The organism is Pseudarthrobacter sp. R1, from assembly GCF_024494415.1.
GTDB lineage: Bacteria > Actinomycetota > Actinomycetes > Actinomycetales > Micrococcaceae > Arthrobacter.
On the sequence record NZ_JAMKFI010000010.1, the window covers coordinates 1 to 57,671 of the forward strand.

The window sequence follows — 57,671 nt, forward strand, 5'->3', positions numbered from 1 at the left end:
TAGCGGATCAAATCGAGATGACGCGCCCTTGATCATGAAGGAATGTAAGATCGGTTCTGACCTGCGGAAACGCCGAATTCTTCCGGAGGCGGGAGTTCTCGCATCCACTTCCACTCCCGTGCTTTAAACGCCGATAATCTACATTATGTCAAGTAGTACCCCTCGAATCGCATCTGGTGCGAATTCGACGGACTTTGATACGGCTGCCCTCAAGAACCAGAACATTTCACTCCAGCACCGCACCGCCGCCGTTCTGCTGCTCCTCTACGCCCAGCCACTGACACGCATTGCCAGGATGCGATGCGAGCAAATATGCCGCACCAGCGACGGCGAAACCGTCATCGTGTTCGAGGACCAGCCAGTGCCGGTTCCCCACCCCTTCGACGAAATCCTTCAACAACACCTTGCCGGCAGGCCGAACATGAACACCGCCGCCAACCGCGCCTCGGCGTGGCTCTTTCCCGGATACCGCCCCGGCCAGCACCCTCATCCCGGCCATCTCATGAAGAAGTTGCGCGAAAGCGGCATCCACCTCCTGGGAGCCAGGAACGCCACGCTCCGCGATCTCGTCCTGACGATGCCCCCACCGGTTGCCGCCCACGCCCTTGGCCACAGCACCCAAATCACCGAACAACACGCTAAACAAGCTGGCAACACCTGGGCCACCTACGCCTCTTACCGGCGATAGCCCAGCGATACCGCGAGTCCGGACAGTGGCTCCGCCCAAACACCGGGACTGGCAGGATAGTGCTGTGACGACACGCAATTCAGATCCAGATTCCGGTGCGATGCTGCTGCGGGTAAAAGTCTCGATCGTAGGCAGCGAGCCGGCCATCTGGCGACTCCTCGAGATCGACCCTTCCCTGACCATGGACAGAGTCCACGAGGTCCTGCAAACAGCCGTGGGCTGGCGAGATTCACACCTGCATTCCTTCACAGACACCGATCCCTATGTTCGTCTGCGCGCTGTCAACGGGCACGTGCGCGAACCACGTCGCTGGGCCTCCCAGGAACTGCTGGAAGACTCTGAGGACGACCTGCCCGAGACGGACTGGACCCTGGGCCAGATCCTCACCCCCGAATCCGGTGCCCTGTTCTATGAATACGACTTCGGAGACGGCTGGATCCACCGCCTCGAGCTCACCGGAATCCTCCCCAGGCCGGCCAACACCACACCGGCCCGGCTCCTGGACGGCGCACGGCGGGCGCCGCTGGAAGATTCCGGCGGCATCGGTGGTTACCACGACCTGCTCGACACCCTCGCAGACCCCGCCCACGAAAAGCACAAAGACCTTCAGGCGTGGGTCGCCTGGACAGCCGGGCCATGGCAGCAATTCGACCCGGAACAACTGGACATCAATGCCGTGAACAACGAGCTCGCTCTGCTCTTCCCTGCTCCCTCTGCCAACGAACACGGCCCCGGCAGCGAATCACTGACCCAGGAACTCACGAACCGGATGCCTCCCGGGCTACGACACGAATTCCGTTCATACCTGCACGCCGCCGGCCTCGACGGCCCCTCAACGGTCGAAGCAGACATCGCCGAGGTGATGACCGCCCCCTACCTCTGGCTCACCCGCCGCGTCGGGCTTGATGGTCTATCCCTCACCCCTGCCGGCTGGCTGCCGCCGACCGTGGTCCGCGAGGCAATGACCGAGCTCGGCTGGGCCAAGGACTGGATCGGCAAAGCCAACCGCGAGGACCAGACCCTGCCCGTCCTCCAACTGCGCGAAAGCGCTCAACGACTCGGCCTGATCCGCAAAATCAAAGGCAAACTCGTTCTCACATCCGCCGCCAAACGGCAGCTTGATGATCCCAAAGGCCTTTGGCTTTACCTCGCCCCTGTCATTGCCCACCGGCACCGCCATGACTCCGAGCGCGACGCGACGCTGTTACTCCTGCTCGAAGTCGCGGCAGGGAGGCGAACCGGATGGGCCGACTACCTTGAAGCCGTCTCCTTCGGCCTCGGAGCACTCGGCTGGAGCACCCGCACCGGAGCCGAACTGGAACCGAACACCGTCCAAGCACTCCTCGTGGACGCCCAAGAAGTCCTGCTGAACCTCGGCATCTTCGACGACCGCTTCGGGCTCACAGCCAACACCGTCAAAGCTCCAGGGCAAGCCTTCGCCCGCGCGGCACTTCACTCATAACCAGCAAATCACCGACCCCGCGGCGACCCACGTCCGCCGAGGCTTAGTCTTGCAATTGAAGCAGCGGTATTCGCCGGTTCCGAATACGCCGGCTCACCAGCAACGCTGCGTGCAGCCGGAGACGATGGACGGATATTGGCTGTCGTCCTTTGGTTCTCCCGGTGCAGGCTCCTCGAACACAACTTATGTCATCGGCCATAGTTGGGTAGGGCGGGAGGCACCCTTTAATAAACTGAGCATAGCAACCGCTCCGGGCGACAAGCTGACAGTTTGGACAGCGGCGGGGAACCTGGACTTTCAAGTGGATTCGGTGGCCACCTACACGAAGTCAACTCTGCGGGACAGCGCCGTCTGGGCTGTTGTACCCAACAGGCTGGTACTGATCAGTTGCCACACGGGAGTTCCCCAGGGCAAGAACTTGGTGATCACCGCGTCCCCTTCGCTGACCGGCCCGTAGCGGCGCCCTCGCCACCCGTTTCTTTTGCCGGTTATCTACCAGCACCAACCCCACCGGCTCTTGTTGCCCGCCTAAGCCGAAACGCGAAGTAGACTACGGCGGCCCCGCTTAGAACTCCCAACATCCATGTGCCCTCAATGCCGAACAGCGGACCACTGGTACATACGCTTGTAGCGCCCGAGCCCTCTGCGGCATCAAAGCACTCACCACGTCTGAACCCGAGGTAAAGGACGTTGAAGACGACTAAGCCGAGGATCGCCATAGACCACGGCCACCGCGGTGAGCGGTTCTCTGAATTTGCGTCCATGAGTTCACCCTACGGAGAGGGCAGCGGAAAAGCGCTCCCTCACTCCTCACGATATGCGGCGCATTTTCCGGACGGAATCGGTGAACAGCCAAAGGAAACGTCCACGGAGAAAATCAGAATAGACATGGTGCGCCAATATCCGTGCCGCACCGTAGGTGGCGGGTAGAGTGCACGCAATGACATCTCTGTGCCCCAACTTCAGCTGTCCTGCCGTGACAGGTACGTTGCCCGAATGCATGCCTACCTGACATGACGGCCAACGACCTTTACTACACCTCCCCCGCGCTGAACTGGCTGGACGGGCTTCCCTTGGGCAACGGCCGTCTCGGCGCCATGGTGCTCGCGGCCCAAGACCAGGTCAGGCTGCAGGTCAATGACAGCACGGCATGGTCCGGGAGTCCGGCCAGCGAGCACCGCTGTGGAGCCGTCAGCCCGGAGGTTGCGGCGGCGGCCCTTGCCAGGGCGCGGGCGGCGATAGCCGAGGACAGGCCGGTGGATGCGGAACGTGACCTCGAGGCACTGCAGGGCCGGTACTCCCAGGCATACCTGCCCTTTGCCGACGTGTTTATAGAGACCCCGAAGGCCGGCCGGCTGGTAGAACGTGGCCTGTCCCTGCGCTCGGCTACGCACAGCAGCCTTCAGGAGGCGGCCGGCACCAGCATTCGGCAGGAAACCTTCATCAGCGCTCCGGACCAGGTACTGGTGCACCGGCTCCGCTCTGGGTCCCCCACCGAGGTCATCCTGTGCCTTCAGACTCCCCTACGCCAGACGCACTGCGCGTCCGGATCCAGCGAACTCTCCCTGCAGCTTCATCTTCCCGCGGATGCAGCTCCCGGCCACGAACCGGACGAGCCGCCCCTGACCTGGGAACTGCCGGGGATCACACCCGTGGCCGGCGCGGCTGTTCTGGCCCTGACCCACGATGGACAACCAGGTGCTACCAGCAGCGATGGCGGGAATGCGGTAGTGGTTCTTACCGGCGTCACCGAACTGGTCTTCGTGCTGGCCACCAGCACAACCTTCACCGCACCCGGCCACCCACCGCACGGCAGTGTCGGCGATTGCGCCGCAGAGGCCTCCACCCGGGCCCGCGCAGCCCTGGACCGTGGCTTTGACGTGCTGTGGAAGGACCACGCGGAAGCCCACAGGTTCCTCTTTGACCGGGTGAACCTGGTTCTCGAGCCGGGCCCCGATGCGCAAACGATCCCTGCAAACCTGCCCACAGACCAGCGGATCCTGACCGCCGCCCAACAGCCAGGGGGCGCTCCGGCTGCCGATCCCGGCCTGGTGTCGCTGCTCTTTGATTATGGGAGGTACCTGCTTATATCGTCCTCCCGGCCCGGGACCCTGCCGGCAACGCTGCAGGGAATTTGGAATGATGAACTGCAGCCGCCATGGTCCTCCAACTACACATTGAACATCAACACTGAGATGAACTACTGGGGGGCGGAAGCAGCCAACCTTGCCGAGTGCCACGAGCCGCTGCTGGACCTGGTGGAGGCACTGGCAGAACGGGGCCGCACCACGGCACGAAACCTGTACGGGACCCGCGGCTGGGCAGCCCACCACAACAGTGACGCCTGGGCGTTTACGTCCCCCACGTCCGGACATGCCAGCTGGTCCCAGTGGACAATGGCCGGCGTGTGGCTCGTTTGCCACCTGGATGAGCGGCGACGCTTCGGCTCAGCCGCTCCAGACGAACTGCGGCGCTTCTGGGCGATGGCAGTCGGAGCCGCAGAGTTCGCTTGCGACTGGCTGCTCGACGACGGCGGCACCACTTTGCAGACGCGGCCCTCCACCTCCCCCGAAAACTGCTACCTGAGTGGACAAGGCAGGGCCGCCGTTACCACCTCCACCGGAATGGACCGGGCGCTGCTGAGCTGGCTCTTCGACACCGTGATTGCCCTCGCTGACGAAGTAGGCGAAGCGGACCACCCCATTGTTCGTGAGTCTGCTGCTGCACGGGAGCGGATCGCTCCGCCGGCCATCAGCAGCGGCGCTGTCCTCGAATGGGGCCCATCCCACCCCGAAACAGAACCGGACCACCGGCACGTTTCGCACCTGGTTTTTGCCTATCCCGGCAGCACTCCCCTGTCCGGCGACCTGGGCATGGCGATTGGCACAACGCTGGACCGCAGGGGCGACGACTCCACCGGCTGGTCACTGATCTGGAAACTGTGCCTCCGCGCCCGACTCCGGGAACCGGAGCGGGTAGCTCACCTGCTGCGCCTTCTCTTCAGGCCCGTCGCCACCACGGCCGTGGACCACTCCGGTGGCCTCTACCCGAATCTGTTCGCTGCACACCCGCCTTTCCAGGTGGACGGAAACCTGGGGTTCATCGCAGCGGTCACCGAGATGCTCCTGCAGAGCCATGCCGGAGAAATCCGCGTGTTGCCCGCGCTCCCGGCGGAACTCGCCACGGGCAGCGTCATCGGGCTGGTTGCCCGGCCAGGCATCACCGTTGACATTCGCTGGGAGCACGGCGCCGCCGTCGAACTTTCATTGACGCCGCGGAATGCCGCGGCTTCCCGCGCGCACACGGTGTGCATCGGCGAATGGACCCGTTCCGTGGAGTTGCGCTCCGGCTATTGCACGCGGCTGGTCGCTGCCGGCGCGGAGTTTCACATTTCGTATATTGACGCACCCGCCGGAGCTTTCGTGGCATAGCGCGCGCCCGCTGCAGCCACTGGGGCCTGCAAGTCAGCGCCGCGGCCTGATTCCTGCGCCGACGACTGCGCCTATACCGAGGCCCAGGGCGAGGCCGATAAACGGGCTGTCAAAGACAGCAAGGCCCAAGGTAATTCCGACGGCGGCTCCCACGAGGCAGCAGATCCAGAGCGGTTTATTCATCGGACCTGCTGCCGGCCGGGTTTTTCCGGGAGTACTGCGGTGACTGGAACGGGCATCCACACGGGTGCGGCCACCCGGGAGTCAGCCGTCGTAGGCTTTCTGCAGTTCAGCAATGTCCAGCTTCCGCATTCCGAGCATGGACTGCATCGCCCGCTGCGAACCCTGCGGGTCCGGCCCGGCAATCAACGAGCCCAGTACAGAGGGAACGATCTGCCAGGATACTCCGAAGCGGTCCTTGAGCCAGCCGCACTTGCTTTCGCTGCCGCCGTCCGTCAGGGCCGTCCAGTAGCGGTCCACGGCCTCCTGGTCCTCGCAGTCGACCACAAAGGAAACCGCCTCGGTGAAGCTGGAAGCCCGTGCACCATTCAACGCAGTGAACCCGCGGCCTTCCAGCTCAAACTCGACGGCGATCGCCTGGCCTGCAGGAGCGGGCGCACCCTCGCCGAAGCGCGAGATGTTGAGTATCTTCGAGTCGTCGAACACGGACGTGTAGAACTCTGCGGCCTCTTCCGCCTGGTTTTCGAACCAAAGACAGGTCCCGATGGTGCGTGGCATAGTTGCTCCCTTCCGGCTTGAGCCTAGTGCTGAAGCCCCGGGGCGACAACGGTCTATAGGCGCAAGTAAGCTCACGCGTCCAGCGGTCCCGGGGCGGATGGTCCTGCCGCCAACTGGCTGACGAGTCCCAGCGTGTTGCCCTCGCTGTCCCGGATAAAAGCCAACCACTCGTCCGTGCCTGCCGGACCAAGAAGCCCGTCAATGTGGCTGTAAATCACGTGCGGGGCCGCCACTACGTCCACTCCCCTGCCCGTGAGCTCCTCCACGGACTTCCTTACATCCGGAACGTCCAGGTACAAAAGAGCCCGCGGGGCACCGGCTTCCAGCAGCAGCCGCACGCCGTCGAGGTCGAAGAACACCAGGCCGGGCGGATCGAACACCGCCGTGGGCTGAACCGCCAGCAGATCGGAGTAAAACGCCGCCGCGCGCCGGAGGTCACCGGCGTACTGGGCAACCTGGATCAACCGCATGGTTCCCGCCTTCCTTGTGCCTGGTTTGTCCATCCTGCTCAATGACGGGTTGCCCGGCAAGGGGGCAAACGAGCGTAAGGTAGGGCGGCGCAACTGGAGCCACTGCCAATTGCTAGGCTCGAAACCATGACGCCTTCGATCCACCGGACCCGCCCTTCGTCTCCCGCGCGGCTGGCAGCAGCTGCAGCCATTGCCGATGCCGTCCTGATCCTGGCGTTCGCCGCCGTCGGTCGTGACGCCCACCAACGCGGCGACGTTGTTGTCGGAGTGCTGCTGACTGCCTGGCCGTTTTTGGCTGGAGCTGCCCTTGGCTGGCTGGCGGCAAGAGCATGGCGCAACCCCTTGTCGGTACGTTGGACGGGCCTGGCGGTCTGGATTGGGGCCCTGGGCGGCGGCATGGTGCTCCGACTGCTGACGGGCCAGACCGTTGTGCTGCCGTTCATCATCGTGGCGTTGCTGAGCCTGGGTCTGTTGCTGGTGGGGTGGCGGCTGGCATGGGCAGGGGTCCGGCGGCTCCGGAGCGCCTGAAAGAAGGCGGGGCGGCTGGCTGGAGGTCCGCCGGCAGCCCGCCCTGATGTAATAGGCTGGCAGCACTGAAACGCTTGCCGGGCTATGCTACGGCGCAACAGATCCGGAAGGATTTATCGTGATCACCGCATTCGTTCTGATCAAGACCGACGCTGCCCGCATTCCCGAGACGGCCGAAGAGATCTCAGCGATCGAGGGCATCAGCGAGGTGTATTCCGTTACCGGCGAATGGGACCTGATCGCGGTGGCACGGGTTTCCCGGCACGAGGACCTGGCCGACGTTATTGCGGACCGCCTGTCCAAGGTTCCTGCCGTCGTCCATACAACAACGCACATCGCGTTCCGCGCCTACTCCCAGCATGACCTGGACGCTGCTTTCGCCCTCGGCTTCGAGCAGTAGCCGGTCAGGGCGATCACTGACGGCTCAGCGAGACCCACTTCTCCAGGACGGCTGCGGCAGCGCCTGAGCCAATGGATTCGGCTGCGCGGCTGAATGCCTTCTGCATCCGGTCGAGGAACGGGCCGTCCGCGCTGCTGTGGAACGCAACCAGGCCGGCTGCCGCATTAAGGAGAACGGCGTCCCGGGCCGGACCTTCCTTGCCTGCAAGGACATCGCGGACCACAGCGGCATTGGCTTGCGCGTCTCCCCCGCGGAGCTGCTCAACAGTTGCCGGTTTGATGCCCAGGTCCGTGGGCGAGAACATCATTTCCGTCACGCTGCCGTTGCGGATCTCCCAGACGGTTGAGGGACCCGTGGTGGTCAGTTCGTCGAGCCCGTCATTTCCGCGGAACACCAGGCCACGGCTTCCGCGCTGGGCCAGGACGCCTGCAACCAGCGGCGCCATTCTTGCGTTCGCGACGCCCACTGCTGATGCCTGGACTTTGGCCGGGTTGGTCAGCGGGCCAAGGAAGTTGAAGGCCGTGGGGATGGCCAGTTCGCGCCGGGGCACGGCTGTGTGGCGGAATGAGGGGTGGAAGACCTGGGCGAAGCAGAAGGTGATGCCGGCATCCTCAGCATTGCGTGCCACCTGTTCGATGGACAGGTCAAGGCGGACGCCCAGTGCCTCCAGCACGTCCGCTGAGCCGGACGACGACGACGCCGCCCGGTTGCCGTGCTTAACCACCTTCGCGCCGGCGCCGGCAGCCACCAGCGCGGCCATGGTGGAAATGTTTACCGTGTTCAATTGGTCACCGCCCGTCCCGACGATGTCCAGCTTTTCACCTGTGATGGAGACCGGCCTGGCGTGGGCCAGCATGGCATCCACCAGGCCGGAGAGCTCCTCGACCGTTTCGCCCTTGGCGCTGAGGGCCACCAGGAATCCGGCGATCTGGGCGGGCGTCGCTTCCCCGGACATGATGGTGTCCATAGCCCAGGCGGTGCTGTCCGCCGTGAGGTCCTTGCCGCTGATCAATGCCGAGATCAGCCGCGGCCAGGTGTGGCCTGGCGCCGCTACAGATGCCTGTGAAGTCACCTGCTGATGCTATCGGGGGATGGCCGGGAGTGACCAATATGAACGGGCGGGGGAACTTTTCGCGGCGATTTCGCGTCTTTGTAGAAAAAGTCCTCCGAAAAGGCGGTTTGCGTTGGGCAGCACGGACTTTTACAGACATAATGTCTATGTGACATCTGCGACCCATGCCCCCAGTACCCCGGCGCACCCCACGCTGAACCGCCCCAATATGGTTTCCGTTGGAACCGTTGTGTGGCTATCCAGCGAGTTGATGTTCTTCGCCGGCCTCTTCGCCATGTACTTCACTCTGCGCTCCACGAGTGCGGAAATGTGGGCGGATGAGACGGCCAAGCTCAACTTCCCCTTTGCGCTCGTCAACACGATCGTCCTCGTGGCAAGTTCATTCACTTGCCAGATGGGCGTCTTCGCCGCTGAGCGGCTGCAGCCGCGCCGAACGGGAGGGGTCTTCCAGTTGGCCCGCTGGGGGATGAACGAGTGGTTCACCCTGACCTTCCTCATGGGGGCGTTCTTCGTCGCCGGCCAGGCCACGGAATATGCGATGCTGGTTTCCGAGCACGTCTCGCTCTCCTCAAACGCCTATGGTTCGGCCTTCTACATGACCACCGGCTTCCACGGTCTCCACGTGATCGGCGGCCTGGTGGCCTTCCTCCTGATCTTGGGCCGTTCCTTTGCCGCGAAGAAGTTCGGGCACTTCGAAGCAACGTCCGCGATCGTCACCTCGTACTACTGGCACTTCGTCGACGTTGTTTGGATTGGCCTCTTCCTGGTCATCTACGTACTCAAGTAGCCAGCTTTGATTCTTTTTCTACAAGAGGCAGAATTTCAGGTACCGGCTCCCGGAGCCGGCGCAGGATCGAATAAAGGAACCACCACGTGAAGGCACTCTCGCAAAAGCGGCGTCACCCACTGGCAGCAATCGCGTTGCTGCTGATGGGGCTCCTCATCACCGGCGGGCTGTACGCCGTGGCCACCACCGTCAACGAGGCCAAGGCTTCCACCAACGCCTTCAGTGCCGATGACGTCGAGGAAGGCGGCAAGCTCTTCGCCGCCAACTGCGCCACCTGCCACGGCATCGGTGCCAGCGGTTCCCAGGCCGGTCCTTCCCTCGTCGGTGTAGGCGCCGCATCGGTTGACTTCCAGGTTGGAACCGGCCGCATGCCCATGCAGATGAATGGCCCCCAGGCGCTGGAAAAGCCTCTGCAGTTCAATGATGAACAGACCCGTCAGCTTGCTGCCTACGTTGCGTCCCTGGGTGCCGGCCCGGCACTTCCTGAAGAAGGCTTGCTGGATGAAAAGGGTGACGCGGCAGCTGGCGGCGAGCTCTTCCGCACCAACTGCGCTATGTGCCACAACGCTGCTGCCGCCGGTGGCGCCCTGACCCGCGGCAAGTTTGCGCCCGCGCTGAAGGATACGTCCGGGAAGCACATCTACGAGGCCATGGTCACCGGTCCGCAAAACATGCCGGTCTTCAGCGACTCCAACATCACGCCTGAAGGCAAGCGCGACATCATCACCTTTCTGAAGCAGATCGAAACCAGCGGCTCCCCCGGCGGCGCTGAGCTGGGATCCCTGGGTCCCGTGGCAGAAGGCCTGTTCGTCTGGGTCGCAGGTCTTGGCGTCATCATCGCCTTCACCATCTGGCTGACCTCGCGGACGTCCTAGGACCTCCGCTCAGCCCGGCACAACTTCTGCTGATCCGTCAGCAGCTTGATATTAGAAACTAACCCGGCACCCGCCGGGACGAGAGAAGGATGAGGCGAATTATGGGCAACCATAGTGACGGCAGTCCGAACCACTCGGGCACCGTAGCTACGGCTGGTCAGAATGAGGTGGAGAAGTTCCAGGACCCTGGAATTCCTCCGCACCGTTTGCGCCTGGCTGACACGGACCCGAAGGCCGCAAAGCGGGCAGAACGGCAGGTCGCCTTACTATTTGGCATCTCTGTTGTTGGAACCCTGATCTTCCTGGTGGCGTACTTTGCCATCGACCTGGGTGCCGGCGAATCAACTATCGGCAACATCCGGCTCCAGAATATGCTCCTGGGTCTTGGCACGGCTTTCGCGATGCTCGGCATCGGTACCGGTATCGTGCACTGGGCCAAGGCCCTGATGCCGGACCACGAAGTCTCGGAAGAGCGCCACGCCATCCGCTACGAAGAGGACCGCCAGGCTGCTGTCCGCATCGTTGACGACATCGTGGAAGAGACGGGCATCAAGCGCCGTCCGCTGATCCGGAACACCCTGCTGGGTGCAGTTGCACTTGCCCCGCTGCCTGCGGTTGCCATCTTTGGTGACCTCGGACCGCGCCCGGACAACAAACTCGCCCACACCATGTGGGCACCCACGGACGGCAAGCTCAAGCGCCTCGCCCGTGACCCTGACGGAACGCCCATCAAGGCGTCCGACGTCACCATCGGTTCAGCCTTCCACGTCATCCCGGAGGGCCTGAACGAACTTCACGAGGGCAAGCTCAACGAGAAGGCCAAAGCCGTTGTGCTGCTCATGCGCCTGGATCCCGAATCGCTGAACCCCTCTGCGGGCCGCGAGGACTGGGGTTACAACGGCATCGTTGCCTACTCCAAGATCTGCACCCACGTCGGTTGCCCCGTTGCTCTCTACGAGCAGCAGACGCACCACCTGCTGTGCCCGTGCCACCAGTCCACCTTCGACCTCACGCAGGAGTGCAAGGTGATCTTCGGCCCCGCCAGCCGGCCGCTCCCCCAGCTGCCCATCGCAGTTGATGACGAGGGCTACCTGGTCGCCACCAGCGACTTCAAAGAACCTGTAGGACCAAGTTACTGGGAGCGTGATATGCATGAGCGCAGCATCAACAGCTGAGCCCGCTTTCGTCGCCAAAACCAAGACAGGCCGGTTCACCGACTTCGTCGACGCACGTGTTGGCGGTTCCGGAATCCTCCGCGAATTCGGCCGCAAGGTCTTCCCGGACCACTGGTCCTTTATGTTCGGTGAAGTGGCCCTGTATTCCTTCGTCATCCTGCTGCTCTCCGGCACCTTCCTGACCTTCTTCTTTGATCCATCGATGGCAGAGACCGAATACACAGGGTCCTACGTGCCCCTCAAGGGCGTCGAGATGTCGGTAGCGTACAGCTCATCCCTGAATATCTCCTTCGATATTCGCGGTGGCCTCTTTATGCGCCAGGTCCACCACTGGGCAGCACTGCTGTTCGTGGCATCCATCGCCGTGCACATGCTGCGGGTCTTCTTCACCGGAGCCTTCCGCAGGCCCCGCGAAATGAACTGGGTTGTCGGCAGTGTCCTCCTCATCCTGGCCATGGCTGCAGGTTTCACCGGCTACTCCCTCCCCGACGATCTGCTCTCAGGCAACGGCCTGCGCATCATCGACGGCGTGATCAAGTCCATCCCGATCGTTGGCACGTACATCTCGTTCTTCCTCTTCGGCGGAGAATTCCCGGGCACTGCCATCATTGGCCGCCTGTACATGCTGCACATCCTGCTGGTGCCGGCACTGATCCTGCTGATGATCGTCCTGCACCTCTTTATGGTCGTCGTTCACAAGCACACCCAGTACCCCGGTCCGGGCCGCAACGACAACAACGTTGTGGGTTACCCGCTGGGTCCCGTCTACGCCGCGAAGGCCGGTGGATTCTTCTTCATCGTCTTCGGTGTCCTGGCCCTCATGGCCGGTTTCTTCACCATCAACCCGATCTGGAACTATGGTCCGTACGACCCCTCCCCCGTGTCGGCCGGTACCCAGCCCGACTGGTACATCGGCTTTGTTGACGGCGCGCTGCGCCTGATGCCCGGTACGTTGGGAGACTGGCAGGTCGAGCAGAATTGGTTCGGCTTCGTGTTCAGCTTCAACGTCCTGCTCCCGGCCCTGGTGCCCGCCGGCATTCTGTTCACGGTGATGTTTATGTACCCGTGGATTGAGCGGTGGATCACCAAGGACGACCGTGAGCACCACGTGCTGGACCGTCCGCGCAACGCCCCGACCCGTACCGCCATCGGCATGGCCGGTTTCGTCTGGTATTGCGTAATGTGGGCAGCTGCAGGTTCCGACCTCATTGCCACCCACTTCGGTGTCTCCTTGAACGATGTCACGTACTGGTTGCGTACCCTGTTCATCATTGGCCCGATCATTGCGTTCATCGTCACCAAGCGGGTGGCCCTGGCCCTTCAGCGCAAGGACCGCGAGATCGCCCTCCACGGACGCGAGACCGGGCGTATCGTCCGCCTCCCGCACGGTGAATTCATCGAGGTTCACGCACCGCTGGACGAGTACAAGCGCTACAAGCTCGTTGGCTTTGAGTCGCCCGAGGTTCTGCCGGCAGTACCGAATGAGCACGGTGTGGTGACCCGCAAGGAGAAGCGGCGCGCATTCCTCTCCAAGTGGTTCTTCGAGGATCGTGTTGCTCCGGCAACCCCTGCTGAGCTGGAAGCGGCCCACGGCCACGGCCACGCGGCAGTTGAAGCACCTGAGGAAGCGAAGAGCCTGAGCCACTAGGCAAGCACTCTGGTTCCCAAGATGAAAGGCCCGGTCCATGTGGACCGGGCCTTTCATGTTTCTCCCTCCCCCGCGTTGTCAGGGGCCGCTACGGCACAAAAGCAATGCAGGGGACGGGGCAGAAGCTCGCCGCCTTAGTGGTTACGTGAGCGGCGCGCTCCAGGGCGCTGCAGCGGGACCCACAGCTTATAGCGGTCCGCGCGGTAATAGGAGACGGAATAGTCCACCATGGTGCGGGAAACAAAAGCGTGGCGCTGGATTTTGAGCAACGGTGAGCCGACTTCGACGTTGAGCAACCGGGCACTGGACGGCGACGCTGCGGTCGCCTCGATCATGTCCTCTCCCCACTCCATCACGAGGCCGAACTGTTCGCTCAGTACGTTGTACAGCGAGGTGGGGGGCTCTCCGTCCAAGAGGCCGGGAACCCGGTGGGCTGGAATGAAATTCTCATCCACGCTCATGGGCTCCCCGTCCGCCAACAAGAGGCGCCGGAAGCGGACCAGCGGCGTTCCCTCATCCAACTGAAGCTCACGGGCCAGGAATGCGCTGGCCCCGATCTGTTCGAAGCTCAGTACCTTGGCTGCGGGAACCATCCCGCGGCGCTGCATCTCCTCGCTGTACGAGGTCAGCTTCACCTGCAGGTCCAGCTTTGGCCTCCGAACGAACGTGCCGAGCCCCACCACGCGCTCGATCACTTCCTCACCCACCAGCGCGTCAATCGCCTGCCGCACGGTCATCCTGGCAAGCCCAAAGCGCTCCGCCAGGTCGCGTTCGGAGGGTAGCGCGGAGCCCGGCCGGCACTGGTCGCCGATGTACGCACGGAGGATCTCGCGCAGCTGGACATAGATTGCAGTTCCGCTGTTGCGGTCGATTTCGCCGGCGATCGCCCCTGCGCTAGCAGCCATGGCGGGTCTCCCCTGGGTTCACGTTCACCTAGCAATTCTAGGACAGGTCTAGACCACCCGCCGCCGCAAGCTGCGCGCATTTAGCCCGACGGGTACACGGGCCGCTATATTGGACAGGAAATTTTCCAGCACCGACGGATGGGGCCGTCATCAACAAGGAGTTCGCGTTGCCAACACAGAAGGCCGTAGTCACAGCCCCGATCGGACTGCACGCGCGTCCGGCGGCTGTATTCGTCCGGGCGGTGACTGAAACGGGGCTTCCCGTGACGATCACCAAGGCCGGCACCAGCAGCGTGGATGCGCGGTCGCTATTGCAAGTAATGAGCGCAGATTTTCCCTACGGGTGCGAAGTGGAACTGGGCATCGAGGATTCGGCCTTAAACGGTGCCCTGGGCCGCGAGAAGGCCGAAGACGCCCTCCGGACCCTGGGTGCGCTCTTGGAGTCGCAGGGCCCGGAATAAGGCCCAGGCAAAGGGTGCTCCGGCGAGTGGCCCGGCCAAGCCAGCCCCCGGCAGTAGAAGTACAAACAACGACGGCGGGCCCCACCAAAAGGTGGGGCCCGCCGTCGTTGTTCTTGTTGCCTAGTGGGCGTGGTCGCCGCGGCTGTACTCGTAAACCCAGCCGACGAGTGCCACAACAGCCAAGCCGGCTGCGATGTAGACAATCCAGAAGCCTACTGCCAAGCCCAGGAAACCCGTCGCGCAGGCCAGGCCGAGGACCAGCGGCCACCAGCTCCAGGGGCTGAAGTGCCCCTGCTCGCCGGCGCCCTCGTGAATCTCGGCGTCGTTACGGTCTTCAGGACGAAGGCCAACGCGCTTGCCGGTGAAACCAAGGTATCCGCCGATCATGCCAGCGAGGCCGCCAACCAGGAGGATTCCGAGGATACCTACCCACTCACCCCAGTCGGTGAGGAAACCGTAAATCACCGAAACCGGTACGAAGAAGAAGACTCCGGAACCAAAGATCCATGACTCAATTTTCACTGTGCAGTGTCCTTCTGATCGGCGTTACCGAGCGCCCGGGCTGCGGGAGCCGGTGACTCGACGGTGTGGATCTGTCGAAGCTCGGGGTGGTGCAGGTCGAGGGCCGGCCGCTCGGAGCGGATGCGGGGAAGGGAGGTGAAGTTGTGCCGCGGCGGCGGGCAGGACGTGGCCCACTCCAGCGAGGCACCGAAGCCCCAGGGGTCATCCACCTCTACCTTTTCGGCACTGCGCCAGGTGATGTACACGTTCCAGAAGAACGGGATCAGGGATGCGCCAAGAACGAAGGACCAGACGGTGGAGAACTGGTTCATCCAGGTGAAGTTATCCTCCACCAGGTAGTCTGCGTAGCGGCGGGGCATACCTGACACCCCCAGCCAGTGCTGGATGAGGAACGTCCCGTGGAAGCCCAGGAACAGCATCCAGAAGTGGATCTTGCCGAGGCGCTCGTTGAGCATCTTGCCGGTCCATTTGGGCCACCAGAAGTAGAACCCTGCGAACATCGCGAACACCACGGTACCGAACACCACGTAGTGGAAGTGCGCCACCACGAAGTACGTATCCGAAACGCTGAAGTCAAGCGGCGGGGACGCCAGGATGATGCCGGTGAGGCCGCCGAAGAGGAACGTGATCAGAAAGCCGATGCTCCATAGCATAGGCGTCTCGAACGTCAGCGAGCCGCGCCACATGGTCCCGATCCAGTTGAAGAACTTCACGCCTGTAGGAACCGCGATAAGCATGGTCATAAAGGCGAAGAACGGCAGCAGCACCGCACCGGTGACGTACATGTGGTGCGCCCACACCGTCACGGACAGGGCAGCAATGGCAATCGTTGCGTAAACCAGGCCCTTGTAGCCGAAGATCGGCTTGCGGCTGAAGACCGGGAAGATCTCCGAGACGATGCCGAAGAACGGCAGCGCGATGATGTACACCTCCGGATGGCCGAAGAACCAGAACAGGTGCTGCCAGAGGATGGCGCCGCCATTGGCCGGGTCAAAGATGTGCGCGCCGAACTTTCGGTCCGCACCCAGCGCGAACAGTGCAGCCGCCAGCGGCGGGAACGCCATGAGTACCAGGATCGCGGTGACCAGGGTGTTCCAGGTGAAGATCGGCATCCGCCACATGGTCATGCCCGGGGCGCGCATGCAGATGATGGTGGTGATGAAGTTGACCGCACCGAGGATGGTGCCGAAGCCGGACAGCGCCAGGCCGAATACCCACAGGTCCCCGCCGATGCCGGGGCTGAAGGTGGTGTTGGACAGCGGAGCGTAGGCGAACCAGCCGAAGGACGCAGCGCCCTGCGGGGTGATGAAGCCGGACACCGCGATGGTGGAGCCGAAGAGGAAGAACCAGAAGGCCAGCGCGTTCAACCGCGGGAAGGCAACGTCAGGTGCGCCGATCTGCAGCGGCATGATCACGTTCGCGAAACCTGCGAACAGCGGCGTGGCGAACATCAGCAGCATCACTGTGCCGTGCATCGTGAACAGCTGGTTGTACTGCTCCTTGGTCTGCAGGATCTGCATACCGGGCTCGAATAGTTCGGCGCGGATGAGCAGAGCCATCACGCCAGCGAGGCAGAAAAACACAAATGAGGTGATCAGGTACATATACCCGATGGTCTTGTGGTCGGTAGAGGTGATCCAGTTGACGACGATACGCCCCTTGGATTTTGGAACCACGGGAGCTGTGAGGGCTCTGGTAGGTGCGGATTGAGTGTACGTAGCCACGTCGCTCCCCTTTACTTATTTTCGTTCAGGTTCGGGTTACGGTCGTACTCCGCGCCAAGGGAACCAGTGTTGCCTGCTGACCGGAGATCGTCCATCTGAGCTTGGAATTCCGCTTCAGAGACTACCTTGACGCGGAGCAGCATCTCGGAGTGGTACTCGCCGCAGAGCTCGGCGCACTTGCCGTCATAGGTGCCCTCTTTAGTGGGGGTAAACCGGATGTAGTTGGTCTTACCCGGGATCATGTCGCGCTTCTGCAGGAAGGCGGGTACCCAGAAGGAGTGGATGACGTCGCGGGCGTTCAACTCGAGGTCTACAGACTTGTTGACGGGCAAGTACAGGGTGGGGAGTTGTTCCTTGTCGATCGTGTTACCGGTCAAGCGGGTCTGCTCGCCCGTCTCGTAGACATCTTCCTTGATGACGTCGCCGGCCTTGTAGTTGAAGTCCCATGCCCACTGCTTGCCGCGGACGTCGACAACGACGTCGGCGGGCTGTGACCGGTCATCAATGGCCTGCTGGTCGCGGTCCGTGAAGTAGAAGAACACCATGACCATAAAGAGCGGAATAGTCAGGTAAAACACTTCCAGCGGAAGGTTGAAGCTGGTCTGGCGCGGGAAGCCCACAGTGCCCTTGCGGCGCCGGTAGGCCACGAGGCACCAGACGATCAAGCCCCAGGTAATGATGCCCACAGCCAAGGCGGCGATCCATGAGTTGACCCAGAGGTCCATGATGCGGTCGCTGTTGCTGGTGGTGCCACGTTCTGTGGGCAGCCACCCTTTCTCTACCTCTGGCGAACATCCGGTCAAAACCAACGCGCCGGCAATTGCCAAGCTTGTGATCGTGGTGATCGTTTTGCGTCGGCTGCCGGTTCGGTTCTGCGAACTCACAGACGGCCCTTCCTACTTGTTGCTGCTGTTGTCCGGGCAGCCATCGGCGCCGCGGGCACACTAAAAGTTTTACTACTCGGTGTAGAGCTTACCGCTCCGCCGGGAGTTTCGCCCACATGTCGGCGCCGCGCCTCCTTCCGTTATTAATGGGAGGTGGCGCGGCGCCGGCATCGGGCGAAATAACCGGCTTAGTGGAAAGAGTCTCCACAGGCGCAGGAGCCGCCGGCGTTCGGGTTGTCGATGGTGAATCCCTGCTTCGCGATGGTGTCCTCAAAGTCGATGCTGGCACCACTGAGGTACGGGACGCTCATCTTGTCCACAACAACTTCGACGCCGTCGTAGTCCCGGACAGCGTCGCCGTCCAGGAGCCGTTCGTCGAAGTAGAGCTGGTAGATCAGTCCTGAGCAGCCGCCAGGCTGCACAGCAACCCGGAGCCGCAGATCTGTGCGGCCTTCCTGCTCGAGAAGACTGCGGACCTTGCCTGCTGCGACGTCGGTCAGGTTGACCTCGTGGACAGGCAGTTCTTCACTGGCCGCGCTGGTGGTCTGGGTGCTGTTCTCATTGGTTGCGGTGCTCATTGGCCTACCTTCTTAGGACGGTCTGGCGGCTCCGCGCTAACGGTGCCTGCCCCTACGGATTCGGTATGGGCTATAGCTACATGCTACGCGGGGCGCACGTGTAGCTCTAACTCCTGACGTAACCATGGAAGCCTCTTCCTTGTTCCCGCGGAGCGACCTTCAGCGTACGCGCCAGGGGTGAGGCCGGGGTGGCGCCGGGACGACAGGCCGCCCGCTTCTACAGTCCACCGTTCAGGCGTGACAGCAGCAGCGCTTCCGCCAGGATGGCTTTCCGGAAATCCCCCAGGTGCAGTGACTCGTTGGCGCTGTGTGCGCGGGAGTCCGGGTCCTCCACACCAGTCACCAGAATCTGGACGTCCGGATACAGCTCAGTGAGGTCGGCGATAAACGGAATGGAACCGCCGATGCCCGTCTCCACGGCCTGAACGCCCCACGCCTCTCCCAACGCCCACATCATCAGCCCTGCCGCGGCAGAAGAGGTGTCGGTCTTGAACGGATTGCCGCTCTCCCCCGGCGTGAAGGTGACTTTGGCGCCGAAGGGAGCGTGGGCCTCCACGTGCTTGCGAACGGCCTCCATCGCTTCTTCCGGAACCTGGCCCGGTGCAAGCCGCAGGCTGAACTTGGCCCGTGCCCGGGGCAGCAGCGTGTTCGAGGCCACGTCCACGGCAGGTGCGTCAAAGCCGATAATGGACAGCGCCGGCTTGGTCCAGAGCCGCGAGGCGATGCTGCCCGAGCCGGCGAGGCGGACGCCGTCGAGCACTGAGGCATCCGACCGGTAGTCAGCCTCCGGGAACTCCACCGTCGCATTGTCGAAGGCCACGAGGCCCTGGATGGCGACGTTTCCGTCGTCGTCATGAAGGGTGGCGATCAGGCGCGACAGCAGGGTGGGGGCATCCAGCACCGGTCCCCCGAACATCCCGGAATGCACCGCGTGCTCCAAGACCTGGACTTCGATGGTTCCGTCCACCAGGCCGCGGAGGCTTGTTGTCAGGGCCGGAACGCCCACCTTCCAGTTGCTGGAATCGGCGACGACGATGACATCAGCACGGAGCAGCGCCCGGTGTGCCTCCAGGAAAGGCCTGAATGTAGGGGAACCTGCTTCCTCCTCGCCCTCGAAAAAGAACGTCACGCCGAGGCCCAGCCCGTCACCCAGGACCTCGGCGACAGCCGTGAAGGCTGCGATGTGGGCCATGATGCCGGCTTTGTCGTCCGCTGCGCCGCGGCCGTAAAGGCGGCCATCCTTCTCAACAGCCGTGAATGGTTCGGTACCCCACAGTTCCTCGTCGCCCGCGGGCTGGACGTCGTGGTGGGCGTACAGCAGGATGGTCGGCTTGCCGTCGGCGGCCGGGCGGCGGGCGACGACGGCGGGGCCGCCCGGCGTGCCGTCGGGCTTGTCGCAGCCAAGGACCTGCACCTCCATCAGGCCAGCCGCACGCAGCAGTTCCGCCACGGCTTCCGCGCTGCGCTCCAGAGGCGACCGGTCGAAGCTGGGCCAAGCGATGCCCGGAATCGCGACCAGTTCCTTAAGGCGGGCCAGGGTGCCCTCAAAGGAGCGGTCAATGGCGGCCCGGAGGTCTTCCGTGCCGGGGTTTGGGTCGAGGCCGGGAGGTGTGGGGCCGGCAATGTTTTCGGGGGTGGCCGTCGGAGATGAAGTCATGGAAAAACATTACCCTCGTCACATTCAGCGCCGTGGCCGCCGCACGGCCGGGCCGGAAAGCAATGCCGCCGCAAGGTATTCTGTTCAGGTGTTCGGACGTAAAAAGGAAGCGCCCTCGGCGCAGGAAATAATAGACCAGCAGGCAGCGGAAGCTGCGGCCCGCCAGAACGGCATAGCCGGCAAGGGAGCTCCCACTCCAACCCGCAAGGCCCAGGAGGCTGCACGGAAGCGCCCGTTGGTGCCGGAGGACCGCAAAGCCTCCAAAGCTGCCGAGCGCCAGGCCGTCCAGGACCAGCGGCTCAAAATGCGCCAGGCGCTGGACACCGGCGACGAGAAGTTCCTGCCGTTGCGCGACAAGGGTCCCCAGAAGCGGTTCACCCGTGACTACGTGGACGCACGGTTCAGCCTCGGTGAATACCTGATGTTCGGCGCCCTCGTCTTCGTCCTGGTTTCCCTGGTGGTGCCGGCGTCCAGTGACCTGATGATTTACGTCCTGGGCGGTTTCTGGGTGATGTTCCTGGCGGTCTTCGTTGACGTGTTTATCCTGTCCCGCAAGCTCCGCAAGAGGTTGACCGAGAAGTTCGGCGAGGTGGAGCGGGGCACCGTTTGGTACGGCTCCATGCGTTCGCTCCAGTTCCGGAAGCTGCGGCTGCCCAAGCCCCAGGTCAAACGCGGCCAGTACCCGGCATAACCTGGTTCCCTGCGTCCTCCCATTTCATAGACAACGAAGCCCCGGCGGAATTTCCGCCGGGGCTTCGTTGTCACCAAAGGTACTGGCTCGCGGTCAGGTGCGGCGGCTGCCGCTTCAGCGCAACGACGCGCTAGGACCGCCGCTTCTTCGCCAGCTGCCGGTTGATGCGCGAAGCCCAGAACGGCCCTTCGTAGAGGAAAGCCGTATAGCCCTGGACCAGGGTGGCCCCCGCGTCCAGCCGGTCCTGGACGTCCTGCGCCGTTTCTACACCGCCAACGGCTACGAGGGTCAGGGCGTCACCGGTGATCTGTTTGAGCCGGCGCAGCACTTCCAGGGAACGCTGTTTGAGCGGAGCGCCGGAGAGCCCGCCCGCACCGCACTTTTCCACCAGGTCTGCAGGGGACGCCAGGCCTGTCCTTGCGATAGTGGTGTTGGTGGCAATGATGCCGTCCAGGTTCAGGTCCAGGGCAAGGCGTGCGACGTCGTCGATGTCCTCGTCGCTCAGGTCCGGGGCGATTTTCACCAGCAGGGGAACGTGGCGGCCCGCTGCACGGTCGGCTTCCTCGCCGACGGCGGTCAGCAGCGGCCGGAGGCTTTCCACGTCCTGCAGGAGCCGAAGGCCGGGGGTGTTGGGCGAACTGACGTTGACCACAAGATAGTCAGCGGCGGGCGCAAGGCTGCGGGCGCTGGCCAGGTAGTCATCCACAGCATCAGCCAGTTCAACAGCCTTCGTCTTGCCGATGTTGACTCCGATGACGGAGCGCACCGCAGGGTGCCTGCGCTGTAGTGCGGCACGGGCGGCCCTAAGCCGCGGGGCGACGGCGGTGGCGCCGTCGTTATTGAACCCCATCCTGTTGATTACGGCACGGTCCTCTACCAGGCGGAAGAGGCGAGGCTTTTCGTTGCCCGGCTGGGCCTGGCCGGTAATGGTGCCCACCTCAACGTGGCCGAACCCAAGCTGGCTCAGTGCCTCGATGCCATGGCCTTCCTTGTCGAAGCCGGCGGCAAGGCCGAAGGGCGAGGGAAAGGTGAGGCCGAAGGCCGTAGTCTGCAGCGACGGTGCCGGGGCCGTCAGTTTCTCCAGGACCTTCCCCGCGCCGGACCGATGTGCCAGCCGGATGGCCCTGAACCCAATTTTGTGGGCGCGCTCGGCGTCCATCCATGAAAAGGCCAGCCTGAAGAATGTGGGATAAACGCGCATGCCTCCAGTCTTCCGCCTTGGCGGGCCCACACCAAAATGAGCACAAACCAAAATGACGCAGGCCGGCCAAAGGGCGGAATAGCATAAAGCCATGGAATGGCAGCGGGACATCCTGGGCGAGGAATTCGACTCCCATGCCTTCACAGCCGCCGGACCGGACGGTGTGGAGCGGACCGCCACCCTGGTGCGGTTCCGCCCTGCCGTAGCTGGCGTCCTCGCCTGGCCCGAGAACCGCAGGGCAGTCCTTTTCCTGCACGGCTGGAGCGACTATTTCTTCAATGTGGACCTTGCCCGCTTCTGGTCTTCGGCCGGCTACGACTTCTACGCACTGGACATGCATAACCACGGCCGGAGCCTGCGTCCGGAGACTCCGGGCGGTTACGTCTCGGACCTCACCGACTATGACGCCGAGATTGAGATGGCGTGCCGCCTGATCAGCCAGGAGGGGGTTAACCGGCCGCTGACCCTGATGGGGCATTCAACGGGAGGGCTGGTGGCGGCGCTGTGGGCCAGCAGGCATCCCGCAGCGGTCTCGCAGCTCATCCTCAACAGCCCATGGCTGGAGATGCACGGAAGTGCGCTGGTGCGGCGCGCGGCGTCAAGCATGGTGGGACCTGTTGCCCGCTTCCGGCCGGAGGCTGTGCTCAGGCTCCCGGAGCGCGGCTTCTACTGGCGGACCATCAGCAGTTCTGCCGATGGGGAGTGGTCCCTGGATGACCGCTACCGGCCGCCCATGGCTTTCCCGGTGCGAGCCGGTTGGCTCAGTGCGGTACTTGCCGGCCACACCAAGGTTGCGCGCGGGCTCAACATCGAGGTTCCCATCCTGGTGCTGTTGTCCCGGGGAAGCGCGAACGGACTCTTCTGGTCCGAGGAGATGCGCCGGACGGACGCCGTGCTGGACGTCAACGTTATTGCTGCCCGTGCCCTCACCCTCGGCCGCACCGTGACGGTGGAAAGGATTGAGGGCGCACTGCACGACGTATTCCTCTCCCCCGCCGCTGTGCGTGCGGACGCCTACGCTCGGCTGTCGCGCTGGCTCCGTGCGTACGGTGACCCGGCAGACGTCGAAGAGGGCCAGGAACAGCCCTGACCGGCCGTTCCTGACCGGGCTACTCTGCCGGGTCCGCTCCGTTGACAGGGCGGGCTGCGTCCACCGCACCACCGTAACGGCGGTCCCGCCGGGCGTACTCTTCCACGGCAGCCCACAGCGTCCGGCGGTCGACGTCGGGCCACAGGGTGTCCATAAATACGAACTCTGCGTAAGCGGACTGCCACAGCAGGAAGTTGGACAGCCGCTGCTCCCCGGAGCTGCGCAGGAACAGGTCAACGTCCGGGAGGTCCGGCTCGTCCAGGTACTTCTGGATAGTGCGCTCGGTGATGGCACCGGGTTTGAGCCTGCCGGCAGCGACTTCCGCGGCAATGGCGGACACGGCGTCCGTGATCTCCGCCCGGCCGCCGTAATTAACACACATGGTCAACGTGCAGGTGCTGTTCCCTGCAGTGAACTCCTCGGCTTCTTCAAGTTCCCGGATGACGGACCCCCAGAGCCGGGGCCGCCGGCCGGACCACCGCACCCGCACGCCCCATTCGTCGAGCTGGTTCCGTTGCCTCCGAAGCACGTCCTTGTTAAATCCCATCAGGAAGCGCACTTCCTCCGGGGAGCGGCGCCAGTTCTCCGTGGAAAAGGCGTAGACACTGACGTACTCGATGCCCAGCTCAATGGCCCCTGCCATAACATCCAGCAGGGCGGGTTCGCCGGCCTTATGGCCTTCTATCCTGGGCAGTCCCCGCTGGTTCGCCCACCGGCCGTTGCCGTCCATCACGATGGCAACATGCCGGGGAATGAATTCTGCCGGAATGGACGGCGCCACCGCGCCGGAGGGATGCGGGTACGGGGCAACCACGGGGTGGCTCCGCTGAGGGGACGCGTTGTTCTTTTTTCCCAGGGCCACTGTCAGCTGCGCTCCACATGTTTGAGGGACTTCAGTACTCGTTCAAGATGCCATTGCAGGTAGGCGGCCACGAGGCCGGCGGCTTCCTTGCGGTGCACGGGCAGGGAGCCGTCCGCAGTGGCCCAGTCCCCCGTCAGCAGCGCCGCGAGCAGCACTACCGTTTCCGGCGCCGGCGCAGGCGACCCCGGCGGCCGGCAGCCATTGCAGACCATACCGCCCACGGGTGCGGAGAAAGCGCTGTGCGGGCCCGGAAGCCCGCAACGGGCGCAGTCCGTGAAGCTGGGCGCCCAGCCGCCGGTGGCCAGTGCCCGGAGCAGGTAGGAATCCAGGATCAGCCCGGCGGCATGCTCGTTCCGGCTCAGTGAGGCAAGGGCGCCGACCAGCAGGTTGTACTGGGCGGTTCCGGATTCGCCGTCGACGTCGGTGAGCTTTTCCGCGGTTTCCGTCATGGCGGCAGCTACGGTGTAGCGGCCGTAGTCTGCGGCGATGCTTCCGCCGTAGGCCCCCTTGGCCACGGCCTGGGTCACGATGTCCAGCGACTTTCCGGACACGAGCTGCAGGTCCGCCACCATAAACGGCTCGAGGCGCGCACCGAACCGGCTGCTGGTCCGCCGGACTCCTTTGGCCACAGCCCGCACCTGTCCGTGGTGCTTCGTCAGCAACGTGATGATGCGGTCCGCCTCGCCCAGTTTGTGGGTACGGAGCACGACGGCGTCGTCCCGGTACGCGCGGGAGGCGAAAGAGTGTTGGGCCACGCCTTTATCTTCCCATCCTTTGCGGGCGCTGCCTCCCCCGGGCACTGTCTCCCCCGGGCACCATGGGGGCGCCGTTGTGCGGCCAGGGTTTCCCCGGCGGCACAACGCCCCGTGCGTCAGGCCTGGGCGTCCCGGACGGCGCGGTTCACGGCAGAAATAACAGCCTTCAGGGAGGACATGCTGGTGTTGGCGTCGATGCCGACGCCCCACAGCACGCGCTCCCCCACTGCACACTCCACGTAGGCGGCCGCCATGGCGTTGCCACCCTCAGAGAGGGCATGCTCGCTGTAGTCCAGCACGCGGACGTCCACGCCGTCTTCCCGGAGGATGCTCAGCAGGGCGGCGATGGGGCCGTTGCCGGTGCCTGTCCGCTGAACCTGCACCCCGTCCACGGTGAGCGAGGCGTGAAGTGTCATGCCGCCGTCGTCATCCGTCTCTGTCTTGACAGCGCCGAGGGAGTAGCGGCCCCACTGCCCGTCAGTCTTGCCGGAGGGCAGGTACTCGTCCTGGAACACCTGCCACAGCTGGGCACCGCTGACTTCGCCGCCCACTGTGTCCGTGCGCTTCTGGATGACGCCGGAGAACTCGATCTGGGCACGGCGCGGCAGGTCCAGGCTGTGCTCGTTCTTCAGCAGGTAGGCGACGCCGCCCTTGCCGGACTGGGAGTTGACCCGGATCACCGCTTCGTAGCTGCGGCCCAGGTCTTTCGGGTCCACGGGCAGGTAGGGTACTTGCCAGGTGAAATCGGCAACGTCCTTGCCGGCGGCAGCCGCGTCCCGCTCGAGTGCCTCGAAGCCCTTTTTGATGGCGTCCTGGTGGGATCCGGAGAACGCCGTGAAGACGAGGTCGCCGCCGTAGGGTGAACGCTCGGGGACGGGCAGCTGGTTGCAGTACTCCACCGTCCGGCGGACGTCGTCGATGTTGGAGAAGTCGATCATGGGGTCGATGCCCTGCACGAAGAGGTTCAGGCCGAGGGTGACCAGGTCCACGTTGCCGGTCCGCTCGCCGTTGCCGAAGAGGCAGCCTTCGATCCGGTCAGCCCCGGCCATGTAGCCCAGTTCGGCGGCCGCGACGCCCGTTCCGCGGTCGTTGTGGGGGTGCAGCGAGAGAATGATGCCTTCCCGCGGGTGCAGGTGGCGGCTCATCCATTCAATCGAATCGGCGTAAACGTTGGGAGTGGCCATCTCCACGGTGGCTGGCAGGTTGATGATGACCTGGCGGTCTGCGGAAGCCTCGAAAACATCGGCGACGGCGTTGCAGACCCGCACCGCGTATTCCAGTTCGGTGCCAGTGAAGGATTCCGGGGAGTACTCGTAGGTCACGTGTGTGTCCACGAGGGTCTCTTCGTACTTCTTGCACAGCCTGGCGCCCTGGAGGGCGATGTCCAGGATCCCGTCCTCGTCCTGGTTGAAGACCACGCGGCGCTGCAGCACCGAGGTGGAGTTGTACAGGTGGACGATTGCCTGCTTGGCACCTACCAAGGACTCGTAGGTCCGCTCGATCAGGTGCTCCCGGGCCTGTGTCAGGACCTGGATGGTGACGTCATCCGGGATGTGGTTGCCCTCGATGAGCTGACGGACAAAGTCGAAGTCGGTCTGGGACGCAGACGGGAAGCCTACCTCGATCTCCTTGTAGCCCATACGGACCAGCAGGTCGAACATCTTCATTTTGCGGGCCGGGCTCATGGGGTCGATCAGGGCCTGGTTTCCGTCGCGCAGGTCAACTGCGCACCAGCGTGGAGCCTTGGTGATGATTTTGTCCGGCCACGTGCGGTCAGGCAGTTCGACTTTGATCTGGTCCTGGAACGGCGTGTACCGGTGGGCGGGCATTCCGGAGGGCTTCTGTGCGTTTCGCATTACTATCGGGGCCTTTTCTGTGATTCTTCTTTGAAAGGGTGGCCGGGCAACACAAACTCCGCAGCGAGGGTGGGCCTTGCGCTAGATCGCGTCTGAGGCCTCGCCGCGGCAGCTAAGAAGAAGAAGCTCTGCACGCACCTTTTGAGAGTAACACGGGTGCGTAAGATGAAAGGGCACTACCGTCCGTTACGTCCACTATGCAGACGCGGACCGGTATACGCCGGCGCCGGTCAGCAAAAAGGAGCTTCAGTGCCCATTTCGGGGATCGACCTGTCCACCTTTGATAACACCGTCCGGCCGCAGGATGACCTCTACCAGCACGTTAACGGTGCGTGGCTGAAGGCTACCGAAATCCCCGATGACCGGCCCCTGGAGGGCACGTTCACCGCCCTGCGGGACGGGTCCGAGATTGCTGTCCGCGACATCATCGAGGAAGCAGCGGCCAAGGGCGGGGCCGCCAGCGGCATCGAGCAGAAGGTCGGGGACCTCTACAACAGCTTCATGGACGAAGCTGCTGTGGAAGCCAAGGGCATTGAACCGATCCGCCAGCGGCTCTCCGAGGTGTTCGCCACCACCTCCGTTGCAGACCTGGTCTCCCTGGCGGGCCGGTTGTTCCGCGCCGATGTGGGTGGGCTGTTCTACATCTACCCGGCTCCGGACGCAGGCAATCCCGACCGGGTCCTCCTGTACGTTGGCCAGGGCGGTCTCGGACTGCCCGACGAATCGTATTACCGGGAAGAGAAGTTCGCCCCCATGGTCTCCGCCTACGGCGCGCATGTGAAGACCATGCTTGACCTGGCCGGCGTTCCGGATGCGGACGGCGCATCCGGGCGGGTGGTTGAACTCGAGACCAAGCTGGCGTCCCATCATTGGGACAACGTCACCCTTCGGGATCCGCAAAAGACCTACAACCTGAAGTCGGCGGACGAGGCATCCGCCATCTTCCCGCTGCTCACCACCTGGTTCGATGCCGCGGGCATCGGCGAGGAGAAGCGGCAGGAAATTGTGGTGAGCACCCCTCCGTTCTTCGACGGCGCCGCAGGCCTTCTCGAGAGCGAACCGCTGGCCCACTGGCAGGAATGGCTGGCCATGCGGGTTATCAGCGCCGCAGCCCCCTACCTGTCCTCGGCTTTTGTTGACGCCAACTTCGCCTTCTATGGAACCACCATCAGCGGCACCCCCCGGAACAAGGACCGCTGGAAGCGCGGCGTGGGCGTTGTGGAAGGCGGCCTCGGCGAAGCCGTGGGGCAGATCTATGTGGCGCGGCACTTTCCGGAAACGCATAAGGCCCGTATGCAGACGCTTGTCGCCAACCTGATCGAGGCCTACCGCCAAAGCATCGCCGCTGTGGGCTGGATGGGTGAGGACACCAAGGCCGAGGCGCTGCGGAAGCTGGAAGGGTTCCGGGCGAAGATCGGCTATCCGGAAGAGTGGATCGACTACTCAGCCGTGGAGATTGATCCGGCTGATCTGCTGGGCAACGTGGAACGGGCACACAACGCCGACGTCGACCGGCACCTTGATGAGGTGGGCAAGCCGGTGGACCGCAACAAATGGCTGATGACCCCGCAGACAGTCAACGCCTACTACCACCCGATGATGAACGAGATCGTTTTCCCGGCGGCGATCCTGCAGCCGCCGTTCTTCACCGCCGACGCTGACGACGCCGTGAACTACGGCGGGATCGGCGCGGTGATCGGGCACGAAATCGGCCACGGCTTCGACGACCAGGGGTCACAGTTCGACGACGGCGGTGCACTGCGGAACTGGTGGACCGACGAAGACCGCCAGGCCTTCGAAAAGCTCACGGCCAAACTGGTGGCGCAATACGATGCACTTTCCCCGTACGCAGCACCGGGACATAACGTCAACGGGCGCCTCACCCTCGGGGAAAACATCGGCGACCTCGCCGGGCTGGCCATTGCCTACAAGGCCTACCTGATCAGCCTCGATGGAAAGGAGCCGGAGGTCCTGGACGGCCTCACCGGGCACCAGCGCTTCTTCGCATCATGGGCAGCAGGATGGCGGCAGGTAATCCGGAGCGAAGAAGCCATCCGCAGGCTGGCAACGGACCCGCATTCGCCCAACGAGTTCCGGACCAACGCCATTGCGAAGAACCTCGACGCCTTCCACGACGCCTTTGAAGTCACTGACCAGGACGGCATGTGGATGTCCCCGGAAGAACGCGTCAGCATCTGGTAGCCAGAAAAACGGGGCTCGCCGAGCGGGCCCCGTTTTTCTGTTCCGGGCGGCTTGCGGCCGCGCTGCCCGTACCCTGCTAACCCTCGACGATCAGCATGGGGTTGGCCTGCTGGCAGAGGGTGTCCCCGGCAGTCTGGTTGACGATGTTCTCCGGCAGCGCAGCCGGCGCGCCGTATGTGGCACCGGACGTGAAATCGGTGCCCAGGTAGACCTGGACGCCGGACACTGCCGGGGCAGGCAGCATTTGCGCCGCGGGGATTCCGAGCAGCGCCGCAACGTCAGCAGCCACGTCCGCATAGCCGGTGCCATAGTAGACAACTGACTGTTCCACGGCAGTTGCCTCGAATTGTCCGGTCTGGGTGAATCCGCCGCCGATCAGGGCCTGGACTATTTCCTGTGCGCGCCCTGGCACGCCGGTGCCGTTGGCTACGGTGACGGGCTGAAGCGCCTTGTCATAGGCCGGCACCGGAGGAGCCGTTTCGCTTGGAGCCGCCGTTGGTGGAGCAGTGGTTTCCGTGGGTGTGGGCGGCGCTGTGGGGTCGGTCAGGTCGATATCCTCCCGCAGCGCGGAGAACAGCTGGGACCCGGCGGGCTCGGCGATCTGCAGCCTGTTTGGATCCAGAAGGGCGGGCGTGGTGGGAACGGCCACGAACGCAACTTTGCTGATGTCGATGTCCTTGAGCCGGTTGCCGATGGTCAACAGGGTGGGAACCGAAGCCAGGCCCTCGTCGACGGTCAGGTTCTGGGTGACGACGTCGGCGATCTTCAGCATTTTGCCGGGGTCGGACAGGGTGCCTTCATCCTTGATCTTCCGGGTGAGCGAGGACAGGAACCCCTGCTGGGCCTTGATGCGGCCGAGGTCGCCGCCGTCGGCAAACGCGTGGCGGGTCCGCAGGAAGGCGAGGGCCATTTCACCTTGAACCGCGGAGGTGCCCTTCGGGAGGCGGAGCCGGGAATCGGGGTCAAAGACGGCGTCACTGATGCACACGTCCACGCCGCCCACGGCGTTGGACAGTTCCTTCACCGCGTTGAAGTCCGCCATCATGAAGTGGTCCACGTCCAAGCCGGTGATCCGGTTGACCGTGTCAACGGCGCAGCCGATCCCCGCCTCGGCCATGGCTTCATTGATCATCACACCGCTGCGGGCAGGATAGGTCTGGTTGGTTTCCTCGTCCTTACACTCAGGAATGTCAACCAGCAGGTCGCGGGGAAAGCTGATGACGCTGACGCGTTTGTTGTCCGCGGAAATGTCCATCAGCATCATGACGTCGGATTTGCCGTAGCCGCGTGAATCGTCCGCCGTGCCATATTCGGCGTTCTTGCCGTCCCTCGTGTCTGAGCCGAGGATCAGGATCTGCATCCGCCCGGTGGCATCGCTCACCGATTCGTTGTTTCCGCCCCCGGCGTTCAGTGGCGCCTTGGAAAGGTTGCCTTGCAGGCGGAGAAACCAGAACCCTGCGAACGCGAGGGCCCCGACGAGGGCCACCGACAGCACGCCCGTGGTGATCTTGAGCCACAGCGGCATCCCGCGCACGGGGCCGAAGTGGCGGGCGGCTCCAACGGTGCCATCATCCGCGTGCCGGGACACTGGTCCCCCTGCTGACACGTCAGCTCCGTTTTCGCGCTTGTCGCGGCCTCGCCCCACGTGGTGAACCTTCCTCTAGATTCTGAATCCGGCCCATTTTAGTGGTCCAGGCTGGGAAATTCCCGGACGGCCACCGGCCGCACGTATTAAAGCGGTCAGAAGCCCAGCTTGACCAGCTGTTTCGGATCCCGCTGCCAGTCTTTGGCGACCTTCACGTGCAGGTCGAGGTAGACGCGCGTCCCCAGGAGGGCCTCGATTCCCTTCCGTGCGTTGGTGCCCACTTCGCGCAGCCGGCTGCCGCCCTTGCCGATGATGATCGCCTTTTGGGACGGGCGTTCGACGTAGAGGTTCACGCGCACGTCCAGCAGCGGATTGTCCTCCGGACGGTCCTCCCGGGGCACGATCTCTTCGACAACCACCGCCAGGGAGTGCGGCAGTTCATCGCGTACGCCTTCCAGCGCCGCTTCGCGGATCAGCTCCGCGACCATCACGGCTTCCGGCTCGTCGGTCAGCTCCCCGTCCGGGTACAGCGGGGGCGACGGCGGCATGTGGCTGATCAGGACGTCGGCTACGGTTTCCACCTGGAAGCCGTCGCTGGCGGATACCGGAACAATATCCTTCCAGCCTTCCTCCCCCAGCACTTCCCGCCCGAGCGCGGCGACGGCAAGGAGCTGCTCCGTTAGGGCCTGCCGGTCCACCAGGTCCGCTTTGGTGACAATGGCGATGACAGGCTGGCGGCCAACAGCTGCGAGCTGGGCCGCGATGTACTTGTCGCCGGGTCCGATCTTTTCGTTGGCGGGCAGGCAGAACCCGATGGCGTCCACCTCCGCAAGGGTGTCGGCCACGAGGTCGTTCAGGCGCTTTCCCAAGAGGGTGCGGGGCCGGTGCAGGCCCGGTGTATCCACGAGGATCAGCTGTGCGTCCTCGCGGTGGACGATGCCCCGGATGGTGTGGCGGGTGGTCTGCGGCTTGGCGGAGGTAATGGCCACCTTCTTGCCCACCAGGGCGTTTGTCAGTGTGGACTTACCCGCGTTGGGGCGGCCCACCAGGACTGAAAATCCTGCGCGGAAGCCCCCGAAGTCTTCGTCGCCTGCGGCCTTATTTTTCTTGCTCACGTGGAACTCCCTGCTGGGTTGCTTCCGCCTCCTGGAGGAGGTCTTCAAGGTCAGTGTCTACTTTTGGAACCTGCGCCGCAATGATGTGGCTGACCCGGTTCCGGCGGCCTTCCAGCCTTTCGGCGCGCAGCGACACACCGTCAACTTCGACGCTGCTGCCGACGATGGGTACACGGCCCAGCGCTTTGGCGAGCAGGCCTCCCACTGTGTCCACTTCGTCGTCGTCAAGCTCGATGTCAAAAAGCTCGCCAAGGTCATCGATGCTCATCCGGGCGCTGACACGGTACGAGCCGTCGCCCAGTTCCACGGCCTCGGCGCTTTCGGTATCGTACTCGTCGACGATTTCGCCCACGATCTCCTCGATCAGGTCTTCGAGGGTGACGAGTCCGGCGGTACCCCCGTATTCGTCGATCACAATGGCCACGTGCGTGGATTCCTTCTGCAACTCGCGCAGGAGGTCACTGACCTGCTTCGATTCGGGCACGTACCGCACTTCCCGTACCAGCGAATCCACCAGGGGCGGCTCCTCGTCGGGCGCCAGCTCATGCAGGACGGCCGCGACATCCTTGAGGTAGATGATGCCCAGGATATGGTCCGTGTCTTCGCCAATCACAGGAATCCTGGAATATCCGGACCGCAGGAACAGCGACATGGCACGGCGGAGGCTGGAGCCGGCTTCGATGCTGAGGATGTCGGTCCGCGGCACCATCACGGCGCGGACCAGGGTGTCGCCGAAATCGAAGACCGACTGGATCATCTCCGCCTCGGTGTCCTCGATCATGTCTGATTCGCTGGCCCGTTCCACCAGCTCACGGAACTCCTGCTCGCTGAAGAACGCCTCATCGCCGAGCGGCGCACCGGGGGCAGCAGCGCTTCCCAGCGCCACGAGCCATCCCGGGATGGGCCCGAGCACCCAGGTGAGGAAACGGATCATCGGTGCCGTAAAGCGGACGACGGCGGCTGAGTGGAGCCTTCCGAGCTGGCGGGGAGAGACGCCCACAATGACGAATCCCAGGAGGGCCATGATGCCGGTTGCAGCAAGCCCTGCCAGCCAGATGTTGTCGAGCAGGCTGTACAAAAGGACGGCGACGGCAACCGCTGAGGCCATCTCAAACCAGATGCGCCAGAACCGCAGCGCGCGGATGTGCGCCACGGGCTGTGCCAGGATCCGGCGCATCGCGGTGCCGCGGCTTTTGACGAGCGCCTCCTCGGCGTCGTGCCGCGGGAGGAAGTTAAAGGCGGCTTCGGCCGCGGTCAGTACTGCCGCGACGGCCAGGAAAGCCAGGGCCATCGCGACGAGGAGCAGAGGGGTCACTGGGTGGTCTCGGCGGGTGCTTCTTTACCGGTGAAGCCGGACAGGAGTTCGCGCTGAAGGCCGAACATCTCGGCCTTCTCCTCGGGCTCGGCGTGGTCGTAGCCCAGCAGGTGCAAAATACCGTGCGTGGTCAGCAGCAGCATCTCGTCCTGCAGCGAGTGTCCGGCATTCCGGGCCTGGACCGTTGCGACCTGCGGGCACACCGCAATGTCCCCCAGCATGCCCTGGGGCGTCGGCCGGTCAGGCGTACCAGGGGTCAGCTCGTCCATGGGCACGGACAGCACGTCCGTGGAGCCGGGCTCGTCCATCAGCTCGATGTGAAGCTTCTCCATCGCAGGCTCGTCCACCAGGAGGATGGACAGTTCGGCCTGCGGATGGATGTAAAGGTGCTCAAAGATGTACCTGGACAGGGCAACGAGCTCGGATTCGTCCACCTGGACGCCGGACTCGTTGTTCACCTCGATGCTCACGCGTGTTCCCCCCGTTTTTCCCGGCTTGCCGAATGCTTGACCCGGCTGCGCTGGGTGTCGTCCCAGATGCTGTAGGCATTGACGATATCGCCCACCAGGCGGTGCCGCACCACATCTGCTGCATCCAGGACGGAGAAGTTCACGCCATCAATGCCCTGCAGGATCTCTTCTACAATGCGCAGCCCGGACCGGGTGCCGAAAGGCAGGTCCACCTGGGTGACATCGCCGGTGACCACCATTTTGGAGCCGAAGCCAAGCCTGGTGAGGAACATCTTCATCTGCTCGGGCGTGGTGTTCTGCGCCTCGTCCAGGATGATGAAGGCGTCATTGAGCGTGCGGCCGCGCATGTAGGCCAGCGGCGCCACTTCGATGGTCCCCGCCGCCATGAGCCGCGGAATGGATTCAGGGTCCATCATGTCGTGTAGGGCATCGTAGAGCGGGCGGAGGTAGGGATCGATCTTGTCGCTCAAGGTCCCGGGAAGGAAACCAAGCCGCTCCCCCGCCTCGACGGCCGGGCGGGTCAGGATGATCCGGCTGACCTCTTTTTGCTGCAGGGCCTGCACCGCTTTGGCCATGGCCAGGTAGGTCTTGCCCGTTCCCGCGGGCCCGATGCCGAAGATCACCGTATTGACGTCGATCGCGTCCACGTAGTTCTTCTGGTTCAGGGTTTTGGGCCGGATGGTCTTGCCACGGCTGGACAGGATGTCATGGGTCAGGACATCCACCGGATTCTGCATCGACTGCGAGCGGAGGAGGACCACGAGCTGCTGCAATACAGCCGGGCTAATGACCGTACCGCGGGCAACGAGTCCGCGGACCTCATGGAGGAGCCGCATAATCCGTGGCACATCAGCCGCCGGTCCGCTGATGGAAAGCTCATTGCCGCGGACGTGGAAGTTCACGTCAGGAAACTGTTCCTCGATGAACCGCAACGCTTCATCATGGCTGCCCAGCGATTGGACCATCTGGTCCGAGTTGTCGAAAAGGACTACTTCGGTCCGGACGCCGGGGAGTGAATGGGGAAACTCCCCCGCTGCGCCCTCGCCTGTGACGAGCCTGCGCTTTCCGTTAGCTGATTCAGTCATGGTGCTGGCCCGCAGGCCTGTGATCCCCTCGATGTCGAAACATTAGCTGTTGGCTGATCTGCGGCGGCTGGTGCCGTTGCTTCCAGCGGTACCTTCCATCCTACGCCAGCAGGCACACCAGACCCCAGACAGCAATGGGGCGCCGGGACGGTTCCGGCCCGGCCCAACGCGTGTTTCCCGTCATTAGGTATCAACTTCATATCGGCCTCATATCGTTCCAGTTGCAGTTGGACCGCGCAGCGCATCCCGGCGCTTCTGCTCCCCGGGGCTGTGTAATGCTGGAAATCCAGCGTGCTGCTGGAGCATCAAAGCCGACCGGGGATCGGCTCCGACGACCAGGAAAGGACAGGGCAATCAAGTTGCCGGAAACCGCAGCGCCCCGCCGGGCCCGAGGTGCCTTTAGCGGCCCACGTTCAGCGGTCCTCGCCGGTCTCCTGGTCGCTGTCCCGGTCCTGGCCGGCTGCATCGCCGAACCGGGGCCATCCCCCACCGGCATGCTGTCCTCGAGCACTGCCACCCCGGGAATCACGTCCGGCGCCCCGTCCACGAGTGCACCCCTGGAGACTACCCAGTCCTCCAACAAGGCACCCGTTTATTGGATTGGGCGCAGCAACAGCGATGTCTTCCTATACAGGGAATTCCGGGACGTTCCGGAACAGGAGAATCCCGTGACCCGTGCCCTGCGCGCCATGATGTCCGAAAAGCCCCTGGACCCGGACTTCTTTACGCCGTGGCAGAGCCCCAAGCAGCTGGCCACGTCCATTTCCGGCAAGGACGTCATCACTGTGGACGTGTCGGAGGATGCCTTCAACAGCAACCTTGACGCCGACATGGCGGCCCGGGCCATCCAGCAGCTTGTCTACACGGCTACCGCGGCTGCTGCGAGCTCAGGGCTGATTGACTCCGGACAGCAGATTCGTGTCCGGATCCTCGTGGACGGACATACGGACTACGTCGCTTTTGGCCATGTGCAGCTGGGGTCCCTCATGGCCCGGACGGCCGGGCTGGTGGCTCCGGTCTGGATCATCGACCCGCAGGAAAACGTGGAAGTGCCCGATGGCAGCGTCAAGATCACCGGACGAAGCACCCTGCCTGGCGGAAAGCTGCGCTGGCAGATCCTGCGGTCCGGAGACAACGGGGACAAAACCCCTTTCCTGACGGGCGAAACAACGGCGGCTGCGGATCCGGCGCAAGCAGGCGTGTTCACCTTGGCCCTGACGCTGCCTGAGGGTGACTTCGAACTTCGGGTGGCCCAAACCTCGAACGCGGACGGCCAGGTGGACGGGACCGAGGACACCCGAAGCTTCAAGGTCCGCTAGCCCTGCGGGGCGGCTCAAACTGTGGGAGCCGCCCAGCGGCCCAGGACGTCACTGGCAAGAACGACGGCGGCAGGACCGGCCGTTGATGAGCGCAGCACGTGGTGTCCCAACAGGGCGGTGACGGCACCCTGGCCGCACAGCCTTGTCACTTCACGCTGACTGATCCCTCCCTCGGGCCCCACGATCAGGAGCACTTCGCGCGCACCGTCAGCCGCCTCGGCCGGGAGCCAGGATTCCAGGACGGACCGCAGGGGCCGCACGGCGTTCTCGTGCAGGAGAACGGCGAGGTCGGCAGCCTCCACTGCGGAGGCGAGGCCGGCGGTGTCGACGGCGGCACGCACTTCAGGGATCCAGGCACGGCGGGCCTGTTTGGCGGCGGCAGTGACTACGGATTGCCATTTTGCGTGGGCTTTGGCGGCCCGGTCACCTTTCCAGCGTACGATGGACCGCTCTGACTGCCACGGGATAACAGCGTCGATGCCCAGTTCGGTGGCCGTCTCAATGGCCAATTCATCCCGATCGCCCTTGGCCAGGGCCTGGACCAGCACCAGCCTGGTGCGCGGACGGTCCTCGACAACCACCGAGGTGCATTCCACTTCGAGCCCGGAGGAGGAAGCGGCGGTAACCTTGCCGCTCATGCGGGTACCGGCGCCGTCAACGATGTCCACGGCTTCGCCCGGAGCGAGCCGCTTTACCGTGACCGCATGCCGCGCCTCAGGTCCCTCCAGTACGAAGATCCGTTCCGGCACCATCCCGTCCAGGGACCCGGGCGCAGTGAAAAAGACGGGGTTGCTCACCGCTACAGGTTACCGAGCCGGTCCCGGAGCTTGGCGAACATGCCGCCGCTGGCAGCAAGCTTGCCTTCCGTGATCTGCTCGCCGCGAAGCTTGGCCAGCTGGCGCAGCAGGTCCTCCTGCGCGGGATCGAGCTTCGCCGGCGTCTCGACCTGAAGATGAACCTTCAGGTCGCCACGGCCGTACCCGCGCAGGTGGGTGACGCCAAGTCCGCGCAGGGTGATGATCTCTCCGGACTGCGTGCCGGCCTTCACATCGATCTCCTGCGGCCCGTCGAAGGTTTCGAGGGTCACATCGGTTCCCAGGGCAGCTGCCGTCATGGGGATGTTCAGGGTGGCGTGGAGGTCGTCGCCTTCGCGGACGTAGGTGGCATCGTTATTGACGCGGATTTCCACGTAGAGGTCACCCGTGGGGCCGCCGGCGGGACCGGCCTCGCCCTGCCCGGACAGCTGGATGCGCGTGCCGGTGGCGACGCCGGCGGGGACCTTGATGGTCAGCGAACGGCGGCTGCGGATCCGGCCCTGCCCGCTGCATTCGTTGCAGGGGTCCTTGATAACGGTTCCGAAGCCTTCGCAGGTACCGCAGGGCGCGGCGGTCATGACCTGGCCGAGGATGGAACGCACGGCCCTCTGGACCTGGCCGCTGCCACCGCAGATGTCGCAGCGCTCCGGATGCGTTCCGGGACGGCAGCACGAGCCATCACAGGTGGGACAGACCACTGCCGTATCCACTTCGAGCTTCTTGTTGACCCCGAACACCGCGTCGCGGAGTTCGATCCGGACGCTGATGAGCGCGTCCTGCCCGCGCCTGACCCGTGATGCGGGGCCGGTGGTGCCGCCGGCGCCAAAGAATGTATCGAAGATGTCCTGGAAGGCGAAGCCCTGGCCGGCATATGCTCCCCCGCCGAACCCGTTGTCCGTGCCGTTCTCGTTGCCGGTGGTGTCGTAGACCCGCCGCTTTTGGGGGTCCGAGAGAACTTCGTAGGCGTGGGTCACTGCCTTGAAGCGGTCCGCAACGTCCTCACCGGGGTTAACGTCCGGGTGAAGGGTCCGGGCCAGCTTGCGGTAGGCCTTCTTGATCTCTTCTCCGGTGGCATCCGGTGAGACTCCAAGGACTTCGTAGTGGCTGCTCAAAGTTCGTATCTCTTCCTTGTTGTTTTGCCTGCAGTCTTACTGCATCACTGCTGTGCGCTTTTGGGCGACGTCCTGCGGTCAGGGCCCCAAAATGCGGGACAGGTAACGGGCCACAGCCCTGACGGCTGCCATGGTGGTGGGATAGTCCATCCTGGTAGGACCCAGCACGCCAATCTTGGCGACGCTGTCCGGGCCATAGCCCGTGGCCACAACGGATGCCTCCGCCAGGCCGTCATAAGGGTTTTCGCGGCCGATGCTCACGGCCACGCCGCGGTGATCCTGCGCCATCTCGCTCAGCAGGCGCAGCATCACCACCTGTTCCTCAAGCGCCTCCAGCACCGGCCCGATGCTGAGCGGGAAGTCAACGTTGGAACGGGCGAGGTTGGCCGTGCCGGCCATCACCATACGGTCTTCGCGGCTGCTGTGGGCCAGGCCCTCCAGTCCGTGCGCCAGCGCCTGGGCTGCCTGCCGCTGTCCCGGGGCGACACCGGACACCACTGCGGGCAGGGAGTGCACCAGTTGGGCCAAGGGGGTCCCGGCGAGGGAGCCAAGGAACCTGGCACGCAACGCAGCGAGGGCCTCATCCGCCAGGTCCTGCCCGACGTCGATAACCCGCTGTTCCACCTTGCCGCTGTTGGCTATCAGCACCACCAGCACCTTCCGCGGTGCGAGCAGAACGAATTCGATGTGGCGGATCAGTGCGCGGTTAAGGTGCGGATACTGGACAACCGCCACCTGGTTAGTCAGCTGGGACAACAGCCGGACGGTACGTTCCAGGACGTCGTCGAGGTCATCCGAGCCCTCAAGGAGGGACTGGATGGCCCGCCGCTCCGCCTGGGACAAGGGCTTCACCGCGGAAATCTGGTCGACGAAGAGCCGGTAGCCCTTGTCTGTGGGTATGCGGCCCGCGCTGGTGTGGGGCGCCGTAATCAGCCCTTCGTCCTCAAGCGCGGCCATGTCATTGCGAATGGTGGCGCTGGAGACACCAAGATGGTGCCGCTCCACCAGGGCCTTGGACCCGACGGGCTCGCGGGAGTGGACGTAGTCCTCCACGATGGCCCGCAGTACTTCCAGTTTGCGTGGCTCGCTCACTCTCCACCTCCATCCAGGGTTCAGGGCAGGCGTTCCGCCCGCACCGTGCCGCTACAGCGGTTAGCACTCGACATGCCCAAGTGCTAACAGTCTATTATGACTCACCCCGTTGTTAGCATTGGTACCGCTCCGGGCGAAATTCCCGGCCGTGATCTAGCGCGAGGCGGAGTGATTCTATGCATTACCAAAACTGGGGAGCCCAGGACCTTTCCGCGCCCGCCAAGACGCAATTGCCCGAGGTGCCTGTAGAGCGGGGCATGGTGCTGGAAGACGTGCAGTCCGGCTGGGTTGGCGCAGTGACGCGGGTGGAGAAATCGGGCGGAATGCATGTGGTGGCCCTGGAGGACCGCCGCGGCAAGTCCCGCTCCTTCCGGCTGGGCTTCGGGTTCCTCCTGGAAGGCCAGGCGATCCGGCTGATGCCGCCCGCTCCGCGGCCGGCCGCCGGGGCGGGTACAGCCGGCAGGACGGCGTCGGGTTCTGTCCGCGTGGCTGGCCAGCGAGCCCAGGTTGCCAAGGCGAGCCGCATCTGGGTCGAAGGAAAGCACGACGCCGAACTCGTGGAGAAGGTGTGGGGAGATGACCTTCGGGTGGAGGGCATCGTCGTCGAGCCCCTGCACGGCATTGATGACCTCGCGGCGGCTGTGGCTGATTTCAAGCCGGGGCCGGGCAGGCGCCTGGGCGTGCTTGTGGACCACCTGGTGCCCGATTCGAAAGAGTCCAGAATTGCCGACGCCGTGATGGCCTCTCCCGGCGCCGCGGGGAATGTGTTGATCGTGGGACACCCCTACGTCGACGTCTGGCAGGCCATCCGTCCGGCTGTCCTGGGGATCGAGAAGTGGCCGGTGGTGCCGCGCGGGCAGGACTGGAAAACAGGCATCCTCGCAGCCTTCGGCTGGCCCCACGAAACCAAAGAGGACATCGGCCTGGGGTGGCAGAAGCTGCTGGGCGCCGTCCGCAGCTACGCGGACCTGGAAGCGTCATTGTTGGGAAGGGTGGAGGAAGTCATCGATTTCCTCACTGTTCCCTAAAGCGGCGTCAGAACCTCATTGCCGCGAGCCTGCTCCTGTCCGGTGTTGGGACAGGCACCACGCTGCACCCAGTATTCTTGGTACTGCAGTGTCTGCGGATCGCAGCACCGGCAGTAGACATGGCATTCTTAGTCAGCACCATTGCACTTTCGAAGGAACAGACTGTGGCAGAAAACGCACGTGAGCACAGGGACAGCCAGGGCGGCCAGGGCGGCCAGGGCCGTTCGGAGTACCACGGCGTTCCAGCCAATGCGCTGCCCCTGACGGCCAGCGAAGACCGGCAGTGGGCCACGCTGGCGCACTTTGGCGGCATTTTGGGCTGCGTTCCTTCCCTCCTGATCTACCTGATCTTCCGTGACCGGGGCCCGTTTACCGCCCAGGAGTCCAAGGAGGCGCTGAACTTCAGCCTGCCGCCCACTATCGCGGCAGTGGTTGCCAACATCCTTGTCTTCGTGCCGGTGATCGGCAACATCTTTGCCGTCATCGCAACACTGATCTGGATCGCCCTCACCTGCTTCTCGGTGGCCGCCGGCATCCACGTCAACAAGGGCCAGCCGCACCGCTACCCGTACAACCTGCGCTGGATCAAGTAGCGCAGGCAGACTTCACTCCCCCGCAAAACCGTCCGTCAGCGTCCGGCATGATGGGTGCATGCGCAGCGTCGAGTTGACCTTCGGGGAATCCAGCGATTCTTCCATCAGGACGGATTGGGCCCGCCTTCTTGAAGCCGGCCTGCCGAGCCTGGCCACGCATACCTCTCCGAGCAACAGGCCACACATCACCCTGGCGGCAGGCAACAGTTTGGACCTCGGGGCCGCTGCGCAGGATCTGTGGGGCGGCCTGCCGATCGACGTCCGGTTTTCCGGTCTGGTGGTTTTTCCTGCCGGTTCCGGCAAGTACGTGCTGGCGCGCCTGGTGGTGCCCTCGGCGGGTTTGCTGCAGATGCACGCGCGGCTGCATCAGCGATGCACGGGGGCTTTTGCCAATACCCTGCCCGATGCGTGGACACCGCACGTCACCCTCGCGCGCCGGATTCCAGGCCACCTGCTCGGAACCGCCATGGATGTCCTGGACGAACGGACGCAGGGAGAGTGCACCGCAGCCCGTCTCTGGGACAGCCCCACCCGGACCACCACCACCCTCGGCGGCGAATAATCAGGCTGGGAGTACGCGGCGGACCACCGCATCCGCCAGCAGCCTGCCCTTGAGGGTGAGGACCAGCCGTCCTCGGAAGGCTTGCGCAGGCTCCACCAGGCCGTCGGCAATCAGGCCTGCGACCTCGTGCCGGCCGTCAGCACCAAGGGAAGAAACCTCAAGACCGGACTGCAGGCGCGCTTCGAGCATCACCCGCTCCATGTTCCGGGTGTCCAGGTCCAGCGTCTCTCTGCCGGCAGCCGGCGAGAGGCCCTGCGCCAACCGGCCGGCATAGGCGGTGGGGTGTTTGACGTTCCACCAACGGACCCCGCCCACATGTGAATGCGCACCGGGCCCGATTCCCCACCAGTCATCGCCGCGCCAGTAGGCGAGGTTGTGGCGGCAGGCCTGTTCCGGCGTGCGGGCCCAGTTGCTGACCTCGTACCAGCCGAGGCCGGCTTCGGTGATCAGCTGGTCGGCGAGTTCATACTTGTCGGCGTGGTCGTCGTCGTCGATTCCAGGGACTTCACCACGGCGGATCTGTGCGGCGAGCTTGGTACCGTCCTCCACGATCAGCGCGTAAGCGCTGATGTGGTCAGGCTCATAGGACAAGGCGGTCTCCAGCGAGTGCCGCCAGTCTGCGAGGGACTCCCCCGGTGTCCCATAGATCAGGTCCAAGCTGACTGCGAGGCCGGCCTCGCGTGCCCACTGCACTACCTGCGGGACCCGGCTGGGGGTGTGCGTGCGGTCAAGTACCTTGAGCACATGCGGAACGGCGGACTGCATGCCGAAGGAGATCCGGGTGAACCCTGCATCCTTCAGGACGGCGAGGGATTCGGGCGTGACTGAATCCGGGTTCGCCTCCGTGGTGACTTCAGCCCCGTCTTCGATGCCCCACTGGTCGATGGCACGCCGGAGAATCAGGGCAAGATCGTCTGCTGGAAGCAGTGTGGGGGTGCCCCCGCCGAAAAACACGGTGCTCAGCCGGCGCGGGGGAAGGCCGGATGCCGTGAGCACCTTGGCCGCCATTGACACCTCTGACGCGGCCGTGCCGGCGTAGGCATCCTGGGAGGCGCCGCCGCCGAGCTCCGTGGCGGTGTACGTGTTGAAATCACAGTAGCCGCAGCGCACCGCACAAAACGGGATGTGGACGTACAGGCCAAACGCCCGGTCCGCCGAAGCGTCTACTGCCTGGGCGGGCAGCAGACCGTCCGACGGCGCCGGGTCGCCGAGGGGAAGGGTGCTAGGCATTGCAGGGGCCTCCGGTGTTGCCGGACGCTGTGTTCACTACTTCTTGGCCTTGTCCTTGGACTCGTCTGTGGTGAGGGCGGCAATGAACGCTTCCTGGGGAACCTCAACCCGGCCCACCATCTTCATGCGCTTCTTGCCTTCCTTCTGCTTTTCCAGCAGTTTGCGCTTACGCGAGATGTCACCGCCGTAGCACTTGGCCAGCACGTCCTTGCGGATGGCGCGGATGCTTTCGCGGGCGATGATCCGGGAGCCGATGGCTGCCTGGATGGGCACCTCGAACTGCTGGCGGGGAATGAGCTCCCGCAGCTTGGTGGTCATCATGACGCCGTAGGCGTAGGCCTTGTCGCGGTGCGTGATGGCGGAGAAGGCATCCACCTGCTCACCCTGGAGCATGATGTCCACCTTCACAAGGTCGGCCACCTGGTCGCCGTCGGCCTTCCAGTCCAGGGAACCGTAGCCGCGGGTCTTGGACTTGAGGATGTCGAAGAAGTCGAACACGATCTCGGCCAGCGGCAGTCGGTAGCGGATTTCCACCCGGTCCTCGGACAGGTAGTCCATGCCGCCCATAACGCCGCGCCGGCTCTGGCACAGCTCCATGATGGCGCCGACGAATTCGTTCGGGGCCAGGATGGTGGCCGACACCATCGGCTCGCGGACCTCGGAGATCTTGCCGGAGGGGTATTCGCTGGGGTTGGTCACGTGGACCACCTTCTTGTCCTCCAGCGTCACCTCGTATTCCACGTTGGGCGCCGTGGAGATCAGGTCCAGGTTGTATTCACGTTCCAGCCGCTCGCGGGTGATTTCCAGGTGGAGCAGTCCGAGGAAGCCAACGCGGAAGCCGAAGCCCAGCGCCGCGGAGGTCTCCGGCTCGTAGACCAAGGCGGCGTCGTTGAGCATCAGCTTCTCCAGGGCATCGCGGAGCACCGGGTAGTCCGTTCCGTCCAAGGGATACAGGCCGGAGAAGACCATCGGCTTGGCATCGGCGTAGCCGGGGAGCGAATCGGCGGCCGGCTTGGCGAGGTTGGTCACGGTGTCGCCCACCTTGGACAGGCGGACGTCCTTTACGCCGGTGATGAGGTAACCCACTTCGCCGACGCCCAGTCCCTTGGACGGGGTGGGCTCCGGGGAGCTCACTCCGATCTCGAGAAGTTCATGGGTGGCCCGGGTGGACATCATCTGGATGCGTTCGCGGGGGTGCAGCATGCCGTCCACCACGCGAACGTAGGTGACCACACCGCGGTAGGTGTCGTAGACGGAGTCAAAGATCATGGCACGGGCGGGGGCGTTTGCATCGCCTTCCGGGGCCGGAAGGTCGCGAACGATCTTGTCCAGCAGCGCCTCGACGCCCATGCCGGTCTTTCCCGAGACGCGGAGGACGTCCTCCGGGTCCCCGCCGATCAGGCTCGCCAGTTCCGCCGCGTACTTCTCGGGCTGGGCCGCCGGGAGGTCGATCTTGTTCAGGACCGGGATGATGGTGAGGTTGTTTTCCATCGCCAGGTACAGGTTGGCGAGGGTCTGGGCCTCAATGCCCTGCGCTGCGTCGACCAGGAGGATCGCTCCTTCGCAGGCTGCCAGCGAGCGGGAAACCTCATACGTGAAATCCACGTGGCCTGGAGTGTCGATCATGTTCAGCGCGTAACTGGTGCCGTCGAGTTCCCACGGCATACGGACGGCCTGGGACTTGATGGTGATGCCGCGCTCACGTTCGATGTCCATGCGGTCCAGATACTGGGCCTTCATATCGCGGGACTGAACGACGCCGGTGAACTGCAGCATGCGGTCAGCCAGGGTGGACTTGCCGTGGTCAATGTGCGCGATGATGCAGAAGTTCCGAATGATGGCCGGATCTGTCGCGGCGGGCACCGGGGCGGTGCGGGCCATGGGAGACACGCAGGGTCCTTACTGTTGGCATTCACGCGGTCGCCGCCAAGGCGCACGGAGGGCACCCTGCGGACACTCCGCACATCTGGAACTTCAAGTGTCCCACGTCCCGGCCCGTGGCACCGCATTGCGGGCCCCTTTGACGTTCCAGGCCTGCGACCCGGGCCGGAGTTAGGGTTGCCTGATGGCTATCAATCTCCGTTCGCTGGCAAACGCAGTCAAAGCAGGTCTCCGCGTACTGCAGACGGCGGGCCGGGGCGCCCCGGCCGGCAAAGCCGGTCCGGCCCGCATCGCACCCTCCCCTGCCACTCCCGGCAACGGCAATTACCCCGGCGACTTTGAAGGCGGGTTCACCATCAGTTACGCGCCGCGGCCGGACGGCGACCCGGATCCGGGCGAAGTGGTGTGGGCCTGGGTCCCCTACGAGGAGGACCACACGCGCGGCAAGGACCGCCCGGTCCTGCTGGTGGGCCGCACCGGCGGATACCTCCTCGGGCTGATGCTCACCAGCAAAGACCGGGTCCCCGACTCGGGAGCATCAACAGGATATGTGGACATCGGCGCCGGCGGCTGGGACCGCCAGGGCAGGCCCAGTGAAGCCCGGTTGGACCGCATTGTCCAGCTCCGGCCGGACAGCATCCGACGGGAAGGCGCCGTGCTGGAGCGAGCCCGCTTTGAAAAGGTGGCCGAAGGGCTCCGCCGGCGACACGGCTGGAGCTAAGTTCCCAAATGGCCAGTCCTGCGCCTGACCTGCTATTCTTTATAGCTGTGTGTCCGTGCAGGTCGACGGCCACTGATGGTTGGCCGCCATAGGTATCCCCACGCCGCTCAGTCAATGGCCAATCTGAAAGCCCTCTAGACCATTTCCGCATTAAAAAGAGAGTTCACACGTGGCGAATATCAAGTCCCAGAAGAAGCGCATCCTCACCAACGAGAAGGCACGCCTGCGCAACAACGCAGTCAAGTCCGAGCTGAAGACGGCCATCCGCGCCGTCAACACCGCCGTTGAGTCCACGGACAAGGATGCAGCTGCTGCTGCCCTGGTTGCTGCCAGCCGCAAGCTGGACAAGGCTGTCAGCAAGGGTGTTCTGCACAAGAACAACGCAGCAAACCGCAAGTCGGCGATCTCCAAGAAGGTCAACGCACTGTAAGGTTTCCAGTTCGCTTGAACTGATGGTTGTGGCCGGTACCGTTTTTGGTACCGGCCACACATCTTTAAGTTTCTGCGCTGTTCTAACTAACTACGCTCTCGTTTAACTAACTGCGCTCTCGCTTTTCCCGGCGCTTGGTGTGACGTGCTGCTGGCTTACCTGCCCTGGACGGACATGGCAATCACCGTGACGGCATGTTCAACCGCGTAGACGGGATCGCGGGAGAGGCCTTTGACCTGGGCGTCGGCTTCGGCGGTGGCCTGGATGGAGCGCACCAGGCCTTCCGGCGTCCAGCGCCGGACGTCCCGCTGGGCCTGTTCCACCAGCCAGGGCTGCATTCCGAGCTCGGCGGCTATCTGGGCCGAGGAACCCGAAGCGCCAGCCACGCGCGCCACGGTCCTTAACTTCGCTGCCAGAGCGGCCACCAGCGGGACGGGATCTGCCCCCGTGGCAAGGGCATGGCGGAGAGTGGACAGCGCCAGCGGCCCGTTTCCCGCCATGGCAGCATCGGCCACCTTAAACGCCGTAGCCTCGATCCGTCCGCCGTAGTAGCGGTCCACAATGTCAGTGGTCACCGTGGTGCCGGCATCCGCGATCAACTGGCTGCATGCTGCCGCCAGTTCCGAAAGGTTCGCTCCCACGGCGTTGACGAGTGCCTGCACGGCGTCCTGCTCGATCCTCCGCCCGGCGCCTTTGAACTCGGCGGTGACAAAAGCAACCTTGTCCGCGTCTTTTTTGAGGGGCTGGCAGTCCACCACCGGCCAGCCGGCCTTCTTGATCGCGTCGAGCAACTTCTTTCCCCGGACTCCCCCGCCATGCCGCAGCACCAGGACTGCGTCGGACTCCGGGTGGCCGAGGTACGCAAGCGCGTCGGACAGGAAGGCGTCGTTCATCGATTCGACAGCCTCCACTTCGATGAGCTTGCTTTCGCCGAAGAGGGAGGGGCTGACCTGCATGAGCAGGGTCCCGGCCTCGTAGGCTGCGGCGTTGATACGGCTGACTTCCACGTCCGGGGCGGCTGCGCGTACCTGTGCGCGGACCCGGTCCATGGCCCTGATGCCGAGGTACTCTTCGGGCCCGGTCACCAGGACCACTGCGGCGGGGGTTACGTCCCGCCAAGTGGGGCCGTTCGACGCCGGCGAACGGGTTGCACGTTTCTGCGCAGCGGCCATCAGGGCTTCCTTCCGGAAAGTTTTGTGGAGTATCCCAGCCTGCCACGTCCTGCGGCGCGGTCCAAGCCCGGGCCGCGCTTCGGCAGCACGCGGCGGGAAGGGAAGCACCGGGCAGGGAAGCGCGGGGCAGGCATGCGCCGCGGCTTGCGGCTGTAGCTCTCTAGCCTTCCGGCCGCATACCGTTCCAACACTTCGATCAGGGAAACGATGCGACTGTGCACGGCCATCACAAACCGGACGAGCCGGCGCGGGCGGACCGCGGCCCAGACGGTCAGGAACGTCAGCACGGACAGGAACACCATGGTCAGCAACCCGGGCACACCCTCGGGCCAGGGAAGGGCTGCGCCGGGAAGCTGCGAGGTGAATCGGGCCGTCCCTGCCACACCGGCGCTGAACGTGCCGGCCACCGCGATCAGGCCGGTGGCCACCCACGGAGCCAGGACCACCAGGGGCACAGCAGCCGTTCCCAGCAGGGTTACAGGCGCAACCAGTGGGGATGCTATGACGTTGGCCAGCAGGGAGTAGGTTGAAAACTGGGGCTGCAGCACAACAATCACCGGTCCGCAGAGCAGCTGCGCGGACAAGGGAACAGCCACAGCGGCCGCTGCCCAGCGCGGGACAAACGGAGGGGTCCATGACATCATGCGCTGACCCAGGATGATGATCCCCAGTGTTGCCAGGACCGACAGAAGGAACCCGAAACTTGATCCCAGCCCCGGGTCCACCAACAGGAGGCCGATAACGGCGAGGCACAGGAAGCTCAGGCCCCGCCCGGAGCGGCCGGCAGCCAGGGCCGCCACTGCCACGGCTCCCATCACGGCTGCCCGCAGCACGCTCGCATCGGGTCCGACGAGCAGGACGAACAGCCCAAGGCCTGCCACAGCAAGCGCGGCCGCCGGCAACCGGGATAGGCGGAACCTCCTGGCCAAGAGCAGCAAGGCGCCCAGGACAAGGCTACAGTTGGCACCGCTGACGGCTGTCAGATGGGTCATGCCAACGCTTTTCATGGCGGAATTCAGGCCCTCGTCCAAGGCACTGGTGTCCCCGGTAACCATTCCGGGAAGCAGGCCGCGCGGATCCGGGGCGAGGAATGAGGCGGCCGAAACAAAACGTTCCCGCAGTTCCTTTGCTGCTCCCTGCAGGATGGGAGGGGCAAAGGGCTGCCCTGGGCCGGAAGACGCTGTGAGGATGCCCGCTTCCTCCTTTCCGGGATCAGCGGGGCGCAGCTTTCCCGTTGCGCGAACCATCTCGCCGGGCACCACAGTGCCCCAGCCGCCACCGCCCATCACCACCAGTTGCGCCCGCGTCCGGAGCACAACACCGCCGGTACTGATGTCCCGGGTCCAGACAGGTACGGACCAGCGGGCGGGCGGGCCAGCCTGGTTGGGTGCAGTCAGGGCACGCGGGGTCCCGGCCACTTCAAGGACGGCTACCACCGATTTCCCGGCGGAGACGGCGGCCGCGAGGGGACCATCGTGGCGCTGGGTGGCGGCCACCGCCGAGTGGGCTGCCGCTGTCGCCGCCAAGAGGAGGGCAACGGCCATGGTGGTGAGGAAACTGCGCCGGGCCGGTTTTCCGTGCCCTCGCGGGGCTCTGCGCGAGGTTCGAGCTTTGAAGGTGCGGCGCAGCAGCAGCGCCGCCAGGACGAGCAGAGCGCAGCAGACGCCAGCCAGTGCCAACGGGGGCAGCCAGAGCCCGGCAACGGAGGCAGCCCAGACAAGCGCCGCCGGCAACGCGAGCCGGACGTCGGTGCGCCGGCGCGGGGTTCCGCTACTGTCGGCGTCTGCCTCCTGCCGGGCTTTCCTGTCGCTGTCCCGGACCCGCGCTGACTGCGCTGCGTAGAACTTTTGGAAGCTTCTCCTGGGCCCATGGGCAGAACGGAGCAACCTCCGTCGCAGGTTGGCCGGCGCGCCATTCCGGGCATCGTCACGGGTGCTGGTCCCTGCCGCCGACCGCGGCCGATCCGCTGCTCCTGCCTGCTGCGCATCGTGCCGGCCGAGCGCATGCACGCGGACCGCCGACTCTACATAGCGGCTCCAGGGGCTCGCCCGGGATTTCGATTGCCGGTTATCCATGACGCCGCCCGAGAGGAGTCGTCATCGTGGTGCATTTCCTTCGTCTCATATGGTCACCAGCGGCAGCAATGCTTCAAGCATCTTCGGGCCGACACCGTCAATGGCGTCAAGTTCCTCGACCGCCTTGAACGGGCCATGCTCCTTGCGCCAATCCACAATCCGCTGTGCCAGCACGGGGCCGACCTTCGGCAATTCATCCAGTTCCTCCACCCCGGCCGTATTCAGGTTGATCTTCGATCCTGCCGGTCCCCCGGCGTTCCCCTCCCCCGGATCACCGGCAGCAGGCGCTCCTGAATCCTCAGGGACGGCCGGCAACGCTTCGCCCTGACGCGGGACGAAGATCTTGTGCCCGTCCTCAACAACCAGCGCAAGGTTGAGGCGGTTCAGGTCGGCGCCGGGAGCCGCCCCGCCGGCGGCGGCAATGGCTTCGTGTACCCGGCTGCCGCCGGGCAGTTGGACGACTCCGGGCCCAAGCACTGAACCGGCAACATGAACCACCACTGTCCCTGCAGGGCCGCTTTCCTGCGGGTCGGACTCAGGACCCGCTCTGCTGCCGCCGCCGCTGTCCTCTACGGGGGCACCATCTTCGGCCGCCAGGGCGGTGGTTCCGGGGCTTACTCCGCTCAGTGGCAGGATCTCCGGCCGTCCGGAGGCCGCCTGCCACCAGAACCAGGCGCCGGCAGCGACTGCAAGGATGCCCAGGAGCACGCCGAGCCGGAAGCTGAGCCGCCAACGGATGGCGGGGCCGACGTCGAAGGACTCCGTGGCGGCAATTTCGTCACCGGGAAGGGTACGGCCAGGTTTTTCTTCGCCATCGGTTCCAGGGCCCCGGTACTCAAAAGAGGTCCCGCCGTCGTCCCCCAGCAAGAGCCCGCGGGAATTTTCACCCAAGGCAGCCTGCAATCGGGACCTGGCATGGCGCGCCTGTTCACCTGCTCCTCCAGCATTCCGGCGTGACATACCCCCACGCTAGGGACAGGCCGCACCCGGGCAACAGGGCCGCAACCGGCTATGTGGAAAGGACGTACAGGACTGCCAACCCTTCGGCGTCGCAACCTTCTGTATCAGGGGTGCTTCAGAAGTTTGCCAAGGCGTCACGCAGCATTCGGTGGCCCTGCTCCTCGAACTCATCGTCGCCAACCTGGTAAGCCCAGGCCGCGGTCGCGACCGCCTCGCGCAACAGCATGACGTTCCAGAGTTTGCTGTCTCTGCGATCTGAACCGTACCCCTTGAAAAATGCGGACTGCAGCTGAGGAGCCGTCCTCCATTGCTGTACTGCAAGGCGGCAGAAGTCGCTGGTGGCCGGCCTGTACCCGTAACGGCCAAAGTCGATGATCCTGAGCTCGGTCCCGTCCATGAGCCAGTTGCGTGGCTGCCAGTCACCGTGGGTCGGCACGATCACCACCGGTTCTGGCCGATAGGTGCCGAACACGGCCCTGGCTTTTTCGGCGGCAGTTTCTTCCATGCGGTGGGGTGTGTCCAGCCAGGCCAGCGCTTTCGCAGTCGCTGCAGCCTCATAGTCAGGGTCGGTACGTCGGGCTTGTTCGTGAAATATGCGCAATAGGTGGCCCGCTTGTAGATACGTCTCCATCTCGAATTCCGCCGCGGTTCCCTCCACAAGGGAGCCTTCCAGATATTCCGTTACCAGGATGTTCATCGAGCGGTCTGACCGTACGAGATTCGCTGCGTGGTTCTGCCGCGCCAACACGACGGCCGAAGACAGGTGCGCTTCTATCTCCCGCCCTATGTGGTGGTTGGAGGGCCCGGCCGCTTTCACAACGTATCTGCGCTGTCCGTGCCCCACTTCAAGTACCGCGGTATCTATGAGATTCCAGGAAAGATCATTCAGGAGACGAACGCCTGGCAACCAAACTTCCACGAGCTCGCCCTGGCGCCTGCTCAGCCGGTTCCGGTGCCAGGGTTCCATTCCAGCAGAGTAGCCGGTCAGCCGACGCCGGAGACGCCCGTAGTTTTTGGGTTGCGTCGAAGCGACGCCACGATGGCGCCGTGCCGGTCACAATTGGCTTCTTCGCCTGTTCATTGTTTCCCCTTGCGCCTCCATGTAACTTGACTCACACATTCCTTAATGCGGTAGCTATTATCCGCAATGTGGAAGAAGTCTCACGCCGTCATATGAGCGGCGGTCAATGAGCTCAAAGGAGAGCAAACCTTGGAAGAGAGAATTGCCGAGGCGGGGAGCACGAAGACGTCCCTCGCACAACAAATCGAAGGTGCCTACCAGCGGATCGGCGTGACAGGCGCACACCGACACATCGTTCTCATGATCCTGCTCGGCGTGTTTTTCGACGCGCTCGAACAGAACGCCGTCGGCATCACCGGTCCGGTGCTGCGCGAGTCGTGGGGGCTAGGGGCAGGCGACATTGGCTTCCTGAACACCATGACGTTCACCGCCACGGCCCTGGGACGCATAGCGACGGGGCTGATCATTGACAAGTATGGCCGCCGGAACATGCTGGTCATCAACTTGATCATCTTTGCCGGTGGCTCACTGCTGTGCGCCGTGGCACCGAACTACCCGGTCCTTGCCACCGGACGGTTCATCGTCGGTTTCGGCTTGGGCGGCGAAATCGCTGTCGCCGTAATCATGATGGCAGAGTTCTTCGCCGCCAAGCACCGTGGCACCGCCGTTGGCCTGATTAACGTCACCGCCGCAGGGCTGGGCAACATGCTGGCTCCCGCCTTCGGCATTTTAGTCTTCACCCTCTTTGACGGCCCGGACAAGTGGCGCTGGGTGTTTGGCCTGCTCTTCATACCCGCCATCCTCGTGATGTTCTTCCGCCGCTACGTACCCGAAACGCCGCGCTTCCTGGCCTCACAGGGACGGCTGGATGAAGCAAACCTGGTCATCACCCGTCTGGCCCGCGGCAAGCTCTCCGGCAAAATCGAGCATCCGGAAGTCTTTATCACCGCCGTCCCCGGCCCAGCCGTCACCGCATCCACGGGGCACTGGAAGGACGCCCTGCGGGGTCGGCTCCTGAAGCGGACAGTCCTGCTCGGCATCGCCGTCTGCATGTCCTACGCCGCACAAATCTCCATGCTGACCCTGATGCCCACCATCCTGGTCTCCCGCGGCTACGCCGTGAACACCAGCCTCTGGTTCACCCTCATCATGCAGTCGGGATCCCTGATCGGGGCCGCGACGGCCGCCTTCCTGGCCAGCCGCCTCCCCCGAAAGAAAGTCCTCACCGGGGCGGCGATCCTGGGTTGCCTAGCCGGGCTTTCTATGGCCTTCCTGGCAACCGACATCGCCATCATCGTCGCCTGCGGTGTGGTGTTCAACTTCTCGGTCATCATCCTGAACACCACCATTTGGCTGTTCGCCCCGGAACTGTACCCCACCCGGACCCGAGGGTTTGGCACGTCCATCATCCTGGCTGCGGGCTCCCTCTCTGGGGGCCTGTTTCCGCTGATCTCCGGTGTTATCTTCGACGCAGCAGGACTCACCGGAATGTTCACGACCCTCGCCGGCCTGTTCATCATCCTCGCCATTGTGGTCCAGTTCCCACCCGAGACATTCGGCAAGCCCCTTGAAGAGGACGCCACAGAGGAGGACCAAGGAGCAATCTATGGCCACTGAACCCAGCACAACGCCCAGGGGGCGTGTCCTCCTCGTGAACCCTAATAGCAGCAGCCGGACCACGGACCTGATGACCGGCATCGCAGCAGGACTCCTCGAGCCGCAATGGCTGCAAGTGGTGGGGCTGACGGCGGCCGAAGGCCCGGCCATGATCATCGATCCATTGTCGCTGCGGGACTCCGCCAGGCACGTGCAGACGGCCGTGCATAGTTACTTGGACGGCCCGGACGGATCCTCGGTGGTGGCGGTCATCGTCGCAGCCATCGGTGACCCTGGGCGCAGGGCCATGGCCAGCGCCCTCGACATCCCCGTGGTGGGCATCGGGCAAGGATCGATAGCCGCAGCGGTGGGCTCGGGACGGCGGTTTGGGATGGCCACGAGTACACCGTTCCTGGCCGGGTCCCTCACCTCGCTGGTTGAAGAGCACGGGCAGAGCCAATGGTTCACGGGAGTCCGACTCACACCCTCAAAGCCCTTGGTACTCGCCGCGGATCCGGAGCAGCAGTTCCAGGAGCTACTCGGGGCAGTTCTGGAGGCGAGACGGGACGACGGGGCCGAAGCGGTCATCATCGCCGGCGGCCCGCTCAGCGACACTGCGCAACGGCTGGCGGCAACAGGCATCGCGGAGATCATCCAGCCGGTGCCAAGCGCGTGCTCCATGGTTCTGCGCGTTCTTGCTGAACAGCACCTCGCCATATCCCCGTGATCGGCCGGAGGCAGGCCGTTAGCGTCGGCTAGTAAGACAAGGGGGCTGCAATCCCTTCACGGGAGTGCGGCCCCCTTGTCATGCTCCCGGCACCAAATGGCCTTACTCCGGCTGGTCTGGCAAGGAGGAGATGATGCTGCCACAACCTTGGAAGAACATCCGCCGGCCCAAGCCGCCGTCGGTCCAGATCCAAATGATCGAATAGTCTCCCGATGCGGCGTCCACGACACCTGTACCAGTGAGGCCGCCCTCGGCAAAGCTGACCCGATCCCCCGCAGCGAACCGGGGGTGCCGTACCCTGTTCCGGCGCGGCCTGGAGCGCGTGGGCTTGGCTACCACTGGAGGTCGCCTGGGACTGGGAGGTGATACGCGTTCATGAGCTTCCTTAGGTCGCGGGCCAGTTCTTCCAGCTCATTACGACCCTGCCCGCTGCTCCCAGGTCACGCACCAGGCGTGGTGAACCAACACTATCGGGCAGTGATGGCAGACTGCCCCGACCGCGCATATTCACGGAGTATGACCGGACCGCTTCTGGCGGGCCCTAGACTCGAGCCATGAAGACGGGTCGGGGGATCCTGGGAATCGCTGCGCTGATCGCGGCCACGCTGCCGGCCGCAGGGTGCAGTACGGCTTGTCCGGCCATTGGCTACGTCAGCGGCCTCGAAGTGATCGTTGAAGGTGACGTCGCGGCGGTCGATGAAGTCCAGCTGTGCACCGACGAGGGCTGCTCGGCACCAGGGCCGACGGCGGCCCCTGCCCCATCCGTTGCCGTCACCGATCACTGGGTACAGCTGCCAAACGGAGGCTTCTCTCCCGCACCCGGACCAAGTGTCCCGCCGCCGACCTACCCCGACACCCGTTACATCGGCAACAGGGCGGGAGATAACACCTGGAAGTTCACGTTCATTCTCGGCCCAGTACCAACCAATATCACCCTGCGTGCCCTAGCCGACGGCGGCTCGGTGGTGGCTGAGCAGGAGAACGACCTGGAATGGAGCAGGGAGGTCCCCTTCAACCCCTGCCCCGGGCCGATCAGCACTCCCCCGGTCGTCTTCATGGTAGGTGAACGATGACTACGGATACCGACGTCCTGCGCCGCTTTCGGCTCAGAACTGCCACCTTCTGCATGGTGATGCTGGTAGCTGCTTTGACGTCCTGTGCCGGGCAGGCAGACCCTCCCCTTGGTTCCACTCCGCCACCCGGACAGCCCGCACTGCCCATCGGGACAGTCGCGCCGCAGTACGGCGAACTCCCCATGGACCACATACCAGACCCCGCGTCGACCGTTCCCTGGCAGTTGGTCAGGGTAGACCGCCAGGAGAACCGGATATACCTCTCGGCGTCCAGCTCCGGCTGCAGTCACCCGAACACAGTCAGAGTCACCGAAACCGCCTCATCCATTCAGGTCACGGTCACCGGCACAGGCGGCGGTGATCCGTGCAGCATGCAGTACGTCACCCTGATCGGCTATGTCCAGCTCAGCTCCATAGGCGACCGGGAGATCACCGGTAACGCCAGCTGATGGAGCTGGATGAGAAGGAGAACGACCACGCGTGGACCAGCTCGAACCGTTCAAACCACCAGCGTTGTAACCCCGCAGGTCAGCCGTAGCTCCCCGCTGGCAGTATCCAGCCTGCAATTCTGGTCCTTCACCCGCGGCCAACCGGAAATTTCCGGGGCGCTGCGGACCCATTTGTAGTGGTGCTCGTCGTGCTCACTGTAGATATCGACGCTGTCACCGTAGAAACCATCCTGGGTGACGAGAACAGACTGCCCGTCCGCGGCGGTAATCTTCACGGTGTCTCCGATACCAAAGGCGCCCAGGCAAGCGAAGAGGAATATCAGGCCGAAGTACGGCACGGCAGCTGCAACTGCTACCGCAGTTGTCCAGCCAACAATGCGCCGTGGAATTTTGCGCGCTATGCGGCCTACCAGCGCCGGGAGCAGGAGCAGAAGACCTGTGGCACCAGCCAGGAGCGCCGCAATCCGGAACCAAGAGGAGATCCAGTCCGCGGGGATGCGGATGTAGAGCAGCAGGTCGTCCCGTGCAGCGGCACGATATGCCTCATAGATGGCGTGATCTGCCCAGGCAGCCGGAACAGCAAGAGTCAGCAGGGCTACACCCCAGATCTCGCGGCGTTTCATGCTTCCTTCTTCGCCCGGGCATCCCTCACCACCATCGACACCATCGTGAAAATGACTTCCAGGAGTATCATTCCGAGCCAGGTCAGGATGGCAATGATTGCGAACATGAACCCGAATATTCCGGCTGAAAAAAGCATCACCGCGGCCATGACAGGAAGCCCACCAAAGAGGATCCAGCGGGTGTAGCGGGTTGCAGGGCTGCCGGCGATGGCCAGGCCCGCGTGGCCAAGCCAGAGAACCAGGGTGACCGCGGGTATAAGTAGGAAAACGCTCATCGCACGCCCCCCATGGTTCGCTCATCCAGTGCAGTGGCTGCCCTGCGTCCCCCAACGTCATTGGTCCAGCCTACCGTCGCCCGAGACCGCCCTGACCCGTCCCGCGGCTGGTCCTATCCAGCCGCCACGCGCTATATCTCGAAGCTCTCTGAGTTCTCCAAGTAGGCGGCGCAATGCGTCCGTTTATTGGGCTGGACCAAAAGGTCAGCTAACGTCGCCTGCATGCGTATGCATGACGACGAGGTAGACATTGACGAGGACCTCGCTCGTCGCCTGATACTTGACCAATTTCCGCGATGGCGCCATGCGCCCGTCCGACAGATCAAGACGAACGGCGGGCATTGCTCCGCAACGAATTGGGGTGTGAGGACCTTGAGTGGTGGCCTGGGGCCGCGTGGGCTTTTCAGCAGGCGATGGGCCTGGTTTGGTACTACCGGGACACGAATCCAGTCATGAGTGCGCTGGGGCGGATCACCTTGGGACGTATTCTCGGTAGCTCAAAAGTATGGCTCCTCTAGCCTTAGGCGTTGCGGGCAATAGCGGCAACAGCTGCGTGCGGTCGGCTGCCGTGGTCCTGGCGCGTTTCAATGTCCAGGACCTCGAACCCGGCATCCTGCAACAGCTCGCTCGTCCAGTGGACAGACCAGCAGTAAGCCTTGGTAATTGCATGGTCCAACAGCTCGTTCGCCCCGCCCTCGAAAAAGCCAACGAGCAGGTGCCCCCGCGGCCTGAGAACGCGACGGAACTCCACGAGAACCTGGGGCAGCTCTGACGGTGCCAGATGAATCAGTGAATACCATGCGAGCACGCCACCAACACTGCCGTCAGCCAGGTCGAGGGCACGGACCGAGGAGACCCGGAAGGATGCCTCGGGGAACCGGCTACGGGCGCTCTCTATGAATTCGGGGACGAGGTCAACGCCGGAGATGTTGACACCCCGCTTGTGTAGAAAGTCCGTCCAATGCCCTGGCCCGCATCCCGCGTCGAGCACGGGCCCGCTAATTTGCTTGGCCCATCGCTCAATGCGTATGCGATCCAGTTCATGGGTGTCTTCGATAGAACCTAAAACACTGGCGTACTCTGCTGCGCGTGCAGAGTAGGCGTTGAGAACCCGGTCGTCAGTCACTGAATGAGTCTAGGAGGGGCAGCCCTGACAAGCCTCCGACCCGCAACCACAGGCGATGCCGATCAGGACCATTGCCGGGTCTCAGTCCGCCACAAGGTCGCTGCCCACAATCACGGCAAGGACCCCGAGCCCCGCATGCGCGGCCAGAACCGCGGGCAAGGAACTGATCTGGGCAGGGGGACACTGCGGCAAGGCAGCAGCCAGTCGTTCGGCGAGGCGTTCCGCTTCCCCAGGGCTGCCGAAATGGTGGACGGCGAGCCGTACCCCTGCGGCAGTGCGGGCAGAAGCGTCCGCGGCCACGAGTTCCTCCAGCCGGGCAACGGCCCGGACCGCGGACCGAACCTTTTCCAGCGGTACGATCTTTCCGCCGTCGACGCCAAGAATGGGCTTGATCGCCAGCATGGTGCCCCACAGGGAAGCAGCCGTTCCAATCCGTCCCCCACGGCGAAGCTGCTCGAGGCTTGGAACGTAGAAATAGACCTTGGTCCGTGCTGCCTGACCGGCCGCGGCGGCCGCCACTGCCCCGGAATCGGCGCCCTCCCCGGCAACGCGCACGGCTTCCTGGACGGCCATCCCGAGGGCCATGCCCACCGTTCCCGAATCGACGACTTCCACCGGAATGCCTACCCTGCCGGCTGCAAGCCGCGCCGCATCGGCAGTCCCCGACAGGCCACCCGAGATGTGCACGGAAACTACCGCTTCATAGCCCGTGCGCTGCGCCGCGAGGTAAGCCTGTTCGAACTGTCCTGGCGAGGGCCGGGACGTTTTCACGGACGTCCCGCTGGCCAGGGCCAACGCGATGGCCTCCGAGATGTCGTCGTCGCCCTCGCCGTAAATCTCATCCCCCACCATCACGGGCATGGGAATGACGGTCAGCCGGCCGCCGCCGCTCAATCCGGCAATCCAGTCAGCCGGCAGCGCGGCGGCGGAGTCGGTCACCACAGCAACACGTACGACGGCGCCCGCTTCCGGTGCAGGGCCTCCCTGCTTTCGCAGGCGGTTCAGAAGGCGCGCCCGGACCCAAGGCCAGGCAGCGGCGTCGCGGTGTGGCAAGGGAGCCTCCTGGGTCACAGCAGGCCGCCGGGGTTTCCGGCGGCCTGGTCCGGCTTACGCCGGGACGATGTTGACCAGTTTAGGGGCGCGGACGATGACGGTGCGGATGCCCCGCCCGTCAAGGGCGCGCTGGACGTTGTCCGAGGCCAGCGCCAGTTCGCGCAACTGGTCCTCCGAGACGTCGGGCGAAACCTCCAGCCTGTCCCGCACCTTGCCCTGCACCTGCACCACGGCGGTGACGGTGTCCTGCACCAACAGTGACTCGTCGTGGGCCGGCCAGCCGGCATTGGCCACCGAGGCCGGGTGGCCAAGGACGCTCCACATGTCCTCCGCCGTGTAGGGGGCGAACAGGCTCAGGATCACTGCAACGGCTTCGGCCGCCTCCCGAACTGCCGGATCTGCTCCCCCGGCACCGGAGTCGATGGCCTTGCGGGTGGCGTTAACCAGCTCCATCAGCTTGGCCACGACGACGTTGAACTTGTTGGCGTCCAGCAGTTCGGCAGCGT

The 57,671-nt window shown here is 64.2% G+C and carries 56 protein-coding genes (1 of these 56 running past the window's edge); 23 read left to right on the plus strand and 33 right to left on the minus strand.

The features are described from left to right. The first annotated feature begins 145 nt into the window (after positions 1–145). The 3 genes from M8J71_RS20290 (at position 146) to M8J71_RS20300 (ending at position 5,581) form a co-directional block, all read left to right on the plus strand. On the plus strand, positions 146–688 hold the full coding sequence (locus tag M8J71_RS20290; RefSeq protein ID WP_256249633.1) for a hypothetical protein: 543 nt from the start codon (positions 146–148) through the stop codon (positions 686–688). A 64-nt stretch (positions 689–752) separates the two neighbouring features. Further along, the gene (locus M8J71_RS20295; protein WP_256249634.1) at positions 753–2,150 is read left to right on the plus strand and encodes a plasmid pRiA4b ORF-3 family protein; all 1,398 of its coding nucleotides are present in this window, start codon (positions 753–755) and stop codon (positions 2,148–2,150) included. A 1,013-nt stretch (positions 2,151–3,163) separates the two neighbouring features. Then, entirely contained in the window at positions 3,164–5,581 is a 2,418-nt protein-coding gene (locus M8J71_RS20300; protein ID WP_256249635.1) for a glycosyl hydrolase family 95 catalytic domain-containing protein, read from the plus strand. Between the two features lie 33 nt (positions 5,582–5,614). Here the strand turns inward: M8J71_RS20300 and M8J71_RS20305 are convergent, their stop codons facing one another. The 3 genes from M8J71_RS20305 to M8J71_RS20315 form a co-directional block, all read right to left on the minus strand. Then, positions 5,615–5,764 (minus strand): hypothetical protein, encoded by a 150-nt coding sequence (locus M8J71_RS20305; protein WP_205484289.1) that lies wholly within the window; start codon positions 5,762–5,764, stop codon positions 5,615–5,617. A gap of 81 nt (positions 5,765–5,845) precedes the next feature. After that, positions 5,846–6,319, minus strand: a complete 474-nt coding sequence (locus M8J71_RS20310) for a VOC family protein (RefSeq protein WP_256249636.1) — start codon at positions 6,317–6,319, stop codon at positions 5,846–5,848. Between the two features lie 71 nt (positions 6,320–6,390). Then, the gene (locus M8J71_RS20315) at positions 6,391–6,789 is read right to left on the minus strand and encodes a VOC family protein (RefSeq protein ID WP_256249637.1); all 399 of its coding nucleotides are present in this window, start codon (positions 6,787–6,789) and stop codon (positions 6,391–6,393) included. 126 nt (positions 6,790–6,915) lie between these two features. Between M8J71_RS20315 and M8J71_RS20320 the strand changes: the two genes are divergently transcribed. Together M8J71_RS20320 and M8J71_RS20325 are read left to right on the plus strand one after the other, a co-directional pair. Further along, positions 6,916–7,317, plus strand: a complete 402-nt coding sequence (locus M8J71_RS20320; protein ID WP_256249638.1) for a DUF3054 domain-containing protein — start codon at positions 6,916–6,918, stop codon at positions 7,315–7,317. A 118-nt stretch (positions 7,318–7,435) separates the two neighbouring features. Continuing rightward, the gene (locus tag M8J71_RS20325; protein ID WP_256249639.1) at positions 7,436–7,717 is read left to right on the plus strand and encodes an Lrp/AsnC family transcriptional regulator; all 282 of its coding nucleotides are present in this window, start codon (positions 7,436–7,438) and stop codon (positions 7,715–7,717) included. A 13-nt stretch (positions 7,718–7,730) separates the two neighbouring features. On the opposite strand, the gene trpD is transcribed toward M8J71_RS20325, so the two are convergent. Next, positions 7,731–8,789, minus strand: a complete 1,059-nt coding sequence (trpD, locus tag M8J71_RS20330; RefSeq protein ID WP_256249640.1) for an anthranilate phosphoribosyltransferase — start codon at positions 8,787–8,789, stop codon at positions 7,731–7,733. Between the two features lie 148 nt (positions 8,790–8,937). Between trpD and ctaE the strand changes: the two genes are divergently transcribed. From ctaE to qcrB, 4 genes are all read left to right on the plus strand, one after another. Further along, positions 8,938–9,576 (plus strand): aa3-type cytochrome oxidase subunit III, encoded by a 639-nt coding sequence (gene ctaE / locus M8J71_RS20335; protein WP_256249641.1) that lies wholly within the window; start codon positions 8,938–8,940, stop codon positions 9,574–9,576. An 86-nt stretch (positions 9,577–9,662) separates the two neighbouring features. Continuing rightward, on the plus strand, positions 9,663–10,451 hold the full coding sequence (gene qcrC / locus M8J71_RS20340; protein ID WP_256249643.1) for a cytochrome bc1 complex diheme cytochrome c subunit: 789 nt from the start codon (positions 9,663–9,665) through the stop codon (positions 10,449–10,451). 101 nt (positions 10,452–10,552) lie between these two features. Beyond that, the gene (gene qcrA, locus M8J71_RS20345; protein ID WP_256249644.1) at positions 10,553–11,626 is read left to right on the plus strand and encodes a cytochrome bc1 complex Rieske iron-sulfur subunit; all 1,074 of its coding nucleotides are present in this window, start codon (positions 10,553–10,555) and stop codon (positions 11,624–11,626) included. Continuing rightward, the gene (gene qcrB, locus M8J71_RS20350) at positions 11,604–13,274 is read left to right on the plus strand and encodes a cytochrome bc1 complex cytochrome b subunit (protein ID WP_256249645.1); all 1,671 of its coding nucleotides are present in this window, start codon (positions 11,604–11,606) and stop codon (positions 13,272–13,274) included. Before qcrA ends, qcrB begins: the two co-directional genes overlap by 23 nt. A gap of 134 nt (positions 13,275–13,408) precedes the next feature. Here the strand turns inward: qcrB and M8J71_RS20355 are convergent, their stop codons facing one another. Next, positions 13,409–14,179, minus strand: a complete 771-nt coding sequence (locus tag M8J71_RS20355) for a GntR family transcriptional regulator (RefSeq protein ID WP_256249646.1) — start codon at positions 14,177–14,179, stop codon at positions 13,409–13,411. Positions 14,180–14,346: 167 nt separating this feature from the next. On the opposite strand from M8J71_RS20355, the gene M8J71_RS20360 reads away from it, so the two are divergent. After that, positions 14,347–14,640, plus strand: a complete 294-nt coding sequence (locus M8J71_RS20360) for an HPr family phosphocarrier protein (protein ID WP_256249647.1) — start codon at positions 14,347–14,349, stop codon at positions 14,638–14,640. Positions 14,641–14,760: 120 nt separating this feature from the next. On the opposite strand, the gene M8J71_RS20365 is transcribed toward M8J71_RS20360, so the two are convergent. The 5 genes from M8J71_RS20365 to M8J71_RS20385 form a co-directional block, all read right to left on the minus strand. Then, on the minus strand, positions 14,761–15,162 hold the full coding sequence (locus M8J71_RS20365; RefSeq protein WP_256249648.1) for a cytochrome c oxidase subunit 4: 402 nt from the start codon (positions 15,160–15,162) through the stop codon (positions 14,761–14,763). Beyond that, a complete protein-coding gene (gene ctaD, locus M8J71_RS20370; RefSeq protein WP_256249649.1) occupies positions 15,159–16,886 on the minus strand; it encodes an aa3-type cytochrome oxidase subunit I in 1,728 nt (575 codons plus the stop codon). The genes M8J71_RS20365 and ctaD overlap by 4 nt, the downstream gene beginning before the upstream one ends. Positions 16,887–16,897: 11 nt before the next feature. Further along, positions 16,898–17,770, minus strand: a complete 873-nt coding sequence (gene ctaC, locus M8J71_RS20375) for an aa3-type cytochrome oxidase subunit II (RefSeq protein WP_256249651.1) — start codon at positions 17,768–17,770, stop codon at positions 16,898–16,900. Between the two features lie 188 nt (positions 17,771–17,958). Then, positions 17,959–18,348, minus strand: coding sequence for a HesB/IscA family protein (locus M8J71_RS20380; RefSeq protein WP_104044002.1), 390 nt, complete (start codon positions 18,346–18,348; stop codon positions 17,959–17,961). 217 nt (positions 18,349–18,565) lie between these two features. Further along, a complete protein-coding gene (locus M8J71_RS20385; RefSeq protein ID WP_256249652.1) occupies positions 18,566–20,005 on the minus strand; it encodes a dipeptidase in 1,440 nt (479 codons plus the stop codon). Between the two features lie 88 nt (positions 20,006–20,093). On the opposite strand from M8J71_RS20385, the gene M8J71_RS20390 reads away from it, so the two are divergent. Then, a complete protein-coding gene (locus M8J71_RS20390; protein WP_256249653.1) occupies positions 20,094–20,696 on the plus strand; it encodes a DUF3043 domain-containing protein in 603 nt (200 codons plus the stop codon). Positions 20,697–20,826: 130 nt separating this feature from the next. Here M8J71_RS20390 and M8J71_RS20395 read toward each other — a convergent pair whose 3' ends face one another. Further along, complete coding sequence (locus tag M8J71_RS20395) at positions 20,827–21,897, minus strand: quinone-dependent dihydroorotate dehydrogenase (protein WP_256249654.1); 1,071 nt, start codon at positions 21,895–21,897, stop codon at positions 20,827–20,829. A gap of 91 nt (positions 21,898–21,988) precedes the next feature. Between M8J71_RS20395 and M8J71_RS20400 the strand changes: the two genes are divergently transcribed. Further along, a complete protein-coding gene (locus M8J71_RS20400; protein ID WP_256249655.1) occupies positions 21,989–22,987 on the plus strand; it encodes an alpha/beta hydrolase in 999 nt (332 codons plus the stop codon). A gap of 19 nt (positions 22,988–23,006) precedes the next feature. Here M8J71_RS20400 and M8J71_RS20405 read toward each other — a convergent pair whose 3' ends face one another. The 3 genes from M8J71_RS20405 to leuA all read right to left on the minus strand — a co-directional run bounded on the left by M8J71_RS20405 (position 23,007) and on the right by leuA (position 26,460). Beyond that, positions 23,007–23,849, minus strand: a complete 843-nt coding sequence (locus M8J71_RS20405; protein WP_256249656.1) for an isoprenyl transferase — start codon at positions 23,847–23,849, stop codon at positions 23,007–23,009. A gap of 2 nt (positions 23,850–23,851) precedes the next feature. After that, positions 23,852–24,604 carry a DNA repair protein RecO gene (recO, locus tag M8J71_RS20410; protein ID WP_256249657.1) on the minus strand — a complete coding sequence of 251 codons (753 nt, stop codon included), beginning with the start codon at positions 24,602–24,604 and terminating at the stop codon, positions 23,852–23,854. A gap of 116 nt (positions 24,605–24,720) precedes the next feature. After that, positions 24,721–26,460: a 2-isopropylmalate synthase gene (leuA, locus tag M8J71_RS20415; RefSeq protein ID WP_163163813.1), complete on the minus strand. Its 1,740-nt coding sequence runs from the start codon at positions 26,458–26,460 to the stop codon at positions 24,721–24,723. A 249-nt stretch (positions 26,461–26,709) separates the two neighbouring features. On the opposite strand from leuA, the gene M8J71_RS20420 reads away from it, so the two are divergent. Continuing rightward, positions 26,710–28,662 carry a M13 family metallopeptidase gene (locus M8J71_RS20420; protein ID WP_256249658.1) on the plus strand — a complete coding sequence of 651 codons (1,953 nt, stop codon included), beginning with the start codon at positions 26,710–26,712 and terminating at the stop codon, positions 28,660–28,662. A gap of 76 nt (positions 28,663–28,738) precedes the next feature. Here M8J71_RS20420 and M8J71_RS20425 read toward each other — a convergent pair whose 3' ends face one another. The 5 genes from M8J71_RS20425 to M8J71_RS20445 all read right to left on the minus strand — a co-directional run bounded on the left by M8J71_RS20425 (position 28,739) and on the right by M8J71_RS20445 (position 34,232). Next, entirely contained in the window at positions 28,739–30,187 is a 1,449-nt protein-coding gene (locus tag M8J71_RS20425; protein WP_256249751.1) for an LCP family protein, read from the minus strand. A gap of 215 nt (positions 30,188–30,402) precedes the next feature. Further along, positions 30,403–31,362: a GTPase Era gene (era, locus tag M8J71_RS20430; RefSeq protein ID WP_256249659.1), complete on the minus strand. Its 960-nt coding sequence runs from the start codon at positions 31,360–31,362 to the stop codon at positions 30,403–30,405. Continuing rightward, positions 31,346–32,677 (minus strand): hemolysin family protein, encoded by a 1,332-nt coding sequence (locus M8J71_RS20435; RefSeq protein WP_163163821.1) that lies wholly within the window; start codon positions 32,675–32,677, stop codon positions 31,346–31,348. Before M8J71_RS20435 ends, era begins: the two co-directional genes overlap by 17 nt. After that, the gene (gene ybeY, locus M8J71_RS20440) at positions 32,674–33,147 is read right to left on the minus strand and encodes an rRNA maturation RNase YbeY (protein ID WP_256249660.1); all 474 of its coding nucleotides are present in this window, start codon (positions 33,145–33,147) and stop codon (positions 32,674–32,676) included. The genes M8J71_RS20435 and ybeY overlap by 4 nt, the downstream gene beginning before the upstream one ends. Then, on the minus strand, positions 33,144–34,232 hold the full coding sequence (locus tag M8J71_RS20445) for a PhoH family protein (protein WP_256249661.1): 1,089 nt from the start codon (positions 34,230–34,232) through the stop codon (positions 33,144–33,146). Before M8J71_RS20445 ends, ybeY begins: the two co-directional genes overlap by 4 nt. 359 nt (positions 34,233–34,591) lie before the next feature. On the opposite strand from M8J71_RS20445, the gene M8J71_RS20450 reads away from it, so the two are divergent. Further along, positions 34,592–35,551: a GerMN domain-containing protein gene (locus M8J71_RS20450; RefSeq protein WP_256249662.1), complete on the plus strand. Its 960-nt coding sequence runs from the start codon at positions 34,592–34,594 to the stop codon at positions 35,549–35,551. A gap of 14 nt (positions 35,552–35,565) precedes the next feature. Here M8J71_RS20450 and M8J71_RS20455 read toward each other — a convergent pair whose 3' ends face one another. From M8J71_RS20455 to hrcA, 3 genes are all read right to left on the minus strand, one after another. Further along, a complete protein-coding gene (locus tag M8J71_RS20455) occupies positions 35,566–36,348 on the minus strand; it encodes a 16S rRNA (uracil(1498)-N(3))-methyltransferase (protein ID WP_256249663.1) in 783 nt (260 codons plus the stop codon). Between the two features lie 2 nt (positions 36,349–36,350). Continuing rightward, the gene (gene dnaJ / locus M8J71_RS20460) at positions 36,351–37,478 is read right to left on the minus strand and encodes a molecular chaperone DnaJ (RefSeq protein ID WP_163163831.1); all 1,128 of its coding nucleotides are present in this window, start codon (positions 37,476–37,478) and stop codon (positions 36,351–36,353) included. Between the two features lie 78 nt (positions 37,479–37,556). Further along, entirely contained in the window at positions 37,557–38,570 is a 1,014-nt protein-coding gene (hrcA, locus tag M8J71_RS20465) for a heat-inducible transcriptional repressor HrcA (RefSeq protein ID WP_256249664.1), read from the minus strand. Between the two features lie 176 nt (positions 38,571–38,746). On the opposite strand from hrcA, the gene M8J71_RS20470 reads away from it, so the two are divergent. The 3 genes from M8J71_RS20470 to M8J71_RS20480 all read left to right on the plus strand — a co-directional run bounded on the left by M8J71_RS20470 (position 38,747) and on the right by M8J71_RS20480 (position 40,753). Further along, on the plus strand, positions 38,747–39,598 hold the full coding sequence (locus M8J71_RS20470) for a DUF3097 domain-containing protein (protein WP_163163835.1): 852 nt from the start codon (positions 38,747–38,749) through the stop codon (positions 39,596–39,598). Positions 39,599–39,762: 164 nt separating this feature from the next. Beyond that, positions 39,763–40,191 carry a DUF4870 domain-containing protein gene (locus M8J71_RS20475; protein ID WP_256249665.1) on the plus strand — a complete coding sequence of 143 codons (429 nt, stop codon included), beginning with the start codon at positions 39,763–39,765 and terminating at the stop codon, positions 40,189–40,191. A 58-nt stretch (positions 40,192–40,249) separates the two neighbouring features. Further along, the gene (locus tag M8J71_RS20480) at positions 40,250–40,753 is read left to right on the plus strand and encodes a 2'-5' RNA ligase family protein (RefSeq protein ID WP_256249666.1); all 504 of its coding nucleotides are present in this window, start codon (positions 40,250–40,252) and stop codon (positions 40,751–40,753) included. Here the strand turns inward: M8J71_RS20480 and hemW are convergent, their stop codons facing one another. Continuing rightward, positions 40,754–41,983, minus strand: a complete 1,230-nt coding sequence (hemW, locus tag M8J71_RS20485; RefSeq protein WP_256249667.1) for a radical SAM family heme chaperone HemW — start codon at positions 41,981–41,983, stop codon at positions 40,754–40,756. A 36-nt stretch (positions 41,984–42,019) separates the two neighbouring features. After that, positions 42,020–43,873 carry a translation elongation factor 4 gene (lepA, locus tag M8J71_RS20490; protein ID WP_256249668.1) on the minus strand — a complete coding sequence of 618 codons (1,854 nt, stop codon included), beginning with the start codon at positions 43,871–43,873 and terminating at the stop codon, positions 42,020–42,022. Between the two features lie 175 nt (positions 43,874–44,048). On the opposite strand from lepA, the gene M8J71_RS20495 reads away from it, so the two are divergent. Further along, complete coding sequence (locus tag M8J71_RS20495; RefSeq protein WP_256249669.1) at positions 44,049–44,585, plus strand: type II toxin-antitoxin system PemK/MazF family toxin; 537 nt, start codon at positions 44,049–44,051, stop codon at positions 44,583–44,585. Positions 44,586–44,754: 169 nt separating this feature from the next. Beyond that, entirely contained in the window at positions 44,755–45,015 is a 261-nt protein-coding gene (gene rpsT, locus M8J71_RS20500) for a 30S ribosomal protein S20 (RefSeq protein WP_011692086.1), read from the plus strand. A gap of 155 nt (positions 45,016–45,170) precedes the next feature. On the opposite strand, the gene holA is transcribed toward rpsT, so the two are convergent. The 4 genes from holA to M8J71_RS20520 all read right to left on the minus strand — a co-directional run bounded on the left by holA (position 45,171) and on the right by M8J71_RS20520 (position 50,189). Continuing rightward, positions 45,171–46,187, minus strand: a complete 1,017-nt coding sequence (gene holA, locus M8J71_RS20505) for a DNA polymerase III subunit delta (protein WP_256249670.1) — start codon at positions 46,185–46,187, stop codon at positions 45,171–45,173. Beyond that, positions 46,187–48,196, minus strand: coding sequence for a ComEC/Rec2 family competence protein (locus M8J71_RS20510; RefSeq protein WP_256249671.1), 2,010 nt, complete (start codon positions 48,194–48,196; stop codon positions 46,187–46,189). Before M8J71_RS20510 ends, holA begins: the two co-directional genes overlap by 1 nt. 111 nt (positions 48,197–48,307) lie before the next feature. Beyond that, positions 48,308–49,153: a ComEA family DNA-binding protein gene (locus tag M8J71_RS20515; protein ID WP_256249672.1), complete on the minus strand. Its 846-nt coding sequence runs from the start codon at positions 49,151–49,153 to the stop codon at positions 48,308–48,310. 184 nt (positions 49,154–49,337) lie between these two features. Next, entirely contained in the window at positions 49,338–50,189 is an 852-nt protein-coding gene (locus tag M8J71_RS20520; RefSeq protein ID WP_256249673.1) for a phosphotransferase, read from the minus strand. A gap of 243 nt (positions 50,190–50,432) precedes the next feature. On the opposite strand from M8J71_RS20520, the gene M8J71_RS20525 reads away from it, so the two are divergent. From M8J71_RS20525 to M8J71_RS20540, 4 genes are all read left to right on the plus strand, one after another. Next, on the plus strand, positions 50,433–51,860 hold the full coding sequence (locus M8J71_RS20525) for an MFS transporter (protein ID WP_256249674.1): 1,428 nt from the start codon (positions 50,433–50,435) through the stop codon (positions 51,858–51,860). After that, the gene (locus M8J71_RS20530; protein WP_256249675.1) at positions 51,850–52,566 is read left to right on the plus strand and encodes an aspartate/glutamate racemase family protein; all 717 of its coding nucleotides are present in this window, start codon (positions 51,850–51,852) and stop codon (positions 52,564–52,566) included. Before M8J71_RS20525 ends, M8J71_RS20530 begins: the two co-directional genes overlap by 11 nt. 554 nt (positions 52,567–53,120) lie before the next feature. Beyond that, positions 53,121–53,639: a hypothetical protein gene (locus M8J71_RS20535; protein ID WP_256249676.1), complete on the plus strand. Its 519-nt coding sequence runs from the start codon at positions 53,121–53,123 to the stop codon at positions 53,637–53,639. Continuing rightward, on the plus strand, positions 53,636–54,088 hold the full coding sequence (locus M8J71_RS20540; RefSeq protein WP_256249677.1) for a hypothetical protein: 453 nt from the start codon (positions 53,636–53,638) through the stop codon (positions 54,086–54,088). Before M8J71_RS20535 ends, M8J71_RS20540 begins: the two co-directional genes overlap by 4 nt. 50 nt (positions 54,089–54,138) lie before the next feature. On the opposite strand, the gene M8J71_RS20545 is transcribed toward M8J71_RS20540, so the two are convergent. The 5 genes from M8J71_RS20545 to leuS all read right to left on the minus strand — a co-directional run. Then, positions 54,139–54,711: a hypothetical protein gene (locus tag M8J71_RS20545; protein WP_256249678.1), complete on the minus strand. Its 573-nt coding sequence runs from the start codon at positions 54,709–54,711 to the stop codon at positions 54,139–54,141. Beyond that, positions 54,708–54,986 carry a hypothetical protein gene (locus M8J71_RS20550; protein ID WP_256249679.1) on the minus strand — a complete coding sequence of 93 codons (279 nt, stop codon included), beginning with the start codon at positions 54,984–54,986 and terminating at the stop codon, positions 54,708–54,710. Before M8J71_RS20550 ends, M8J71_RS20545 begins: the two co-directional genes overlap by 4 nt. Before the next feature lie 520 nt (positions 54,987–55,506). Further along, entirely contained in the window at positions 55,507–56,112 is a 606-nt protein-coding gene (locus tag M8J71_RS20555) for a class I SAM-dependent methyltransferase (protein ID WP_256249680.1), read from the minus strand. Between the two features lie 81 nt (positions 56,113–56,193). Next, positions 56,194–57,165 (minus strand): DegV family protein, encoded by a 972-nt coding sequence (locus M8J71_RS20560; RefSeq protein WP_256249682.1) that lies wholly within the window; start codon positions 57,163–57,165, stop codon positions 56,194–56,196. Positions 57,166–57,219: 54 nt separating this feature from the next. Further along, positions 57,220–57,671, minus strand: the final stretch of a protein-coding gene (gene leuS / locus M8J71_RS20565) for a leucine--tRNA ligase (RefSeq protein WP_256249683.1). It continues 2,074 nt past the right edge of the window; 452 of the gene's 2,526 nt are visible here — the last part of the coding sequence; its start codon lies off the right edge, out of view — the gene reads right to left on this strand; the stop codon is at positions 57,220–57,222.

Bases quoted from the DNA above. Each gene is read 5' to 3' on its own strand.
- M8J71_RS20495 (WP_256249669.1), top strand. From the start codon at position 44,049: ATGGCTATCAATCTCCGTTCGCTGGCAAACGCAGTCAAAGCAGGTCTC.
- M8J71_RS20425 (WP_256249751.1), bottom strand. From the start codon at position 30,187: ATGCCGCTGTGGCTCAAGATCACCACGGGCGTGCTGTCGGTGGCCCTC.
- M8J71_RS20480 (WP_256249666.1), top strand. From the start codon at position 40,250: ATGCGCAGCGTCGAGTTGACCTTCGGGGAATCCAGCGATTCTTCCATC.
- M8J71_RS20470 (WP_163163835.1), top strand. From the start codon at position 38,747: ATGCATTACCAAAACTGGGGAGCCCAGGACCTTTCCGCGCCCGCCAAG.
- leuA (WP_163163813.1), bottom strand. From the start codon at position 26,460: ATGCGAAACGCACAGAAGCCCTCCGGAATGCCCGCCCACCGGTACACG.
- M8J71_RS20355 (WP_256249646.1), bottom strand. From the start codon at position 14,179: ATGGCTGCTAGCGCAGGGGCGATCGCCGGCGAAATCGACCGCAACAGC.
- qcrA (WP_256249644.1), top strand. From the start codon at position 10,553: ATGGGCAACCATAGTGACGGCAGTCCGAACCACTCGGGCACCGTAGCT.
- M8J71_RS20320 (WP_256249638.1), top strand. From the start codon at position 6,916: ATGACGCCTTCGATCCACCGGACCCGCCCTTCGTCTCCCGCGCGGCTG.
- hemW (WP_256249667.1), bottom strand. From the start codon at position 41,983: ATGCCTAGCACCCTTCCCCTCGGCGACCCGGCGCCGTCGGACGGTCTG.
- M8J71_RS20545 (WP_256249678.1), bottom strand. From the start codon at position 54,711: ATGAAACGCCGCGAGATCTGGGGTGTAGCCCTGCTGACTCTTGCTGTT.
- qcrB (WP_256249645.1), top strand. From the start codon at position 11,604: ATGAGCGCAGCATCAACAGCTGAGCCCGCTTTCGTCGCCAAAACCAAG.
- M8J71_RS20535 (WP_256249676.1), top strand. From the start codon at position 53,121: ATGAAGACGGGTCGGGGGATCCTGGGAATCGCTGCGCTGATCGCGGCC.
- holA (WP_256249670.1), bottom strand. From the start codon at position 46,187: ATGGCCGCTGCGCAGAAACGTGCAACCCGTTCGCCGGCGTCGAACGGC.
- M8J71_RS20290 (WP_256249633.1), top strand. From the start codon at position 146: ATGTCAAGTAGTACCCCTCGAATCGCATCTGGTGCGAATTCGACGGAC.
- M8J71_RS20315 (WP_256249637.1), bottom strand. From the start codon at position 6,789: ATGCGGTTGATCCAGGTTGCCCAGTACGCCGGTGACCTCCGGCGCGCG.
- M8J71_RS20530 (WP_256249675.1), top strand. From the start codon at position 51,850: ATGGCCACTGAACCCAGCACAACGCCCAGGGGGCGTGTCCTCCTCGTG.
- M8J71_RS20550 (WP_256249679.1), bottom strand. From the start codon at position 54,986: ATGAGCGTTTTCCTACTTATACCCGCGGTCACCCTGGTTCTCTGGCTT.
- M8J71_RS20310 (WP_256249636.1), bottom strand. From the start codon at position 6,319: ATGCCACGCACCATCGGGACCTGTCTTTGGTTCGAAAACCAGGCGGAA.
- M8J71_RS20380 (WP_104044002.1), bottom strand. From the start codon at position 18,348: ATGAGCACCGCAACCAATGAGAACAGCACCCAGACCACCAGCGCGGCC.
- M8J71_RS20385 (WP_256249652.1), bottom strand. From the start codon at position 20,005: ATGACTTCATCTCCGACGGCCACCCCCGAAAACATTGCCGGCCCCACA.
- M8J71_RS20445 (WP_256249661.1), bottom strand. From the start codon at position 34,232: ATGACTGAATCAGCTAACGGAAAGCGCAGGCTCGTCACAGGCGAGGGC.
- M8J71_RS20520 (WP_256249673.1), bottom strand. From the start codon at position 50,189: ATGGAACCCTGGCACCGGAACCGGCTGAGCAGGCGCCAGGGCGAGCTC.
- M8J71_RS20540 (WP_256249677.1), top strand. From the start codon at position 53,636: ATGACTACGGATACCGACGTCCTGCGCCGCTTTCGGCTCAGAACTGCC.
- M8J71_RS20305 (WP_205484289.1), bottom strand. From the start codon at position 5,764: ATGAATAAACCGCTCTGGATCTGCTGCCTCGTGGGAGCCGCCGTCGGA.
- M8J71_RS20400 (WP_256249655.1), top strand. From the start codon at position 21,989: ATGGAATGGCAGCGGGACATCCTGGGCGAGGAATTCGACTCCCATGCC.
- M8J71_RS20300 (WP_256249635.1), top strand. From the start codon at position 3,164: ATGACGGCCAACGACCTTTACTACACCTCCCCCGCGCTGAACTGGCTG.
- M8J71_RS20395 (WP_256249654.1), bottom strand. From the start codon at position 21,897: ATGCGCGTTTATCCCACATTCTTCAGGCTGGCCTTTTCATGGATGGAC.